Source organism: Evansella tamaricis (genome assembly GCF_019042215.1).
GTDB classification, from domain to species: Bacteria; Bacillota; Bacilli; order Bacillales; family Salisediminibacteriaceae; genus Evansella; species Evansella tamaricis.
Window position 1 is genome coordinate 1 of record NZ_JAHQCS010000161.1, and the last position, 57,671, is coordinate 57,671.

At 38.5% G+C, this 57,671-nt stretch carries 49 protein-coding genes and 3 riboswitches; of the genes, 33 read left to right on the forward strand and 16 right to left on the reverse strand.

Annotated features, from left to right (window positions below; all coding sequences use genetic code 11):
* Positions 1-242: 242 nt before the first annotated feature.
* Positions 243-3,494, reverse strand: a complete 3,252-nt coding sequence (locus KS419_RS19860; RefSeq protein ID WP_217068265.1) for a glycoside hydrolase family 113 protein — start codon at positions 3,492-3,494, stop codon at positions 243-245.
* 131 nt (positions 3,495-3,625) lie between these two features.
* Between KS419_RS19860 and KS419_RS19865 the strand changes: the two genes are divergently transcribed.
* Entirely contained in the window at positions 3,626-4,498 is an 873-nt protein-coding gene (locus tag KS419_RS19865; protein ID WP_217068267.1) for a hypothetical protein, read from the forward strand.
* Between the two features lie 34 nt (positions 4,499-4,532).
* On the opposite strand, the gene rnz is transcribed toward KS419_RS19865, so the two are convergent.
* The gene (rnz, locus tag KS419_RS19870) at positions 4,533-5,468 is read right to left on the reverse strand and encodes a ribonuclease Z (protein WP_217068268.1); all 936 of its coding nucleotides are present in this window, start codon (positions 5,466-5,468) and stop codon (positions 4,533-4,535) included.
* A 357-nt stretch (positions 5,469-5,825) separates the two neighbouring features.
* Positions 5,826-6,599 carry a hypothetical protein gene (locus KS419_RS19875; RefSeq protein WP_217068269.1) on the reverse strand — a complete coding sequence of 258 codons (774 nt, stop codon included), beginning with the start codon at positions 6,597-6,599 and terminating at the stop codon, positions 5,826-5,828.
* Between the two features lie 163 nt (positions 6,600-6,762).
* Between KS419_RS19875 and KS419_RS19880 the strand changes: the two genes are divergently transcribed.
* A complete protein-coding gene (locus KS419_RS19880; protein WP_217068270.1) occupies positions 6,763-7,557 on the forward strand; it encodes a formate/nitrite transporter family protein in 795 nt (264 codons plus the stop codon).
* Positions 7,558-7,672: 115 nt separating this feature from the next.
* Positions 7,673-9,043: an aspartate kinase gene (locus KS419_RS19885; RefSeq protein WP_217068273.1), complete on the forward strand. Its 1,371-nt coding sequence runs from the start codon at positions 7,673-7,675 to the stop codon at positions 9,041-9,043.
* Positions 9,044-9,275: 232 nt separating this feature from the next.
* Here the strand turns inward: KS419_RS19885 and metA are convergent, their stop codons facing one another.
* Entirely contained in the window at positions 9,276-10,187 is a 912-nt protein-coding gene (gene metA / locus KS419_RS19890; protein WP_217068274.1) for a homoserine O-acetyltransferase MetA, read from the reverse strand.
* 235 nt (positions 10,188-10,422) lie between these two features.
* Between metA and KS419_RS19895 the strand changes: the two genes are divergently transcribed.
* Positions 10,423-12,513, forward strand: coding sequence for a substrate-binding domain-containing protein (locus tag KS419_RS19895; protein WP_217068276.1), 2,091 nt, complete (start codon positions 10,423-10,425; stop codon positions 12,511-12,513).
* A gap of 118 nt (positions 12,514-12,631) precedes the next feature.
* Entirely contained in the window at positions 12,632-14,503 is a 1,872-nt protein-coding gene (locus tag KS419_RS19900) for a glycoside hydrolase family 3 protein (RefSeq protein WP_217068278.1), read from the forward strand.
* A gap of 93 nt (positions 14,504-14,596) precedes the next feature.
* Here KS419_RS19900 and KS419_RS19905 read toward each other — a convergent pair whose 3' ends face one another.
* A complete protein-coding gene (locus tag KS419_RS19905; protein WP_217068280.1) occupies positions 14,597-15,937 on the reverse strand; it encodes an ATP-binding protein in 1,341 nt (446 codons plus the stop codon).
* A 218-nt stretch (positions 15,938-16,155) separates the two neighbouring features.
* On the opposite strand from KS419_RS19905, the gene KS419_RS19910 reads away from it, so the two are divergent.
* The 13 genes from KS419_RS19910 to KS419_RS19970 all read left to right on the forward strand — a co-directional run bounded on the left by KS419_RS19910 (position 16,156) and on the right by KS419_RS19970 (position 30,087).
* On the forward strand, positions 16,156-17,349 hold the full coding sequence (locus KS419_RS19910; RefSeq protein WP_217068281.1) for a class I SAM-dependent rRNA methyltransferase: 1,194 nt from the start codon (positions 16,156-16,158) through the stop codon (positions 17,347-17,349).
* Positions 17,350-17,793: 444 nt separating this feature from the next.
* Positions 17,794-17,880, forward strand: a riboswitch (cyclic di-GMP riboswitch).
* Positions 17,881-18,030: 150 nt separating this feature from the next.
* Positions 18,031-18,375, forward strand: coding sequence for a DUF192 domain-containing protein (locus KS419_RS19915; protein ID WP_217068282.1), 345 nt, complete (start codon positions 18,031-18,033; stop codon positions 18,373-18,375).
* 23 nt (positions 18,376-18,398) lie between these two features.
* Positions 18,399-18,578 carry a Flp family type IVb pilin gene (locus KS419_RS19920; protein ID WP_217068283.1) on the forward strand — a complete coding sequence of 60 codons (180 nt, stop codon included), beginning with the start codon at positions 18,399-18,401 and terminating at the stop codon, positions 18,576-18,578.
* Positions 18,579-18,697: 119 nt separating this feature from the next.
* Entirely contained in the window at positions 18,698-19,210 is a 513-nt protein-coding gene (locus tag KS419_RS19925; RefSeq protein WP_246594293.1) for an A24 family peptidase, read from the forward strand.
* A complete protein-coding gene (locus KS419_RS19930; protein ID WP_217068287.1) occupies positions 19,207-19,590 on the forward strand; it encodes a TadE/TadG family type IV pilus assembly protein in 384 nt (127 codons plus the stop codon). Before KS419_RS19925 ends, KS419_RS19930 begins: the two co-directional genes overlap by 4 nt.
* Positions 19,591-19,606: 16 nt before the next feature.
* Entirely contained in the window at positions 19,607-20,506 is a 900-nt protein-coding gene (locus tag KS419_RS19935) for a pilus assembly protein TadG-related protein (protein WP_217068289.1), read from the forward strand.
* 8 nt (positions 20,507-20,514) lie between these two features.
* Complete coding sequence (gene cpaB, locus KS419_RS19940) at positions 20,515-21,189, forward strand: Flp pilus assembly protein CpaB (protein WP_217068291.1); 675 nt, start codon at positions 20,515-20,517, stop codon at positions 21,187-21,189.
* Between the two features lie 49 nt (positions 21,190-21,238).
* A complete protein-coding gene (locus tag KS419_RS19945) occupies positions 21,239-22,060 on the forward strand; it encodes a CpaE/TadZ family protein (protein ID WP_217068293.1) in 822 nt (273 codons plus the stop codon).
* Between the two features lie 15 nt (positions 22,061-22,075).
* Positions 22,076-23,503, forward strand: a complete 1,428-nt coding sequence (locus tag KS419_RS19950) for a TadA family conjugal transfer-associated ATPase (RefSeq protein ID WP_217068295.1) — start codon at positions 22,076-22,078, stop codon at positions 23,501-23,503.
* Positions 23,500-24,465 (forward strand): type II secretion system F family protein, encoded by a 966-nt coding sequence (locus tag KS419_RS19955; protein ID WP_246594294.1) that lies wholly within the window; start codon positions 23,500-23,502, stop codon positions 24,463-24,465. Before KS419_RS19950 ends, KS419_RS19955 begins: the two co-directional genes overlap by 4 nt.
* Positions 24,466-24,469: 4 nt before the next feature.
* Positions 24,470-25,384 carry a type II secretion system F family protein gene (locus KS419_RS19960; RefSeq protein ID WP_217068297.1) on the forward strand — a complete coding sequence of 305 codons (915 nt, stop codon included), beginning with the start codon at positions 24,470-24,472 and terminating at the stop codon, positions 25,382-25,384.
* Positions 25,385-25,818: 434 nt separating this feature from the next.
* Positions 25,819-25,903, forward strand: a riboswitch (cyclic di-GMP riboswitch).
* 162 nt (positions 25,904-26,065) lie between these two features.
* The gene (locus KS419_RS19965; protein ID WP_217068299.1) at positions 26,066-28,711 is read left to right on the forward strand and encodes a putative bifunctional diguanylate cyclase/phosphodiesterase; all 2,646 of its coding nucleotides are present in this window, start codon (positions 26,066-26,068) and stop codon (positions 28,709-28,711) included.
* Between the two features lie 32 nt (positions 28,712-28,743).
* Entirely contained in the window at positions 28,744-30,087 is a 1,344-nt protein-coding gene (locus tag KS419_RS19970) for an ABC transporter substrate-binding protein (protein ID WP_246594298.1), read from the forward strand.
* A gap of 64 nt (positions 30,088-30,151) precedes the next feature.
* On the opposite strand, the gene KS419_RS19975 is transcribed toward KS419_RS19970, so the two are convergent.
* The 7 genes from KS419_RS19975 to KS419_RS20005 all read right to left on the reverse strand — a co-directional run bounded on the left by KS419_RS19975 (position 30,152) and on the right by KS419_RS20005 (position 35,282).
* The gene (locus KS419_RS19975) at positions 30,152-31,180 is read right to left on the reverse strand and encodes an ABC transporter substrate-binding protein (RefSeq protein WP_217068302.1); all 1,029 of its coding nucleotides are present in this window, start codon (positions 31,178-31,180) and stop codon (positions 30,152-30,154) included.
* Positions 31,177-31,929 (reverse strand): ABC transporter permease, encoded by a 753-nt coding sequence (locus tag KS419_RS19980; protein WP_217068304.1) that lies wholly within the window; start codon positions 31,927-31,929, stop codon positions 31,177-31,179. The genes KS419_RS19975 and KS419_RS19980 overlap by 4 nt, the downstream gene beginning before the upstream one ends.
* A complete protein-coding gene (locus KS419_RS19985; RefSeq protein WP_217068305.1) occupies positions 31,926-32,702 on the reverse strand; it encodes an ABC transporter ATP-binding protein in 777 nt (258 codons plus the stop codon). Before KS419_RS19985 ends, KS419_RS19980 begins: the two co-directional genes overlap by 4 nt.
* Positions 32,695-33,369, reverse strand: coding sequence for a thiaminase II (gene tenA, locus KS419_RS19990; protein ID WP_217068306.1), 675 nt, complete (start codon positions 33,367-33,369; stop codon positions 32,695-32,697). The genes KS419_RS19985 and tenA overlap by 8 nt, the downstream gene beginning before the upstream one ends.
* A 117-nt stretch (positions 33,370-33,486) precedes the next feature.
* Positions 33,487-33,590, reverse strand: a riboswitch (TPP riboswitch).
* A gap of 100 nt (positions 33,591-33,690) precedes the next feature.
* Positions 33,691-33,828 (reverse strand): H-type small acid-soluble spore protein, encoded by a 138-nt coding sequence (locus KS419_RS19995; protein ID WP_217068307.1) that lies wholly within the window; start codon positions 33,826-33,828, stop codon positions 33,691-33,693.
* A gap of 65 nt (positions 33,829-33,893) precedes the next feature.
* Complete coding sequence (locus tag KS419_RS20000) at positions 33,894-34,091, reverse strand: H-type small acid-soluble spore protein (RefSeq protein WP_217068308.1); 198 nt, start codon at positions 34,089-34,091, stop codon at positions 33,894-33,896.
* Between the two features lie 141 nt (positions 34,092-34,232).
* Positions 34,233-35,282: a Gfo/Idh/MocA family protein gene (locus tag KS419_RS20005; protein WP_217068309.1), complete on the reverse strand. Its 1,050-nt coding sequence runs from the start codon at positions 35,280-35,282 to the stop codon at positions 34,233-34,235.
* Positions 35,283-35,442: 160 nt separating this feature from the next.
* On the opposite strand from KS419_RS20005, the gene KS419_RS20010 reads away from it, so the two are divergent.
* Positions 35,443-36,024, forward strand: coding sequence for a GNAT family N-acetyltransferase (locus KS419_RS20010; RefSeq protein WP_217068310.1), 582 nt, complete (start codon positions 35,443-35,445; stop codon positions 36,022-36,024).
* Between the two features lie 103 nt (positions 36,025-36,127).
* On the opposite strand, the gene KS419_RS20015 is transcribed toward KS419_RS20010, so the two are convergent.
* A complete protein-coding gene (locus tag KS419_RS20015) occupies positions 36,128-36,427 on the reverse strand; it encodes a hypothetical protein (protein WP_217068311.1) in 300 nt (99 codons plus the stop codon).
* Between the two features lie 284 nt (positions 36,428-36,711).
* Complete coding sequence (locus KS419_RS20020) at positions 36,712-37,944, reverse strand: SH3 domain-containing protein (protein WP_217068313.1); 1,233 nt, start codon at positions 37,942-37,944, stop codon at positions 36,712-36,714.
* Positions 37,945-38,163: 219 nt separating this feature from the next.
* Here KS419_RS20020 and argC point away from each other — a divergent pair, with 219 nt between their 5' ends.
* From argC to argH, 9 genes are all read left to right on the forward strand, one after another.
* A complete protein-coding gene (gene argC, locus KS419_RS20025) occupies positions 38,164-39,216 on the forward strand; it encodes an N-acetyl-gamma-glutamyl-phosphate reductase (RefSeq protein WP_217068315.1) in 1,053 nt (350 codons plus the stop codon).
* A gap of 24 nt (positions 39,217-39,240) precedes the next feature.
* Positions 39,241-40,467 (forward strand): bifunctional glutamate N-acetyltransferase/amino-acid acetyltransferase ArgJ, encoded by a 1,227-nt coding sequence (gene argJ / locus KS419_RS20030; protein WP_217068316.1) that lies wholly within the window; start codon positions 39,241-39,243, stop codon positions 40,465-40,467.
* A 10-nt stretch (positions 40,468-40,477) separates the two neighbouring features.
* Complete coding sequence (argB, locus tag KS419_RS20035) at positions 40,478-41,278, forward strand: acetylglutamate kinase (RefSeq protein ID WP_217068318.1); 801 nt, start codon at positions 40,478-40,480, stop codon at positions 41,276-41,278.
* On the forward strand, positions 41,271-42,467 hold the full coding sequence (locus KS419_RS20040; RefSeq protein ID WP_217068319.1) for an aspartate aminotransferase family protein: 1,197 nt from the start codon (positions 41,271-41,273) through the stop codon (positions 42,465-42,467). The genes argB and KS419_RS20040 overlap by 8 nt, the downstream gene beginning before the upstream one ends.
* Positions 42,464-43,582: a carbamoyl phosphate synthase small subunit gene (locus KS419_RS20045; RefSeq protein ID WP_217068320.1), complete on the forward strand. Its 1,119-nt coding sequence runs from the start codon at positions 42,464-42,466 to the stop codon at positions 43,580-43,582. The genes KS419_RS20040 and KS419_RS20045 overlap by 4 nt, the downstream gene beginning before the upstream one ends.
* Complete coding sequence (gene carB, locus KS419_RS20050; protein WP_217068321.1) at positions 43,569-46,835, forward strand: carbamoyl-phosphate synthase (glutamine-hydrolyzing) large subunit; 3,267 nt, start codon at positions 43,569-43,571, stop codon at positions 46,833-46,835. The genes KS419_RS20045 and carB overlap by 14 nt, the downstream gene beginning before the upstream one ends.
* Positions 46,814-47,803 carry an ornithine carbamoyltransferase gene (gene argF / locus KS419_RS20055; protein ID WP_217068323.1) on the forward strand — a complete coding sequence of 330 codons (990 nt, stop codon included), beginning with the start codon at positions 46,814-46,816 and terminating at the stop codon, positions 47,801-47,803. The genes carB and argF overlap by 22 nt, the downstream gene beginning before the upstream one ends.
* A 92-nt stretch (positions 47,804-47,895) precedes the next feature.
* Positions 47,896-49,128, forward strand: a complete 1,233-nt coding sequence (locus KS419_RS20060; protein WP_217068325.1) for an argininosuccinate synthase — start codon at positions 47,896-47,898, stop codon at positions 49,126-49,128.
* 178 nt (positions 49,129-49,306) lie between these two features.
* Positions 49,307-50,686 carry an argininosuccinate lyase gene (gene argH, locus KS419_RS20065; protein WP_217068326.1) on the forward strand — a complete coding sequence of 460 codons (1,380 nt, stop codon included), beginning with the start codon at positions 49,307-49,309 and terminating at the stop codon, positions 50,684-50,686.
* 96 nt (positions 50,687-50,782) lie between these two features.
* Here the strand turns inward: argH and KS419_RS20070 are convergent, their stop codons facing one another.
* Positions 50,783-51,961 (reverse strand): pyridoxal phosphate-dependent aminotransferase, encoded by a 1,179-nt coding sequence (locus KS419_RS20070; RefSeq protein WP_217068328.1) that lies wholly within the window; start codon positions 51,959-51,961, stop codon positions 50,783-50,785.
* Positions 51,962-52,163: 202 nt separating this feature from the next.
* On the opposite strand from KS419_RS20070, the gene KS419_RS20075 reads away from it, so the two are divergent.
* The 3 genes from KS419_RS20075 to KS419_RS20085 all read left to right on the forward strand — a co-directional run bounded on the left by KS419_RS20075 (position 52,164) and on the right by KS419_RS20085 (position 54,528).
* Positions 52,164-52,955 carry a carbon-nitrogen family hydrolase gene (locus tag KS419_RS20075; RefSeq protein WP_217068329.1) on the forward strand — a complete coding sequence of 264 codons (792 nt, stop codon included), beginning with the start codon at positions 52,164-52,166 and terminating at the stop codon, positions 52,953-52,955.
* 86 nt (positions 52,956-53,041) lie between these two features.
* Entirely contained in the window at positions 53,042-54,193 is a 1,152-nt protein-coding gene (locus tag KS419_RS20080) for an NAD(P)/FAD-dependent oxidoreductase (RefSeq protein WP_217068330.1), read from the forward strand.
* An 80-nt stretch (positions 54,194-54,273) separates the two neighbouring features.
* Positions 54,274-54,528, forward strand: a complete 255-nt coding sequence (locus KS419_RS20085; protein WP_217068331.1) for a hypothetical protein — start codon at positions 54,274-54,276, stop codon at positions 54,526-54,528.
* Positions 54,529-55,214: 686 nt separating this feature from the next.
* On the opposite strand, the gene KS419_RS20090 is transcribed toward KS419_RS20085, so the two are convergent.
* On the reverse strand, positions 55,215-55,394 hold the full coding sequence (locus tag KS419_RS20090; protein ID WP_217068332.1) for an H-type small acid-soluble spore protein: 180 nt from the start codon (positions 55,392-55,394) through the stop codon (positions 55,215-55,217).
* Positions 55,395-55,621: 227 nt separating this feature from the next.
* Here KS419_RS20090 and KS419_RS20095 point away from each other — a divergent pair, with 227 nt between their 5' ends.
* Entirely contained in the window at positions 55,622-55,900 is a 279-nt protein-coding gene (locus tag KS419_RS20095) for a thiamine-binding protein (protein WP_217068334.1), read from the forward strand.
* Between the two features lie 460 nt (positions 55,901-56,360).
* Positions 56,361-57,083 (forward strand): Na-translocating system protein MpsC family protein, encoded by a 723-nt coding sequence (locus KS419_RS20100; protein ID WP_217068335.1) that lies wholly within the window; start codon positions 56,361-56,363, stop codon positions 57,081-57,083.
* Positions 57,084-57,671: the final 588 nt, after the last annotated feature.

Below are 57,671 nucleotides of genomic sequence, written 5' to 3' on the forward strand. Positions count from 1 at the left end.
ATCTTTAAAAAGCTTGATAGGAGTGGTTTTCTCCTATCAGGCGAGCGACGAGCGCAGCCATTGCCATACAAATAAAAGGAACTGAAAAAGTGGGTCTAAACTTTTTCAGTTGCTTCCTACTCGCTGCGGGGCACTTCGGAAGTGACAACCGAAGTCAAGAACGGACTTCTGTTGTCATTCCTCCACTGCCCTACGCTCGTGACCATAGGCGCTTGCGCTTTTCTAATTGTCTAGCTATATATTTAATAATCGCGGAACAGTTCCTGCAAAATAACATAAGAAGGCTTTAGCCGTTCAATATATTGAGGAACTTCTCCCCATTTATCCCAACTAAATCTTTTCATTTCAGCGGATGGAATAATCCCATTATTTTGAAGTGGTAAAGAGTCCAGTAACATATCCCCTTCTTCTTTTGGATTAATTAGAAGAGCACCGACTCCAATATCATCGATAAAAACACTGGCTTCAAATCCATCAGACCATATGTCACCGGCAACCTCTTTCTCACTAGGGTCTCTTACGTTTAACAATCCCCATGGTAAACGGATTTCAATCATTCCCTCTTTTTCATTCACATGGAAATCAGTCAGAGAGTTAAAATCAGGAAGAGCAGGATCCGCCACACCATGCCGAAGTAAGCCTGTCTCATATGATTCAAAAGGAATCACTTGATCTGTTGTGGGAATATACATTTCTTTACTGATAACAAGTTCTATTGGATGAAACACCCCGTTATTTCTTTCAGAGGCATAGTCCACTTCAGGAATCATCTGTAATTCATGACCATACTGGTAATAAAATAAATCATAATAACTGTCTACCATTAGCCTTGAACTATCATACCCATTTAATTGGAGAACGAAATCAATTCCGCCCCCTTCCACGATCCATTCGTTCCCTTCTATTTCGAAGGTGCTATTTCCTTGACCTGGTATGGTATCAAAGAAAAGGAAAGCGTTTAATGTATCAAATGGGTTTTCAGCTAATGGATTAGTCAAGTCTAAACGGATGTATAAATACCGTTCGTCGAAGTCCATATCAAGCTTTCTGATCGATTGTTGGCCAGTTTCACTATCCGTTTCATAAAGTGTAGTGCTATTAATCCAGTCATCTTTGTCACCTTTCAGCGGTATTTTCAGACTATCAAAACTGAGCAGCCCAAAGTTTTGTTCGTTCGTCTGAGCATCTGACCAATAAGGACGGCGGTATGGACTGTCCAGTTCCATTGTATTCCAAGTCCGTTTAAACCACTCATCGTGCCAGGCAAAAACAAGTCCTCCCAGCATTCCCTCTTCCATAATGTCTTCAAATAATCGGGCATTAATATCCCCTTGCTCCTGTTCGGAAAGTAAGCCCTGATTCCATCCGAACGGATTCTTATGAGTAAGTCCCCTCGAGCTAGGCACACCAAATTCAGCAATTAAAACGGGAATTCGATGAGCTTCATGTAAATCATTTAAATAGCCAGCATAACTGTTATTTTCTCCCCGGTGGTCAATAAATGCCAAGTATTCCGGGTCATAGTTTAGAAAATCCGGATAGTACGGATAAACGTGATAAGAGGCAAATTGTCCAGTCTTTAAATGGTCCTTTAAATAAATTACATTTGGATCAACTCCCACCAGATCTTCTTCCAGAGACGGTTCTGAAGGATGTTCCAATAAATCTGTTGTGACCCAATTTGTAAAACTCAGCGGTCGACTCCATTGATAAGTTTCCAACTCGTATTCCATTGTATAATCAAACATTTCAGCCAACCAATATTCAAAGGCTTCTGCACCAGTCGTATAAACATGTTTACCGTCATAATCCCCAATTTCATTATAAATTTCATTAGTTTGTAAAACCATTTCAGGATACCACTCAATTCCTAATATCCAGCCAATGACATACGGGGAAACATCGGCGGTATAGTTCCCGCTTGCATGTCCAGGATTTTCAGGTAAATGAGTATTTCCATGAACGGCATCAATGACATGTTTGATTTCTTCTTTAAAGGGTTCCACATTTTCAGGGTCAAAAGCATCCAGTGTTTCTTCGAGGCCTTCCTCCCCAATCCACATTCCATGGAAAAGAAGCAGAGGTTCTTCATGTAAAGAATTATATCTTTCTAATGCCCGATAGAAACCAGGGGGATGAAGGGTGTAGACACGAATTGCATTGGCATTCATCTCCCCAATCATCTGAAACCATCGGTAATATTCTTCTTCTGAAATAGCGGCTTCCCCTGGCCAAGTACCAGGTTTGGCGATTCCTAAGTTAATCCCCTTTATGGGGAGATCCTTCCACGTTCCATCCTGGTAAAACTGGAACGTTTGATCCCCCATTCTAGATGTATAAAAACCAATTTCATCTTCGAATGCAACTGGTGTTCTAACGATCGTTTCCTTATTACTTTCCATCTGCAGAATTGTCTGCATCATAGGGGTGTATGTTTCCCAAAAAAATCGTTCCAAGGATAGCCATTTATTTAATGTAGCTAAACCACTCATTTGGTAAAAAGATGGTATATTTTCCGTGTCCACATAATCTCCTGCAAAGTAAAAAGACCGAAATCCAAGCCTGGTAGATGTGATCACTGCAGGAAATAATGATGGAATATGAAACTCATCAATGAGGTCCTCCCCCTCTTTAGTCAGGTCCCATTGGTAGTTCCCAAGTACCTGAGATTCCTCATGTGGAACGATAATGTCAAACCAGTAATCATATCGGGGACTTTCTTCTAGTACAAACATTTCCTTACCTTCTGGTGTGAAAGTAATAGTTATCCCTTCTTCTCCAAAATGTACATCTTCTTCAAGAATGACGATCGTGTCATCTTCATGGATGAGAATAAAGCCCCCGCCTGAAAAAGACCAGTCATGATTATATTGAGATTCGTAGAGCTGTACTGCCCATGGAGGTACCTCTTCTGACTTTGATCTGTCCAATTCTGGAAAATATCTTCCAATCCATCCAGTCCAGTCTAAAGATAATAATTGGGTTAGTTCTGCTCTAGCGTCTAAAGATGTTGGACTCCCAAAACTGTTGAATTCAGCAACCAAAGTAGTATTGTATTGATATACATAGTCTTTAATCGTATGGATCTCGTCCAGAGTAATTCCGCCGTAAATTTTTTCAGATCTTTCTCCTGTAGGGTTATCACCAAAATATTCATCATGGAAAACACCATATGTATCGGCAATGTAAATGATATCTAATTCTCCTAAATCATCTGGAATCTCCTTGATATCATACTCTTTATCTTCTAACGGAAAAAACCCAAAATAATCGATTGATTCGTCGTAGTGTTCTCCATTGTTTGGATTAATTATTTTTTCATGATTCAGGAGCCAAACGAGTCCCTTATGTTCCCGGTATGTCTCATCTGGAACAGTTTTATCAATAATTGCAATACGAAGTTTAGTTTCTTCCGCGAAATGCCATATTAAGAAAGGAAGAGCAGCTCCTGTGAGTAGAAGTATTGGAGTAAATAGATATATAAGCTTTTTCAAAGCAAATCCTCCTAATGGGAAAAATAGTGAAATAAATAGTTAAGATTATTTTATTCTATATGGAATTGATATACTATAATAATCTCAAAAGAAATCGAATATTGTCAAAAAAACGGAGAGGTTCCTAACTGATGATGAAAAAAATAATAAATATAACGGTAATAGTATTAGCAGTTTTTATCTCTTTTGCTTGTAGTTCAGAAGAAAGGGGCGGTATACCATTGGAATCAACATGGCTTTGGGATGCATCCCTCATTGAATCGGAAGAAAGCACAGAGAAAGTAAGAAATTTTCTGCACGAAAACAACGTGGAGACAGTTTATTTACAAGTGGACAGGAATATATCCTATGAATCTTATCGAAAGTTTATAAAAACGATTAAAGAATTAGGAATTTCTGTACATGCGTTAGACGGAACACCAACATGGGGGCCAATAGAACATCAAACGTTTATACGTTGGTTGACAGGCTATCAACAATCTACGGAGATGGATGGAGCATTTGATGGTATCCACCTCGATATTGAACCTTACTTAAGGGATGATTGGGAAGGGGAACGGAATGATGTTATTGCTGTCTATCAAGAATCCATTTTACAAATGCTTGAGGAGGCAAAACATCTCAATCTCTCCTTTGGTGCAGATATTCCATTTTGGTTTGATGAAATAGAGTACCGGAATGGATTCGGTGAAGGGAAACTTGCTCACTGGCTAATTGATAAGGTAGACAACATTACTATCATGGCGTATAGAACAGAATCCGAAGGGGAGAATGGCATCATTGATATTGTTAGCCAGGAGATGGAATGGGCAAATGAAATGGGGAAAAACATAATCATAGCAGTGGAAACAGTTCCATTACCGGAAGAATATATCACTTTTTACGGAAGTGCAAAGGAAGAACTAGAAGTCCAACTTGGTATAGTAAAAGAGCGTTATGAAAAAGATTCTGCCTTTAGTGGATTTGCAATACATCATCTTTTTTCCTGGATGGAGATGGAATAACGTTTTTTTGTGACAAAGAGACTCTCCTTTAGAGCTAATCCCGTAAATGCTTTGTGATTTGGAGAGTCATGAAGTCTTCTGCAAGCACTGTATTTTCGAACACTTCCTTTGCTTGATGTAATAATTCCTTGGCGTCTTCCATTTGATATCTGGAACTAATGTGGTTTAAAAGTAGTTGTTTTGCTTTCGCTAGTTTCGCTACAGTAGCCGCTTGTGTAGATGTGGAATGGTAATAATCAAAAGCTAATTCACCATCTTCGGCAGAAAAGGTCGATTCGTGTACTAATAAATCTGCTTGTTCTGCTAATCTAATTGCTGTCTCAGAAAATTTGGTGTCCCCTAAAATTGTCACTACTAATCCCTTTTTTGGGGGACCGATAAAATCTCGCCCATGAAAAGATCTACCGTCATTCAGAGTGATGTAAGATCCTTTTTTTAGTTGTTTTAGATGGGGTCCAGTAGGAATTCCAGCTTCTTTTATTTTTTCCATTAGTAATGGCCCAGGAAGATCTTTTTGGGTTATTCTAAAACCATAAGAAGGAACGCCATGAATTAGTTGCCCAGTTTCCACTATAAATTCATCACACTCAAAAAGAGGTTTTTCATCTTTGAATTCCTTTATGTCTAATGGGTAGCGTAAAAAGGTATAACTTATTTTCATGGATATTTCAATAAAATCTTTAATTCCCTGGGGCCCATAAATGGTCAGCGGGGTTTCAGCTCCCTGAAATGAACGACTTCCTAATAATCCTGGTAAACCAAAGATATGGTCTCCATGCAAATGGGTGAGAAAAATTTTATTAATTTTTCGTAATTTAATAGAAGTATGTAATATTTGATGTTGGGTCGCTTCTCCACAATCAAATAACCAAACTGATCCTTCTTTATTCATTATATGTAAGGCAAAGGAAGATACATTTCGATGCTTGGCTGGTACGCCAGAGCCTGTTCCTAAAAAAGTTAGTTTCACACTTGTTTCCTCCAGATCTTCAAAAGATAATTTAGTTATTCTATATGTTAATGGAGTGGAGGGTTAATTTCAATAAAGGAAAGGGGGCTGGGACATTACTAACCGAAAATAATAAAAAAGTGGTTACAAACATCAAAAATGATGACTGGAACCACTTTTTTGTCTTATTGTTAAAGCAACGGCTGAAGACCCCGCAGGGCAGGAGGCTGAAGCGTTGCCCGCGGCAAGCGAGTATCCTGGGAGTGGAAATCAACACTAAACGATAATTAATCAAAAAAAATTGGTACTCACAAATTATTGCGAGTACCAATCTTTTTATTGTTTACTGGGGTTTTGTCCCAGCCTCCACCTGATATACTAAATGGTCCATCGGTCTATTATAACTCCCACGAGTACCCAATCATCTTCATGTTCTTCAAATGCAAGAATGAGAGAAGCCCAATCCAACTCATCCTCACTTGCAGGTACAAAGTACTCAATCAAATTAGCATCCGAGTACACTTCATCGGCATTGTGTAGTGTATTGCCCCGTTGAGTCAACTCGTTGTAATTAATTTCCTCCGCTTCTGTAAAATCTCGAATAAAGAGGTAATCTGAGTAATAATCTGCAGGTGTTAACTCTATAGGTTCTCCACTTCCATCTTGATATCCCCATTGATAAACTTCAGAATCATTCATAAAACTCTCAATTTGGTCCACCGTTAATTGGTTATGCTCATCCTCATTGACATAGGCATAAGGGGAGAAGCGGACTCCTCTTTCGGGATGAATATACGTTGAAATTGTCTCAAAATCTTTATTTTCAAGTAGATCTACGATATTTTCAGACTTTTCCAGAATCACTTGTTCCTCTGGTACCATACTCTTAAGTTGATCAATCTTTTCTTCTTTTTCTCTTAACTGTTGATTAAGCTCTTCCACTTGTTCTTCTTTTTCATTTACTTTTTCATTTTGTGAATTTAATTCCTCTTCCGTATTATCCAATTCTTCTAATGTAAGGTTTAGTTCTTCCTCCATTTCCTCCAGTTCTTCCATATTATTTCCGGTTTCATTCTCGTTGAAAGTACAGGCTACAATAAACGAACTTAAAATACATAATAGAATAATTTTTCTGGGAGATGATGAAAACACCATAAATACCTCCTATAAATATGTTGAAACCAATCGAATTAGGGTTATCCTCCCTATACTCCTATTTCCTATTATAAAAGCATACAAACATTCCTATGGGATGGGGTTAAGTAACACAGAAATTTTTGGGAACAATACTTTTATGGAATAGGAGGTGGAAATCATGGAAGTAACTCCCTTACTTAAAGTAGAGGAACTGGCATTAAAAAAACAAAGGGTGTTTATGCAAAGTAAGTATAGATATTTATTACGTGCGATCATAGCTAGTATGTTTATTGGATTTGGTGTAATTGTTGCTTTTAAAACGGGTAACTTTTTTTATGCTGTTGGCTCCCCATTTACTTATCCTGTTGCTGGCATTACTTTTGGTGCAGCAATAATATTAATTGCGTATGGTGGAGGGGATTTATTCACGGGGAATACCTTCTATTTTACACTTGCTGCGCTTCGTAAAAAGATGAGATGGATGATGGTAATAAAACTTTCAGTGTTTAGCTATTTAGGAAATAGTATTGGCGCAATTGTATTTGCTATTTTAATATGGACAACAGGACTTTTTTCCAATACATCTACAAACTCTTTCCTAATAACAATAACTGAATACAAAATGACTGCACCTGGAATGGAATTATTTTTTCGAGGAATTTTATGTAATTGGCTTATCTGTTTGGCTTTTTTTATTCCCATGAATTTAAAGGAAGAAGGGGCTAAACTTTTTGTTATGGTAATCTTAGTTTTGTGTTTTTTTATTTCCGGATATGAGCATAGTATTGCAAATATGTGTACATTCGCCATCGCACTGGTGTTGCCACATCCAGAAACAATAACATTGACCGGAGTTATTCACAATCTTGTTCCTGTGACGGTAGGAAACATTATCGGAGGAAGTGTATTAATGGGATATGTATATTATTATTTAAATAAACCTAATTTTGGAGAAGACGTTACAGAAGAATAACCATAAATTCAATAAAAAGATAAATGACAAGTACATTTAATTTTAGTATACTTTACCTCAATAAAGAAAAACACACATGTTCTTTCTGTGTGTACATTTAAAAAGGGATGATGGTATGAAGGTTGTAAAGTTTGGTGGAAGTTCCGTAGCTAGTGCAGTTCAATTTGAAAAAGTATTTAAGATTATAGTGGGTGATCCAGAAAGAAAGATAGTTGTAGTTTCTGCACCTGGAAAAAGAGATGACCAAGATATAAAAACAACAGATTTACTTATTCAACTGGCACATAGCGTAACTGGAGATACATACAGTAAAGATTTACTCAATAGAGTAATTTCAAGATATGGTGATATTGTAAATGGACTTCAATTGGAACAACACCTACTAGATGATATAGAAGACAGCTTGTTGGCAACGATCCATGAGCATCGTTTAGAAGAGGGACGGCTTTTGGATGCCTTAAAAGCGAGCGGTGAAGACAATAATGCGAAGCTTATGGCAAATTATCTAAGTTCCAAAGGTTACGAAGCAAAATATATTTCTCCTAAAGAAGCTGGAATAATTGTAACTGCCCAGCCAGGAAACGCAAAGATATTGCCAGAAGCTTATGTGGAAATTGCAAAGTTAAGGGATCACTCTGGAATATTGGTGGTTCCAGGTTTTTTTGGTTATTCTCATTCGGGACATATCGTAACCTTCCCAAGGGGAGGTTCCGACATTACAGGATCCATCCTTGCTGCTGGGATAGGGGCTACTGAATATGAGAATTTCACAGATGTGGATTCCATTTTTAGTGTTAATCCTAACTTAGTGAATCAACCAATGGAAATTAAAGAAATAACGTATAAAGAAATGCGTGAACTTGCTTACTCTGGTTTTTCCGTATTTCATGATGAGGCTTTACAGCCAGTCGTCGAGAAGAGGATTCCTGTAAGGGTAAAGAATACGAACCATCCAGAGTCTCCCGGAACAAGCATTGTTGCAGAACGTAAACCGACAAAACATCCAGTTGTGGGCATTGCGAGTGATAAAGGTTTTTCATCGATTAATCTTACTAAGTATTTAATGAATCGGGAAGTGGGATTCGGCAGACATTTATTAGAAATATTAGAGGATGAAAACGTATCCTATGAGCATACTCCCTCCGGTATAGATACTATGTCAATCATTATTAGAAATCACCAATTAAGTAGTGGGAAAGAGGAACGAATAATTAAGAGAATCCAAGAGGAATTGTTGGTGGAAGAAATTCATATGGAAAGGGATTTAGCCATGATCATGGTTGTTGGAGAAGGGATGGCTAAAACGGTTGGAATTGCCTCCAAAGCTACAACCGCACTATCAAATGCAGGTGTTAACATAAAAATGATTAACCAAGGTTCCTCAGAAGTGAGTATGATGTTTGGTGTTGACGAAAGCCAAGTGGATTTAGCAGTGACGAGTCTTTATTATGCCTATTTTAGTTCTAACAAAAGTGACCATGGATAAGGGTAGTAGACATCAGAGGTGTAAAAAGTTAGTTCAATGAAATCGCAGGGCAAAAGCAGCTGGGACAAAACAGTTTTAAATGAGAAATCGAACGAAAGGATAGTATTATACTTCGTTTCCGCGAACGGCTAGTGAGCACCATTGCTCCTATACCTGTTTTTGTTCGTTCGCGATCTCAGGTAACACTTTCGTTTTATCCCAGTCTCTTTAAAGCTTTTACATGTACCCCTCGTTATTTCCATTCATAAGGTGTTTCTTGATACACATAATAGTTTAACCAATTAGAAAATAGAAGGTGTGCATGGGAACGCCACTGATTTACCGGTCTTTGTTTAGGATCATTACCTGGAAAATAATGTTCAGGAACTAAAATATTTATCCCCTTCTTTAAATCACGTTCATACTCATCGGCAAGAGTAGATGTATCATATTCCAAGTGCCCGGTTGCAAAAATATGTTTCCCGTCTTTTGACATCATTAAAAAGGGCCCCGCTTCCGGAGACTGAGCAAGTAACAGAAGTTCGTTATTTTCTAACAACTGAGTTAAGGAAATATCAGTATATCGGGAATGGGGGGCTATGAAAATATCATCAAACCCCCTAATCAGCTTAACTCCCGGAGCAGCGAGAACTGTATGGTGGAAAACCCCAGAACATTTTTCCGGCAGATGAACTTTTTCAATCCCATAATGGTGATATAAGCCGGCCTGTGCCCCCCAACAAATATGCATAACAGATGTAACATTTTCCTTCGTCCAATTCATAATCTCTTTTAATTCCATCCAATAACCGACCTCTTCGAATGGAAAGTGTTCAATTGGAGCACCGGTAATAATCATACCATCAAAACGAAGATGTTTAATGTTTTTGAATTCCGTATAGAATTCTTCCAGATGGGAACGGCTGACGTTCTTTGGTTCATAGGAAGAAGTTCTTAACAAGGTTATATTGACTTGCAATGGAGTATTTCCGAGTAAGCGGAGCAATTGCGTCTCCGTTTTTTCTTTCTCTGGCATAAGATTTAAAATGATAATATTTAAAGGTCGAATATCTTGATGGACCGCACGCTCGTCATCCATAATAAAAATATTTTCTTCCTCTAAGATTTGCCTGGCTGGCAATTGTTTTGGAATATTTATGGGCAAAGGAATCACTCCCCCAGTTTTAATTTGTAAATTTTCTATACTATTATATCAAGAGTAAACTGGAGTTCAATATATTTATATATGGTATATGCCGATTCAACTGAAAAACAAATGATGTATCATTTATAGACAATTATGTTAACGTTTTCAATAGATGTGGATAAATGTCGATATATGGAATATGATAGATGTAATCAATTAGGAAATATTTACAATGGGGAAGGATGAGATGGAATTGAGCAAAAAAAATTTACTAGGTATAATTATTCTATTTTTTGCAATCGGTTCACTAGTAGTAAGACAGTTTTATGTTCTCCCAGGAAACATATTACTTGGACTGTCATTTGTTTCTTTTGCTGCTATATACTTCATTTTTAATAAAACTGCGGATTATTCTACTATTGCAGCAGATTTAATAAAAGAGAAAGACTTAGAAAATAAAGAAAAAAAAGAACAACTAAAAAAGAACCCCAATTTATCCTACATTATTAATGAATTTTCAACTACTATGAAAGAATTTCAGGACTCTATTTTTCAAATAAATAAAATTACCAATGTAGTAATCGAGACAGCAAGTGAATCTTCGGCTCATGCAAGAGCAATGACCGATGTTAACCTCGCTGTATCACAAGGGGCACAACAACAGGCATTAGATGCAGATAGTGCCAACAAATCCACTTTCGATTTGTCAGATCAATTTGAAAACGTTCTTCACTCTGTGGAAATAATGGAAAACGAGATTGAAAGATTAAGAGAACTTAAAGAGAATGGGAATAATAATTTGTTAAAGACTATTGATTCTGGCAATAAAACAAAGGGAGAACTTATAAAGGTAATTGATGTTATTGAACAATTGAAAAAAACAGTAAATCAAGTAAATACAATTACATCAGTAATTACAAACATAGCTTCGCAAACAAATCTACTATCATTAAATGCATCTATTGAAGCGGCAAGAGCAGGGGAAGCGGGACGGGGCTTTTCCGTTGTCTCTAATGAAATTAGAAATCTTTCTGATCAAAGTTATCAGTCTGCTTCGGAAATTGGAAAGATCGTAACGGATGTTCAAGGGGAAATATCAGATGTGGTTGAACTTATACAGGCAACGCACGAAAAATTCCAAATACAGCAGGATACAATTCAAGATGTAACAACAGCCTTCGGTACGATTGACTCCAGTGTGGATAATCTAGTGTTAAATAAGGACCAAATAAGGCAACACATGAATGTTTTAAATGATGCAAAAGAAAACATCATTACTGCCATTAGTAGAATTGCCAGTGTAGCCCAAGAATCTGCGGCATCTACGGAGGAGGCGGCATCTTTAAGTATGCAACAGAAACAATCAAGTGAAATTCTATATGATCTGTCTAATACGCTACAGCAAATCGTTGATAAAGTAGGGGAATCTATAAACAAGTATGAATTAGGAACAACGAATCGGAAGCAAAAGAAAGTAGCATTTGTAAGCAACTTATATGAAGGGCATCCTTTTACAGAACAAATGATTAATAACACAGAGAAAGCAGCAAAGAAGTATGGGTATGCCTTTAAAGCATGTCACTTAAAAGACGGGGACAGCATGGATCAGATTTCTATTATTAAGTCTTTGAAAAAGGAAGGTTTAGATTATTTGATTCTCATTCCATCGGATCAAAAGAAGATTAGACCTGTCATTAATGAATTAGAGGAAGAACAAGTGAAAACGGTTTGTGTTGATACGGACGTACCTGATAGTAAACGGATTAGCTTTATTGGTACGGATGACTATAGTGCAGGTTTGACAATGGGAAATTTAATCGTTAAGACATTAAACGGAAAAGGTACGATTATGTTAAGTACAATTAATGAGCATCAAGAAAACTTAAATAGCCGTATAAAGGGGATCCAGGATGTCATCATAAAGTATCCTAATATCAAACTAGGGGGAATTCAAAAAGGACATTACAGTCATCGGGATCGCTTACTGGATTTAATAAAATACATTGATAAAACTCCAGATTATGACCTCGTTGCGGGGGTGGATGGGGATTTTGGAAATGTTATTGCCCTATTTGCTAAAGATCATGATATTAAAGATAAGATTTTCATTGGGTTCGATAATAACCCGCAAAATTTAAAATTTATTAAACAAGGAATTTTACATGCGGTCGTATCTCAACGACAAAAGTTATTTGGAGAATTTGCAATAAAAAAATTATATGATTTGGATGCTGGTAAGTCTGTTAAGAAGGAAGAACTTTTAAGTACTTATGTAATTAATAAAACAAATGTAAGTGTTATAACTAATGAGGGAAGAGAATCTAATTCATTAGCTGGACGTTAACTGAAGGAAAAATGGATTAAGAATAGAATAAATATAGAAATAGGTATAAATAAAGTCTAATTCATGAACAGTAGACTTTATTTAAATTGTGAAACTAACTCTGAGTAGGGGCGGTTGGATGAATAAGAAAAATTTATTATATGTTTTATCAGGTTTTATTATCATTCTTCTTATCGGCATAATAATAGTATACGATGATGAGGAACAGGAAAGAGATAACGGGGAATTAGCTGAAAGTGACACTAGAGAAACGGAATTAGATACCTCCTTAAGTGTGGAAGAGCGGGTGGAAAATTTGCTTAGTCGTATGACCTTGGAGGAAAAAATCGGACAGATGGTACAAGGAGAGATCACCACCACAAGACCTAAAGATGTTAAAGATTATTATCTTGGTTCCATATTAAACGGTGGAGGTTCAACAGTATCTCCAAATACGCCAGAAAAGTGGCTTGAAACGATAATTGAATATCAAAACATGGCAGGCTCCACTAGATTAGGTATACCGATTATTTATGGGATTGATGCTGTTCACGGGAATAACAATGTTTATGGAGCAACAATTTTTCCCCATAACATAGGGCTTGGTGCAACCCGTGACAAGGAACTTGTCAAGAGAATAGGAGAAGTCACAGCGATGGAAGTTAGCACAACTGGCATGCATTGGAACTTCGCGCCAGTGTTGGCAATACCCCAAGATGAACGGTGGGGGCGAACATACGAAGGGTATGGTGAATCAAAAGAGCTTGTAACAGAATTATCAGTTGCTTATTTAGAAGGGATACAAGGAGTTCCTTCTGACAAAGATTTTATGCACGGTACAAAAATTATCGGAACAGCTAAACACTGGGTTGGTGATGGTGCCACAACTGGAGGAATAGACCAAGGAAACATTATATTAACAGAAGAAGAGTTACAATATCACATTGAACCGTACATTTCTGCCATTGAGGCAGGAGCACGAACAGTTATGGTCTCATATACGAGTTGGAATGGTTTAAAAACCCATGGCGATCACTATCTAGTAACAGAAGTGTTAAAAGGGGATCTTGGATTTGACGGATTGGTTGTATCCGATTGGAATGCCCACGAGCAAGTTCATCCGGAATATGAAGAAGCGGTTAAACAAAGTGTGTTAGCCGGAGTGGATTTATTTATGGTACCTGATAGCTGGAAAGAATTCATTGACACATTAACAGCGTTGGTAGAAGCAGATGAAGTTCCCATATCACGCATAGATGATGCCGTGACTAGAATCCTTCGGGTGAAGATGGAGGCTAGGTTGTTTGAAGAACCATTTCCCGATGAAACTCTTATGGAAGAGGGCACCTTTGGATCTGAAGAACACAGGGAGGTGGCAAGGGAAGCAGTTCGAAAGAGTCAAGTATTGTTGAAAAATGAAGGGGATATACTTCCATTATCGAAGGATATGGATATATTTGTAGCAGGAATAAAGGGAGATGACATAGGGTATCAATCAGGTGGTTGGACGATTGATTGGCAAGGTTCACCAGGGAATATCACACCGGGAACAACCATCTTAGAGGGAATTAAAAATATCGTCTCCGATGATTCCATCATTACATATAGTGAGGATGGTGTAGGTGCTGAAGGGCATGATGTTGCCATTGTTGTAATTGGTGAAGAACCTTATGCAGAGATGTTTGGGGATGCGGATGACCTAAAACTGAGTGAGGAAGATATGAGACTGCTCCAAACCGTGCAGCAAACGGATATCCCAATGGTAGTCATCTTGCTCTCTGGAAGGCCTTTGATTATTACAGATGAAATTGAACATTGGGATGCATTTATTGCATCATGGTTACCTGGAACAGAAGGCCACGGTGTTGCAGATGTTTTATTTGGAGACTATCCTTTTTCAGGAGAACTTTCCATGACATGGCCGAAATCGATGGAACAGATTCCGATACATTTTGAGGATGATGACTACGATCCCCTTTTTCCGTATGGATTTGGTTTAAAAACAGATTGAAAACAGGTGACTGCTTAGTATGAAAAACACTCTATTTAATAAGCATAGAGTGTTTTTCATCTATCACGGATGCCTTGTTTACGATAAAGAAAACTAATAGGTAATAGGGTTTAAAGTATTATCACAGTATACAGGTAATGTGACAGTTATTTCTGTACCTATACGGTGCTCACTTTTTATGGATATATTTCCGTTAGAATGATCAACAAGTTTTTTAACCATATAAAGGCCAATACCTTGACCTTCTTTATCCTGATTTGTTTTCCCATACTTTTGAAAAAGTTTCGAGAGTTGGTCCTTGGTCATTCCCACTCCATGATCTTTAATGGTAAAGCAAATTCTTTTGTTTTTTTGGGATGCAGTAAACCTAATTTCTGATTGCTCTTCACTATATTTAATTGCATTACTTAATAAATTGGAAAGGATTAATCGTAAACCAATTTTATTATTTATTATTCGGAATGTATAAGGCAATCCTTTCATATCCGAAATTAATGTTACATTTTGAGTTCTTGCTTTTACCTCCATAAATTCCAGAACGCTTCTCAGTATTGGAACAGCATCAAAGTTTTCCTTCTCCCATAAAGTCTCACTAGAAAGCATTTGCTCCGTATGGATAATATGTGAGATTTCATGATCTATTACATCAATGTAGTCATGTATGGAATAAATTTGTTCATAGGTTTCTTGGCTCATGCCCGGTTCTTTTGAAAGGATCAAAGATGCATAGGCCTTAATAACCGTCAGAGGATTACGGACCTCATGTGATACAACATGGATGAAATCAAGTTTACGTTTATATAAATCCACTTCTGATTGTAGTTCGTGTTGTTTTGATATGGATGGAAAAACAACATTTTTTTCGGAGTTCTGATAGAGTGTGGAACGAGGGAAACCTTCGTCAGTCATAAGATATTCGTGGTGGGTCATGAGAGATGTTAATAAAGATGCGGGTAGTGTATTGCCGTTATAGGCACAAACACAAAGCAAACTAATATTAGTCAATAAATGATCGGCAAGATGTTCAAAATGTATTAATTTTGAATGAATATCTGCTTCCTCTTTCCACTGAACTCTTGCCCATGTACGAATCTGACGATGGGACTTTTGAAAGGGCTCAATGTATTCGGAAAAATAGGATAATGTACTTTCACAACAGAAGTCCCCATACTTTTGGTAATAAGTAAAATTATCTATATAATGAACTCTTTCGAGCTTTGCTGAACTTGCTAAAAAGGATAATTTCTTCTGCAATAAGTGGATGGTTTTTAAATTATCAATAACAATTACTTCTTGATCATGTTCAATGCCATCAATAATATAGCTTATAGCATTGTTTAAATAGTTTTCATCGTTTTCGTAAGAGTATAAGATATGTCCTCCGTTGGAGACATCTATGTTGTTGTTAAGACGCATTACTGGATGGTGGTTCAAAAAAGTCTCCCCCTTCGGTTTTGTCCAATTCTCAAAATCTGTTTAATTATACCATTTCAGAATGTAAATTATAAGGAAATCCCACAGAAAAATATCGTTTAATAACTACAAAATCTGATATTTTTTCTATTAAAAGTAATAGGTGTATTTTTTTTCTCAAAGTTAAGACTGTGAGTAACTCCGAATTAAATAAAAAACGATAGATGGGGGTAAGTTAATTGGTTTCTGAAGTAATCCTTAAAGTTAAAAATAATTTCGTCAAAAAATATAAAAGTGGCTATCCATTAATTATGAAACAAGCATTAGAACAATGGAGTGATCTGAATACAGAAGGGTCCATTGTTCGGTTAATGGATGATAATAATAATTTTATTGGAAAAGGTTATTATGGGGAGCAAAATAAAGGATTGGGCTGGATATTAACTAACTCGGCATCGGAAGAAATTGATGCTCCATTTTTTCTGAAGAAAATAAAGAAATCTATTAGCTTTAGAAAAGACTATTATGAAAATGCAGATACAACAGCTTTTCGTGTGTTTAATGGAGAAGGGGATGGTATAGGGGGGATAACTATTGATTATTATGATGGTTATTATGTCATCTCTTGGTATAGTAAAGGGATATATGCCTTTCGGAATCAGGTGATTAGTGCTTTGAAGAGTGCTGTGTCATATAAGGGAATTTATCAAAAAAAACGGTTTAGTGAGGATGGAAAGTATATAGAGGAAGATGACTTTATAGCTGGTGAACGGGGAGAGTTTCCGTTAATCATAAAAGAGAATGGAGTTAACTTTGCCATATATTTAAATGAAGGAGCCATGGTTGGAGTCTTTCTTGATCAACGGGAAGTACGTAAAACCATTCGGGATAAGTATGCAAAGGGAAAGACGGTATTAAATACGTTTTCCTATACGGGGGCGTTTTCGGTTTTTGCAGCATTAGGTGGTGCCGAAAAAACAACTAGCGTGGATTTGGCAAACCGTAGTTTAGGAAAAACGATTGAACAGTTCAGTATAAATGGAATTGATTATGAAGCACAGGATATAAAAGTGATGGATGTGTTTGACTACTTTAAATACGCAGTAAGAAAGGGATTGAAGTTTGACATGGTCATTCTGGATCCCCCTAGTTTTGCCAGATCAAAAAAAATGACGTTTAGTGTAGCAAAGGACTATAAAAACCTACTTAAGGAAACGATCAGTATTACAGAGGATGAAGGGATCATTGTGGCATCCACTAACTACAGTGGGTTTCATATGGATAAATTTAAAAGTTTTATTAATAGTGCTTTCAAAGAATTGGGAAGGAAGTATGAGCTGCTTGAAGAGTATTCTCTACCATCTGATTTTCGAACGTCAGAGCATTTTAAAGAAGGGGATTACTTGAAGGTTGTATTCATAAGGAAAAAATAGATAAGGTTTTCTAAGAAAGTCCCGCTATTACATTAAAAGGGATAGGGTTTTATACCTAATGCTAATTTGGGATAACTGGAGAGTAAGGGATTTAGCAGTACAGTATTCAATGAAAATGTGATCTTAGACTAGTTGTTTTAATAAAACAACGGTAAAATTATCGATTATTTGAAAAATTTATTAAAGTTAACAACTACTAATTCTCAAATACATGGACATATATTCACATAATAGAAGTTAGGGTGGTAAGTGGTGTAGGTATAATGTCATAGGATATGACAGGACGTGGATATGTGGTCTAGTAATTTGTTTGATATCTTCAAAAAAATGTAAAAAAAGATGTGTGAAAAATACAAAATAAATGAGTAATCTGTTGGGTGTTGTAATTTTTTGTAATGTTTTATCATGGACACAAGAGATCAGTCAGAGATGAATAACACTGATTCTCGATAAAGGCAAAGCTGGTGAAAACCAGTGACGCAAAGCTATAGGGGCTTCTGTGTTTATGCACAATGCTAGCCAGTTACCGAAAGATCAGGGAGAGGTTTTCTTCTATTTATAGTATGTGGAATTATTGGGAAGTGTCCCGTAAGACCCCATAGGACTAAAATGAAGAAAGTCTATTGGATAACCCCCCTTTCGGTAAAGGCGGGGTTATTTTAATGATTCGGAGGTGAAGCTTTGGAAGTAGTAAACCTGAGTAACCAAAAAATGATTGCACCAAACGTAGACAAAGCATATGGCTTTTATAAACGGTTGAAGGGCTTAATGTTTACGGAAGAGCTTCTCTCAGGTTGCGGATTACACATTAAACCCTGCCCGTCCGTTCACACTTTCTTTATGAAATATGCCATCGATGTTCTTTATCTGAATAAAGAAAATGTGGTAGTTGGTATCGATGAGGCATTGGCACCAGGGAAAGTGGGTAAGCGTTACAAAGGTGCAGCATCAGTCGTGGAGTTATCGATCGGATCGGTGAAAACATCGGAAACTCAAGTGGGAGACAAAGTGGAAATTAATAATTAAATTATAAAGGAGCGAGAATGCATATGTTAGAAAAGTTCAAAGGATTATTAACAGAAGAAGAAGGACAAGGGATGGCGGAGTATGCTTTAGTTTTAGGCGTTATAGCAATAGCAGTTGTAGCTATTTTAGTAACCTTTGGTGAAGCAATTGTAGATCAGTTCCAAGAAGTAATTGATAACTTTACATCATCAGAGGAAGGATGATCAGAATTTCTTCAACTAGTACTAACTTAATCGTATAAAGACAAAACACAGAAATAGCTTTACTAAACTAGTAAAGCTATTTTTGTAGCATGATCGTTCAGTGAAGGGAGAGCATGTTGATGTTATTGTTTCTCTTAAGTATCGTCTTAGTAGTATGTGTTTTTACAGATTTAAAAAATAGAAAAATATATAATATAGTCATTTTTCCGTCATTGCTCCTGGCAATCGTATTCAATGTGTTTCTTCATGGATGGACCGGATTATTAGATAGTTTGTTAGGTTTTTTATTAGGCTTTGGGATTCTATTAATTCCATATTTGATGGGTGGCATGGGTGCTGGAGATGTAAAGTTCTTAGCGTTGATAGGAGCCATTATGGGTCCTGCATTTGTATTTTCAACGACAATTTACATGGCATTGTTAGGGGGAGTAATCGGCCTAATTATCCTATTGTTTCGTGGTGGGTTCATCCATAACATGAAATCGTTCTTCCAAGCTCTATGGGGCATCAAATATGGAATTAAGCCAGAAATGGGGTTCAAGAGCAGAATGAATACAACCTTCCCTTATGGAGTGGCAATTGCTGGAGGAGCGTTTTTAACATTTATTTTACATGGAGTGGTGTTCCCATGATTAGAAGCGAAAAGGGACAATCATTGGTGGAGTTTGCCCTTGTTATTCCCATTTTATTAATTTTAATTGTTGGAATTGTAGATGTGGGAAGAATGCTATACACCTATTCCAGTTTGCATTTTACTGCTCAAGAAACGGTGAGACTGGGAGGATTAGGAAATGAGGACAACGTTTTACGTCAGTTTGCCCGGGATAATTTTACAGCAGGAGATTCTAGTAATTTGACAGTGTTGATAACCCCAGACCAAGGATCCCGTGTTTCTGGTAACTACGTTACCGTAACTCTCCAATATACGATAGATCCCATTACTCCATTTGCCAGTGTCTTATTATCTGATTCTATCTTACTAGTTTCTGATTCAACGATCCGAATAGAGTGAGGGGGAAGTATGAACAATGATGAATAAACTAAAATCCCTTTTTAAAAAAGAACAAGGAAATGTTATCGTATTAACATCGTTAGCCTTCACAGCACTTATTGGTTTAACAGGTCTTGTTATTGATGGGGGAAGCCTTTATATGACCAAAACCCACTTGCAAAAAGTTGCAAATGCAACGGCGTTATCGGGAGCGCAGGAGCTAACTGGTGAAACAGAGACAATTAAAAAAATAGTTGATGATGTATTAAACTCTCATCATGAAATAGCTTCGTTGGAGCAATTAGAAATTGAAAATCATTCCATTACAGTGGAGTTAAAAAAACCAGTACATTTTAATTTTATTACGTTATTTGGATTTGATACTTTAGATGTGAGAGCACAGGCTACGGCAAGACTAGGGACCATGGGAAGGGCATATGGTGCAGCACCACTTGGAATTGATGAGAGTATTCCCTTAGAGTACGGAGTTATCTATGATTTAAAAGTGGATGAACAAGGGGTGAATATTGGAAATTTCGGTATTTTACGATTAGAAGGCCCAGGTGCCCAAGTTTATGAAGACAATTTAAAATATGGGTTTGATGGTGAACTAAAAGTTGGGGATATTGTATACACACAACCAGGGAATATCGCGGGGAAAACAAGGGAGGCAGTGGATTACCTTGTCACGACGTGCGACAGTCCTGAAGATCGCACTTGCAGGAGAGTCCTATTAATACCGGTAATAAAGCCGCAACATAAACAAGGGGGATCTATGCCAGTTGAAATTAAAGGCTTTGCCTACTTTTATTTAACCGAACAAGATAGTGAGGATGATAAGACGGTAAGGGGATACTTTTTAGAACGGGCAGGTACAGGTTTTGAAGAACCAGGTGCATCCAACAAAGGAGCGTATACAATTAGACTTTCGGAGTAGGTGAAACGATGCGATCAAAAATGGTCTTTTTCATGGCGATAGTAATGGGAGTAATAACAACAGTACTATTTTATCAATACATCCAAGGGGCAGGGCAGTCACAAGAAGTGTTCGTAGAAGAAGAGATGGCGGAGGTTGTTGTTGCCGCTGAACCTATTATGGGAAATCAAACAATAACAGCAGAGATGCTGGGGAAGAAAGAGGTAACGAAGGCTAGCCTTCACCCTAACACTATAATGGAGATGGACGACGTGGTTGGTAAGTTCTCCACTACACTTATTGAATCAGGGGAAGTTCTCTTATCACACCGCTTTAAAGGGGAACAGGAAGAAAAGCAATTCGTATCAAGGAAAGTTCAGGAAGGTTATCGAGCGGTATCTCTCGGGGCAGACTTTATTCGATCCGTATCTAATCTAATAGAACCAGAAGACTATATTGATGTCATCTTTACAGAAACCATAGAAGAAGAAGTTATATCGGAAATTATCTTATCAAAAGTAAGAGTTCTTGCGGTAGGCAGGAAAATGAATCCTCCATCAAGTGAAGATTCATATATTGAATATAACTCTGTGACATTAGAATTACAGCCAAGTGATGCTGCCATATTAGTCAACGCATCACAACGGGGTTCTTTACATTTTATGTTACATTCCAGTATTAATATGAATTTGAATGGAGATTGAGGCTAATTTCTCTTTCGTTCATCTGCTTTATAAAGGAGGCGTGTAGGTTATGTCAGAGGGAGTTCAAACTAATACCATCCAGCAGGGAAAAGTTGTTGCTGTTTGCAGTGCAAAAGGTGGAATAGGCAAAACGCTGATCTCTGTCAACCTCGCAGTATCATTAATTAAAAAGAATTTAAATGTTTGTTTAATTGATGGGGACTTTCAATTTGGAGATGTGAGTGTCGCCATGGATTTAACTCCTACCTATACCATCAGGGACATCATAGAAGAAATCGAGGATCTGGAATCTAACACAGTCACAAATTTTTTAACGAGACACTCTTCGGGTGTGAGTGTTCTAGCAGCACCGGAAAGACCCGAGTACGCTGATCTTGTTGTCAGTGAGAAAGTGATTACAATAATTAACAAACTCAGGGACAATTTTGATTATATCATCGTGGATTGTGATGCTGGAATCCAAGGGACAACATTGGAAATGATGGAAATAGCGGATGAAATATTAGTAATCACTAACTTAGAAATGACGGCTCTGAAAAATACAAAATTGATGCTGGAAACATTGGGAAAATTAGAGTTTAGGGAAAAATCCCAATTGATTATAAACCGCTATACAATGGAAAGTTTGATCAAGGCGGAGGATGTTCCGAAAATGTTGGGAGAAGAGAAAGTTATTTCTATTCCAAATAATTTCAAACTTGCTTCTCAATCATTAAATTTAGGTATCCCATTTGTGATAAGTCAGGGGAAATCAGATTTGGCAAAAGCTGTTTTTAAGATGACAGAAAGTTTAGTATCAAAGAATGGGATAGTGGAACGGAAGAAAGAAAACCAATCTCTTTTGAAAAAATTATTTCCATCACCAAGGTAGTGGGGAGGATAAGCTATGAGTCTGTTATCAAAGTTACAAACTAAAAATGACCATAAGCATCCACAAGTATCTGATCAAGAAGGCAATCACGAGCAAACAAACCAAGATAACATCCAGACAGTTATCCCGGAGTTAAAAAAAGTGGAAACACCTAAAAAAAAGAGTATTAGGAAACAATTGGACCAGAAACATAAAGATCTTAAGGATCTATTGCATAAACAGATTTTACAGGAAATGAAAGATAAAGATGTGGAATCCATTGTATTAAAAATAGATGAAATGGCCATTCAAATTATCGAAGAAAATGAGTCATTTCGTGGAAATATAGACCGAAAGGCTGTCGTAGAGGAATTAATTAATGATTTGACAGGGTTCGGCCCGATTAATCCACTATTATTAGATGAAGAAATATCAGAAGTAATGGTAAATGGTCCGAATCAGGTTTATTGTGAACGAAATGGAAAATTAATATTAACGGATATTGTTTTCAGAGATAACGAACATGTTTTAAACGTAATAGAAAAAATTGTAGCCCCCATAGGTCGAAGAATTGATGAAAGCAGTCCGATGGTAGATGCAAGATTACCGGATGGTTCCCGTGTGAATGCCATCATTCCTCCACTGGCGTTGAATGGACCGACTGTGACGATCAGGAAGTTTTCTAAAGATCCCTTTGGTATTGAAGACCTTGTTAATTTTGGCACACTAACTGCTGAAATGGCCACATTCTTAGATTCTTGTGTAAAGGCAAGACTTAATATCTTTGTGAGTGGAGGTACAGGATCGGGAAAAACAACCACCCTGAATGTGCTATCGAATTTTATCCCGGATGATGAACGGATTGTTACCATTGAGGATGCAGCAGAAATTCAACTTGGACAAGACCATGTCGTTTCACTGGAATCAAGACCACCTAACATAGAAGGAAATGGAGCAATTACGATAAGAGATTTAGTCCGTAATTCATTAAGGATGCGTCCCGATCGGATTGTGATTGGGGAAGTCCGTGGTGCCGAAGCATTAGACATGCTTCAGGCAATGAATACTGGTCATGACGGGTCATTAGCCACCGGTCACTCCAATAGCCCAAGGGATATGATTGCCCGACTGGAGACAATGGTATTATTGGCAGGAGTAGAATTACCCGTGAAAGCCATTCGTGAACAAATTTCTGGTGCTATTGATGTAATCATTCAACAATCCCGGTTAAAGGATGGTTCACGGAAAATAGTAAAGATCACGGAAGTTCAAGGCATGGAAGGAGATATTATAGTACTCCAAGATATTTTTACGTATGAACAAATGGGTTTAGATGAAAACCGAAAAGTTTCTGGGAAGTTGGTTCCCACAGGTGTTCGGCCTAAATTTTATGAGCGTCTAGAAGCATCCGGAATTACTATTCCGACTAGTGTGTTTATAAGGGAAGAGGAGTGGAGTAAATGATCGAGTATATTTTATTACTGGCTTTCCTCTTTTTTGCGTTTTTGCTATTTTACTTCATCCTACAAATTTTGTTTTTAAATAACAATAAGATGGAAAAACGAATTAATCGCTATTTATTAGAAGAGGATCACGAACCGTTGGAACCAAAGAAATTCAAAATAATCCTCGACTTTCGTCTTACGAAAGAAAGAATTCGAAAAAAGTTAATAAAATCCGATAAGAATTCTAAACTGGAGAACCATTTGTTGCAGGCAGGGTTACCATTAAAACCGGAAGAGTTTGTTATGTTTAGGTGGATTTCAATGATTTTAGTGACAGGAGTTCTGTATCTTCTAACTAAAACTATTTTTATAGTGCCAATTGGGATGGTTATTGGTTATTTCATTCCAAAGTTCTTTCTAAAAAAGAAGAAGAATGATAGAATCAAAAAATTTAACGATGACTTACCTGAGATGATATCCACCATAGTAGGTGCTTTAAGGGCAGGATTCAGTTTCCCTCAGGCACTGAAAAGTGTACAGGAGGAATCCAGCTCCCCAATGAAAGAAGAGATCGGAATGGTTCTTCGTGAGATGCAGTATGGCTCTACGATTGAAGAAGCATTAAACAATTTAAAGCAGCGAATGCCCAGTGATGATTTGGATATTATGATTCAGGCGATTCTCATCCAGCGTCAAGTAGGGGGGAATTTAGCTACCGTGCTTGAAACTATCGTCAAGACGATCCGGGACCGTGTGAAAATACAAGGACAGATACGGACATTAACAGCACAGGGGAAAATGTCAGGATTAGTAGTGGGACTTTTGCCTGTTTTTCTAGCTCTTATACTATATGTCGTGGAACCAAACTACATTGGTGTACTTTTTACCCATCCAATAGGTTTGTTATTACTAGCTATTGCGGGAATATCTTGTGCTATCGGATTTTTCCTCGTTCAAAAAGTCACAGCAATTGAGGTGTGAGCAAATGATAATCTTTTTATATACTTTCACCATACTACTCATTGTATTTGGATTTATTTTAATGTGGCGGGAAAAGAAAGTAGAAGTACAAACGAGAATAGCAACCGTTTTTCAAGGCAAGACAGAGAATATAGAAGAGGGATATGAGGAAGATTTAAAATTGTCTTTTTCAAACAGAATTTTAATCCCTATATGGAAGAAATTCAAGAGAAAGTTTAGTAAAAATGTAAATTCAAAAAAACAGGAGAAACTGGAAAGGAAACTCCTTCAGGCAGGTAACCCCCTCGGAATGACAGCAGTGGAGTTTCAAATTGTCCAAGTATGTTTGTTTGTATTCATACCTACCATATTTGGTGGCTATTCTCTCCTTATGAATATGGGAGTTGGACGCACAATCTTGGTAGCAGGTATAGGAATCTTATTAGCTTTAATGATCCCCTCCTACTATTTAAAACAAAAAACAAATGGTAGAAATAAACAAGCTCAAAAAGAACTCCCGGATTTTTTAGATTTAGTAACGGTTAGTATTGAAGCCGGTCTTGGCTTTGATTCTGCCTTAAGTAAAGTGGTTGCAAAAGGAGATGGAGTATTAGCCAACGAATTTCAAAGGTGTTTAGAAGAGATGAGGTTGGGAAAAACGAGGAGAGAGGCGTTATCTGGTGTTCGTGATCGATTACAAGCGGAAGATGTTAAAGTTTTGATAGGTTCAATTATACAAGCAGAGCAATTAGGAATCGGAATGGTTCAAATCCTAAGAGTACAATCAAGTGAAATAAGAGAAAAGAGAAAGCAACGAGCGGAAGAAGCTGCAATGAAAGCGCCAATTAAAATGTTATTTCCTCTGGTCGTGTTTATCTTTCCCTGTATTTTTATTGTGATATTAGGCCCTGCAATTATTGGTATTCTCGAAACCTTTTAAAAAATGATTTGATTACAGTAATTATAGTCATGAAGAAGAGAGCATCTAACAAAATGATGCTCTTTTTTTAAGGCTTTGTTATCGTTCAATGTTGATTTTTGCGAAATTCACTCCCTTTCACCACTGGCACAAGTGCGACATCTGCTCATTCTTCGCAGTGTCTTCTTAGCCGCGGGCGGTTCGGGAGCCTCCTCGGTGTTTCACACCTTGCGGGGTCTCCCCTGAACTCGCTTTTCCCGCAGGAGTGTCGTGAATTTCGCTAAAAATCATCCTATTAAAAAATCAACATTAGCCTTTAACATAGCCTTTTTTAAATACTATAAAAATACTATTTTAAATATAGGTAATAAGAATTATAATAGAAGGAGAAAACAGGAAAAAGATGTCGAATTTGAAATCATATGTTCGATTTATTTAGTATCTTAATAATTAAATAGATTAAATGGCAAACTATGCGAAAGCCTAGGACGCAAAGCCACGGGTCTAAACATGAGAATGTAAGATAGCCGGGTTACCTCAGATTTTATGCGATCTAGTGTCTAACATACTGCGGTTACGCAGTATTTTTTATACCTTAAGAATTTTTAACTTCACTAAAGGATTAAAGTAAGCCAAGTTTTTCTAATACATTCAGCTAATTAATTAAAATTAAATACATAGGTGATATAAAGGGGGAGTAACATGTCAACCAAGACCATAAAGAATCTAGTGATGATGTTGTTCCTGATTGGGTGTGCACTTCTATTTAAATTACAAAGTTTTCATTTTATTTATGGTATAACTCTTTCATTTAGTACGATTTTTTTACTAGTGTTTGTTACGTTATTTGGTGTTCGGAAAACACTAATTGCAACATTATTAATTCACTTCATTAATGTAACCGTTTTTGAAGTAATTCCATGGGATATTATCTATATTATGGAAGTAATCATTGTTGGGTTCCTCTATAACTCCAAAAGAAAAGGGAACATGGTTCTATGGGTTATTGTTTTCTGGATTATTCTAGGCATACCAACATCTTTAATATCTTATCAACTCTTTTTGCCGGAACTTTCAGGAATTGTTTTATCATTTAAAATTTTATTGAATGTCTTTAATGCGTTTATCAATGCTTTAATTGCTGATATTATACTGTCTTACATTCCATTACGAAAATGGTTGGAGGAAAATGGAAAGAAGCATTTATTTAATTTTCAACATTTACTATTCCATATGATTATTTGTGCCATTATTTTTCCTTTTTTAATTAACAACGCCATTATTCACTGGAATAGTTATCAGTCCTATCAATCTGCAGCGGAACAATTAGGTATCAATGCTTCCAATAATATAGAAAAAGAAATAAGTAAATGGACTAAGGAAGAGATGGATCATCTTAAGCTCTTTAGTACTATTCAACTTGGGTATTTAAATGAAGTGATTAACCGAAATTCATCCGCTGAAATATATGATATCGTAGTCACAAATCAACAAGGAAAAGTGATGTCAACAACCTATACAGAAAGGGAGTTAGGAGCCAGTTTTACTTCGACGAACAATGCAGATGTGGAGAGCATTTCAGAGAACTTCTATCAGTATTTATCATATGGTTCAAGGGAACCACTTCTCTTAGCATGGTCAAAGGGAAAATATATTTATGAAACTGAAATAGCGAATGAACAAATAAATCTCTCAATTCATTTTCCAATTTCCTACTACCAAAACAAAGTGTTGGAGGAGTACTTTGGACAACTTCAATTTATACTGCTCTTTCTAGTTTTTGCAGCTACTCTTTTATATTTTATTAAACGTATTTTCGTTGAAAATTTAAACAAGCTAGCTATTACTACAACGGGATTACCTACAAAGCTAAAGAAATCGGAAACAATAGAGTGGCCAAGCAGTTCTGTTTTAGAAATTAATTCTCTCATGAATAATTTTAAGTCCATGTCTTCCAACTTAAATAGCATGTTCCAAGAGAGTAACGAGACTAATAGGATGCTGGAAAACACAACACTTCAACTTAAAAAATCTGAAGAAAAGCTGCAACAATTAGCTTATTATGATAATTTAACCAAACTTCCCAATCGAACGTACTTTCAAGAGTATTTAACAACTTTACTTAAGGAAGCTAGAAATGCTAATGGTAAGATTGCTGTTTTATTTTTCGACTTGAACGAATTCAAGTCTATTAATGATACATTAGGGCATGCAGCAGGAGATGAATTATTACAACGGGTGGCCAATAAGTTTAAAAAACTAGAAACAAACCTCATAAAAGTATTTCGTCTTGGCGGAGATGAGTTTGTAATCGTTATGAAGGTAGAAGGAATAGAAGAAGTATCAGAATTTGGAGTAACAATACAAGAGATGTTCTCTGAGCCATTCACATTAAAAACATTATCACTATATATAACAACTAGTGTAGGTGTCAGTTTATTTCCTGACAATGGTAATTCGGTAGATGAATTGGTAAAGCATGCAGATATGGCAATGTACAAATCAAAAGAAATGGGGAAAAACCATATAGAGTTCTTTAATCAACAGATGCAAAAAGACTTTAAGGAGAGGATGTTATTAAATAGCGGACTCAGACAGGCACTTCAGGAAAAACACTTTGAGATGGTATACCAGCCAAAAATTAATAATATAACAGGGGAAGTTTCGGGATTTGAGGCCCTGATGCGTTGGAATCATCCAAAGCTAGGGAACATATCTCCTGCCAAATTCATACCTTTAGCAGAGGAACTGGGTCTGATTTTTCAATTGGATGAATGGGGATTAAAGGAGGCTTGCAGACAGAACAAAGAATGGCAAGCGGCAGGAGTGGATTCGATACCTGTGTCTGTAAATTTATCCGCGAAACATTTCTATTATGATCATATAGTACCTATGGTAACAAAGGCACTGGATGAGTCAGGTCTTGACCCAAAGTATTTAAAGTTAGAAATAACTGAAAGTGTATTTATGAAGAATGTACAAGCTGTCATAACTAAAATCGAGCAGTTAAAAGAAATTGGAGTATTAATTTCAATTGATGATTTTGGCATAGGATATTCATCGTTAAATCATTTAATCCATCTTCCTATTAATGAAGTGAAGTTAGACAAAAATTTTATCAGTGAAATTAATATGGATCAAAAGAAAGCGGCTATTTTCAAAGCAATTGTTGAATTAGCCAAAAACATGAAATTAAATGTTGTGGCAGAAGGTGTAGAAACAGAAGGGGAAATGCACTTCTTAAAACTAGAAAAATGCGATGAAATTCAAGGATACTACTATAGTAAGCCACTTTCAAAAGAGTCCTTTTTGGAGTTTATTAAAAGAAAGAATGAAGGAAGCAAATGAATGTGTGAAAGGGGGATAACATTGTGGGTAGTATGAGTAAAGTTGTTTTCTTAATCATGTTTCTTATTATAGGAACGGCATGCTCTTTAATGGAGCCAGAAACGGAAAGGAAAGAGGAAGAACTATTAAGCATAAACAGTCCACTCGACGAAAGGGTAATACCAGAGTATGACCCTAATGAAAACTATGAATTAACATTATGGTCTTACTTTAGTGATGGTTGGGATGAGGCAATTGAAGAGTTTCAAAAAGACCATAGAAATATAGAAATTGAAGTAAAAACATTTCCATTTGAAGAGTATCAGGAAGTTTATTTTAATGCACTTGTAAATGGGAATGTCCCAGATATTATGGTCTTTGATAGTGATCATTTTGGCTCATTTACTGCTATTGAAGGGTTAGAAAATTTAAAAGATCCCCCTTATTCAGCTGGAAAATATAAAGGGGACTTTTCAACCCATTTATGGGAAGTAGGATTATCATTTGATCAGGAAAAATTAATTGGAATACCCTTTAACACGTCTCCCCTTGTCACCTTTTATCGGGCAGATATCATGGAGGAATATGGATTTCCATCAGAACCTGAAGAATTGGCTGTTTTCATGGAGGATCCTAAAAACTGGCTTACTATTGGAGAAACTTTAAAAAAAGATGATAGGTGGATAACTCAGTGGATTAATGAGATCATGCATATATATAATTCTGGTACTGGACTATATAGTAATCAATTAGATTTCTTGCGGGATAACGAGGAATTTGTGGAAGGGATTGATGTGGCAAAGGAAGCGTACAGATTGGGTATAGTGGCAAACTTTGATGTCTGGTCCCCTATAGGAAACTCTAAACTACAGTCGGATCAATTAGTGATGCTTTATCTAGGAGCGTGGGGTGCTGGTCAACTAGAAACATGGGTGCCAGAACAAAAGGGAAAGTGGCGAATGACGAGGCTACCATTTAATATATTCGGATGGAGCAACAGTACAATTCTATCCATTCCAAGAGATAGTGACAATAAAGCAGCAGCTTGGAGATTTATAGAACATTATACTTTTGAAGCCATGATGAACGGAACAGTGGGAAGCGTACCTGGCTATTTATCAGCAAGGAATAATGCCAACACCATTCATCACCAGAATGAGTTTTTTGGGGGGCAGTATGATCAAGCTCTCTTTGAGGAACTTATGAGCCAAACGAAAGAACATAAATTAACGCCACTGGACCAAAGGGCGAAAACCATTTGGGATGTTCATTTAAGTCAAGGGGTAGAGTGGGGCGTTGACACAAAGGAAATTTTAGACAGGATAAATGCCCAATTAGAAGCAGAACTTGGAAGAGAAAGAAACATATTATTGGATAATCTCCAGTCATCTCCTTAGAAGAATAAATGAGAACAGAAGAAAAGGTTCCTCCAAACAATTGCTGGAGGAACCTTTTCTTTTTTTAGTCTACGATATTAACAAAAATGTCTTTAATAGATGGATTTTCTTCAATTAATCCGAAATCCTTCATCCAATCGATCGTTTCCTCCCAAGATTCTTTATCTTGACTACCAAATCCATTGGGAGATTCCATTTTTGGCAATAATATTTCAAGGCTTTGTTTTTCAACCTCAGGAATAAGGGGGAAATTAGCCTCATCTTGGTTATTTAATAGAATATCTAGAGCATCTGTTGGGTTCTCAACCATGTATTCATACCCTTTTGTTGCTCCACGCCAAAACGCACGAATCACGTCCTCATCCTGATCCCAAATTTGGTCATTTGTTACAAATACTAATTCGTAAAAACTAGGGACACCATAGTCTACCGGGTTGAAATAACGGGTGGCATATCCATCATGTAACAAAACGGGTACTTCATGATTGATATATGCTCCTGTAACAGCATCCACGCGCCCGCTAATAATGGACGAACCAAGTTCGAAGCCAACATCAGTCATCTGTACAGTATCAGGGTCTCCTCCGTCATTTGTCACCATTGTTTTAATCAATGCTTCGTTCAAAGGAATACCAGGATAACCTACTCGTTTTCCTTCTAAGTCACGTGGGGATTGAATATCACTATCCTCTAAAAAGATCGTATGATTTAAAGGAGAACGAACAATAGCTCCTATTGCTTTTACAGGCACATCTTGATTTGCACGGGCGGTTACAACATCTGGCTGGTATGTAATACCTAAAGTGATTTGTCCAGCTGCAGCTAGATTTATAGGGTCTGTTGGATTTGCAGGAAACTGTAAATTTACGATTAACCCCTCTTCTTCAAAAAAACCAAGCTCTATGGCGGTGTATAAATAACTGTGTACGGCATTTGGATACCAATCCAACATAACATCAATTTCCCTTAACTCACGATCAGAACTATCGTCCCCCGACATTGCTTCCGTATTTGAATTATCGTCAGTACCGCATCCAGATAATAGAAGCGCTCCTAACCATAAACTAGATAGCAAAATATAGAAATTTTTCATATCGTTTTCCTCCATTTTAATGTAAATTTCTCCAGTAATGCGACGAGTAAAAACAAGACAATACCTATGGCAGACAGGAGGACGATTGGAGCAAATACACCTGCCCCATCAAACTGGGTCATCATTCTCCTGCTAAAGTATCCAAGACCTGCCTGTGCCCCAAGCCATTCACCAATAGCTGCACCGATAACACTTAACGTAACAGCAACTTTAAGCCCTGAATAAAAATACGGTAATGCAGAAGGAACTTGTAACTTAAGAAAGATTTCTTTTTTACTTGCCCCCATCGTTAATAGTAAATCTCTCATTTCTTTACTGCTGGACTTTAACCCATCAAAAGTACTGACCGTAATAGGAAAAAAAGTAATTAATAATGTTACTGCAACCTTACTCCAGATCGAATAGCCGAACCAAAGCACAAAAATAGGTGCAAGTGCTATGATCGGGATTGTTTGTGAGGAGATAATAATTGGATAAAATGTTTTTTCAGCAATCTTGCTTGTATTCATCCATATGGCTAATCCAACCCCCAGGATAATGGATAGAGAAAGACCTGTAAGGATGACTCCAAGAGTTGCGGGTAAATGACCAAAAAATAATATCCCTTTTAATTCCCATAGCTTTCGGGAGATTTCAATGGGAGATGGTAATATAAAGGACATCCCTATTGCACGGGCAATGAGTTCCCAGATGATAAGACCAATAACAATTAATAGACTTGGGGCATATAAGTCCCTAAGTTTACTCATAGTCTCACCTTCTGTCTAAGTTGATTCAATAGATCTTCTTTTAACTTGATAATTTCTGGCAAGTGCAGATCATTAATGCCCCTAGGTCTTCGAAGTGGAATGGGAACTTCCTTTAAATGTCGTACTGGTGTTTCCGAGAGGACGAAGATTCGATCAGATAAGAAAAGAGCTTCGTCAACGTCATGAGTAATAAATAAAACCGTTGTTTTCCGCTTTTCCCAAAGATTTAAGAGCCATTCTTGCATTGAAAGACGTGTGATAGCATCTAGGGAACTGAAAGGTTCATCCAATAGGAGTAAATTAGCCCCACTTAAGATACTTCGGAGAAAGGAAACCCTTTGTTTCATACCACCGGACAAAACAGAAGGTAGTTCATCTTCCAAACCTTTTAATCCAAACTCTTCAAGGAGTTCTATGACTTGTTGATATGCAACTTTCTTTTTCACTCCTCTTAATTCAAGGGGAAGTGACGCATTTTGAAGGATTGTACGCCAGGGTAATAATAAGTCTTTCTGAGGCATATATCCTACACAACCCAATCTGTTTTTCATGTACTTCCCATTAAGTAGAATGTCACCTGAAGAAGGTTGTTCTAACCCCGTAATCAGCTTAAATAAAGTTGTCTTACCTGAACCACTTGGTCCTAAAATGGATACGAATTCCGATGAATGAATAGTAAAGCTAAGGGACTCAATAATACTAGGATTTATATCATTATTTTTACTTTCATATCGAAAAGAGACTTTTTTAAACTGTAGAGTGGAATTACTCATCTTTAGGCCACGTCTGTAAATGATAGGACATATCCCAGAACAAGTATTCAAACCGTGTTGTATTTAGAAAGTATTCTTCCAACTTTTCAAGTTCCTCTTCTTTTTTGCCGTCTGTTAATTCATCTAATAGATTTATACACCACTGAGCCAAATTTCCAAATTCGTCGGAACTGTACATCTGAATCCATTCTCCATAAAACTCGTGATCCCTTGCACCTGGAATCTCATTTAACTCTTTTCCAATTTCCCAGTAACTCCACATACAAGGTAGAAGTGCTGCCAGAAGGTCTGCAAGTGTACCATTCTGACCAACGTGAAGCATGTAATGGGTATATGCTAAAGTTGTTGGTGCAGGTTCAGCATTTTCCAGTTCTTCTTCGGTAATTCCGAACTTTTTCGCATATTGCCGATGTAACGACATCTCCTCGTTTAAGGTGGAATCTAGTAAACCAGCAAACTTGCCCATCGTTTCCACATCTGTTGCTTTTACGGCACCAATAGCAAATAATTTAGCGTAATCAATAAGATATAAATAATCCTGAATCATAAAATAACGGAACTTTTCCTTGTCCAAGGTGCCATCACCTAACCCTTGAACAAAGGGGTGGGTATGATTTTTTCTCCAGATTGGCTGTAATTTCTCATATAATCTTTCACTGAACTTCATTTTTTCCTTACCTCCATTTCTAAAAGTATAAAATAAAAAACCACTTCCAGAAAGAAGTGGTTGAATGAAATAACAATAGATACGAACTACTTTTTTAAGAATTCATTAAAAAGTAATTTATCATCCACACTTCTTCCCTACGCTAGTACGAACTAGATCAGGTTATAAGGGTTAAGACAAATGTCTCTCTCAGCTCAATATGAGCACCCCTAGGAGTGATCTATTTAATTTTCAAAAAATTCCATGAAAAGAATTCCATTTATAGTTGTAACATAATAACTAAGATTGTTCAACAATCAAAGTTATTTTAAATCCTCAGATTTAATGTTCTATTAAATCACTTACTTGTACGGTATGCTCTTTTTGAGAGTCTCCTAATGGGAAAATCCTTGCTGTTTCGCTATCGTTATTCACATGTTGAATATATACTGGAGTTCCTTTGTAAGTAACATTTGCCATCACGGGGATTCGGAAAATTCTATTCCTGACTGTTCATCGGGTTACACCCCTCCGTTTAATTGATATTAATCAATTACTTTTGGACCTTCTTCCAGTAAGCCTTTAATATCCACTTCTTGTTCATGATTCATTGCATCTAATGGGAATATTTTTGCTGTTTCTTTATCAGGATATACCTCCTGGATATATACAGGAATGCCATGATAACTTACATTAACCATTACAGGGGAATCCACAATTTCCTGAATGCGTTGGCTGTCCATTAGTTTGGTGCCTCCTTTTGTTACGAAGGATGGTATTCACCCCTATTTTTTGATTTCTTAATTCATTTTATTCAAGCTAGGGATCATCCATCGTTGACGATACCAACAGTAAATCAATAGTATTCTGTTGTTTTTCGAACATTAAAGGATAACAGCCCGTCCTGTTTGGGCCGAATGGTAAAGCCCGTTAACGATTTTTTGCAAAATTAATCCTTGTTTTCTAGTGGAAATTGGTTGGGTTTCAGTTAAACATCCCTCTATAAACTCAGCAATGAGGTTTGCATGATAATTTTCTTCTGCTAAATAGGCAGGTGTCACATCCAAGAGTGTTTCATATTTCTCCTGAAATATTTTTAGGGGAAAGACATTTGCGCCTCCCATATCTCCCGTCAGTGTGACGTTCATAACATCATCTTTCTCCACATTTGCTGCAAAGGCAGCATCTAATGTGATAGAGGCACCATTTTTAAAGGTAATCATCCCTCGGGCCATGTCCTCCACAGAAAAGTTCTCCCAATCCCATTTCCCTAATAAGCCGACTCCAGGCCTTTTTCCAAGCTTTTCGTAAGTTACTCCGAGGACGGTGTCTGGTTCTGGATAACCCATTAAATATAAGGCGGTGTCAAGCATATGAACCCCAATATCGATGAGGGCACCTCCACCTTGAAGATCCTTATTTGTGAATACTCCCCATCCGGGAATGCCACGACGCCGGACAGCATAAACGGATGCTGCATAAATGTCACCCAATTCCCCTGCCTCAATGAATTTTTTTAGTGTCCGCACTTCAGGGGAGTGTCGGTAGTGGAAGCAATAACTAAGTATTTTCCCTGCTTTTGTTGCTGCATCATTCATTTGTCGGGCTTCCTGATCTGTGACTGCTGGAGGTTTTTCACAAAGAACATGAACACCGGCGTTCAGGGAATCTATTGCCTGTCGAGCGTGGAATTTGTTTGGCGTACAAATGCTCACCGCATCAAGGTTAAGGACTGCCACATCATTCAGCATGTCCAAGTAATTTTCATAAGCATGGGGGATGTTAAATTCATCAGCACATGATTCCGCTTTTGCTAAGTTGTGATTTGCGACAGCAACAACATCGACTCGGGGGTCATTTTGGTAATTCGGTATATGGGCACTTCTTGCAATTGCCCCTGCACCAATTATACCCACACGCAATTTATTAACCATGGTTCATTCACCAGCTCTCTTTATAATTTAATTACGTTCATTATAGTACTGAAACGAAGTTGGGGGAATAGCGGGAAGGAATTAGTTTTAAGAAATCTGAAAGGGTTTTGTCTATAATAGATAAGACAAAACAAATTTATTTTCACTGGAGTGTAGGATAATGCAACAAATGGGAATAGGGAGAGATATCCCGAAAATAGAAACAGAAAGATTTGTATTGAGGGGAATTAAAGTATTGGATGCACCGGAATTATTTAAATTTATGTCAGATAAGGAGACAATGAAGTATATAACTCCAAATCCGGTGAAGCAGGTGGAGGCTATGGAAGAGTTTATTGAGGAGAGTATGGAAAACTTTCAACAGGAGAAAGAAATTCCATGGGTGATTGAGACAAAGGAAATGAATCAAGTGATTGGAATGTTTCGGTTACATAAATTGAATCTCTGGCATCGAAAGGCAGAGATGGGGGTGGTTATTCGTAAAGAATTTCAGAAACGGGGTGTTATGACGGAGGTCTTTCGTACAATCGTTCCTTATGGATTTGAGGAATTAGGATTAAACCGAATTGTGGGGGATATCTTTGCAGGGAACACGGGGTCGAAAAAGTTACTATTGAAGTTTGGCTTTGTACAGGAAGGTGTTTTGCGGCAGACAGACTTCGATGGAAAAGTGTTTCATGACACGATCGTTTTTTCCATGTTGAGATCAGAGTTCGCTTTAAAAAAGCAATTGTTTATGTAAGATATAATATGTTAAATAAAAAACAGGTGTGAATAAATTTTCCACATCTGTTTTTTAAGGTGTTAACTTGGGTGTTAAAACGTATATTAATAACAATAACTATTTAATAATTCAAGGTTACAATAACTCCAAAAATAACATATGTAAGGCTACTCGTCAGCAAAGGGTTCCAAATAAATGTTAGCTTTTCAATTTTTGGTTTGTAAAATCCCCTTAACATCACTGATTCCTCGATTTCAGCTACTCTTGTAAATCCATCATTAGCAACGGAAAAAAAGAATGTTAATCCAAATACGATCAGACCAACAGTAGCGGCTATATCTGACCAGTCAAACCTTGTGAAGCCTGATATAAAAACAGTAAGAACATGAATTAGTATAACTAAAAGAAAGTGTTTTACCAATAAGTTCTCCCTCCATTATTATAAAAATAACTCTCCGAGAATCACCTTGACCTATCTTTAAGTGGTAAATACTGTTCGTATGTCACTTGACATTCTACATTAATGATAACATGCAAAAGTAAAAGATTTTCAAAAAAAGCAGACCATATATACAACTCGGCCTGCTAATTTACCTGTTAAATGCTCTCCTGAAAGGGAGGTTAGTTTAAGTGTGAATTATATTTTTTTCCCTCTCAACTGAATCCGTTTCCCTTATAAAGAAAGGGGTGTTTTCTGATGTAAAACTAATAATTTGATAATTCATTAACCGGTGCTTGAATGATAACCGGGTTTTTAGCTGGATCCAGCCATTGCAGTATTTTAACCATATTCCCTTCGGAGACACCGGTACAACCTAAAGTTCCCCTTGTGGCCACATGGAAGAAGATGGCGCTTCCGGCATATGGTTTTGGATTACTAGTATTATAATTGATGACGAATCCATAATTGTATTGAGGGATGGCCATGTCTTCGGCACTGGACCATTGCCCTTCTGTTTCTTTTCTAGATTGCCACGTATTGTATAGCGCTGATTCAGGATCATCAACCCATACATCATCCTTGGTAATCCCCCTAAATGATAATTTTGTTCCAGGATTCCCTTTCTGACCAAAGGCAGTTCCAATGGTGTATTTTCCCCTAGGACTTTTTCCGTCCCCTTCAACCTTTGTGTTTGCAAAACCATTTCTTCCAATGAATCCGGGAACAGACATGACTTTGTCCCAGGAACCATTTGAGTTTCGTTCAAATGTTTCAATCATAGCAGAGCTTGTGGAATATCCAGAGGTTGTTACGATGATAACTTGATTATTTCCACTGACTGTTGTAAGTTTGTCTGCTGCATTCTTTTCCGGACTTTTTTCTTTAGGGGGAGAAGAGTCAGAACTTGATTTGTTTTCTTCTTTTGGAGTACTTGATTTTTTAGTGCTCTCTTCCTTCTTTTCGGATGTATTATTACTAGTAATTACTTCTGTTTCCTTATCAGAAAGGTAGGTTTTGTTAACGAAACCAGTTACTTTCTCAGAAGTTACTTTCACCCAGCCGTTAGTGGGGTTCTCTAACTCTGCCTCCACTTTTTCATTAATGGAAAGAACACCAAGTACACTATTTTGAACACCTGGACCGGAACGAACATTTAATGAGGATACAGATACATATTGCGTTTTTAAGATAGGCTCTTTAACCGTCTCTTCTTCCTGCTGTTCTAATTCTTCTTCTATCTGTTCTTCCGTCTCTTCTGTTTCTTCATCTCGGTCTACAACAACCTCTTCAGGTTCTTGTTCCAAAGAAGTTTCTTCTGTATCACCCACATTAATCAAATTCTGATCAGGATTATCTTCTTCGGCATCTGCCTCTGTTGTTGATTCTGCTTCTGCAGTGGATGGTTGAATATCCTTTCCTTGAAAATAGGAAATGCTTAAGATGAGAATTAAGGCTGCCGCAATTGCGCTAAGTATGTAGATCCATTTTTTCTCCATCGAATACCCCGTTTCAAAATGTGTAATTATTGTATATATGGGATTATTATACTATGAAAATATACCTGATTCCATGGGGAATATATGGGGAATAAAATAAGATTCACTGATGTAACTTAAGTTGAATTAAAAAAATGGAAAATTTTTTTGGAGTCTATTGCATAAAAATATATCAGAGAGTATAATTATGAACTAATTAAGATGGTAGGGGGCTTGAAAATGAAAGCGGCAATTATTGGGGGAACCGGATATGGAGCAGTTGAACTTATCCGATTATTAGATAAGCACCCGTTTGCTGAGTTAGTATCTGTTATTTCCCATTCCCAAGGGGGGAAGGGAATCGAAGAGGTTTATCCTCACCTCTCAGATATTTCAAAAATACAAATGGATGTATTTGATATACAAAAATTGAACGAGGTGGAGGTCGTTTTTTTCGCGACACCAGCAGGCGTTAGTAAAGAACTTATTCCAGAATGCTATCGCAAAGGGATTCGATGTATCGATTTATCCGGTGATTTCCGGCTGAATAATCCAGCAAACTATGAAAAATGGTACAAAAACTCAGCTGTATCATCACTATACTTAGACAAAGCAATCTATGGGCTGTCGGAGATTTATGGAGAGGAAATTAGAGATAGTAAAATTATCGCCAATCCGGGATGCTACCCCACCGCAACGTTGCTGGCTCTAATACCAATTATTCGAAAAGGGTGGCTCGACGTTAATACCATTATTATTGATGGGAAATCAGGGGTATCTGGGGCAGGTAGAAGTATATCCCTTCAAACGCATTACTCGGAAATTAATGAAAATGTGAAAGCATATAAGCTTGGAAAACACCAACACATTCCTGAGATTGAACAGAACATCCAAAAGGAAAGCAAGGGGTTTATAGAAGAGCTAGATCCTAAAGTTACCTTTACTACACATCTCGTCCCAATGACAAGGGGAATTATGTGTACGATTTACGGACAACTGAATGATGATTCCATATCCGCCGATAAGGTCGTGGAGGAGTATCAATCATTTTATCAAGATCACCCTTTTGTAAGGGTAAGACCGTACGGGACTTGGCCATCCACCAAGGAAGTGGCAGGCAGTAATTATTGCGATATTGGAATTCATTTAGACAGTCGAACCGGAAGAATCACCTTCATCTCAGTCATTGATAACTTGATGAAAGGTGCAGCAGGGCAGGCTATTCAGAATCTAAATATTATAAACGGTTGGGATGTACGGACGGGACTTTTAGATATACCTGTTTATCCGTAACAGAAGAAAGGATGAATTATCTCCATGTATACAGTTTCAACGCAAAGTATTAACGTGGTGAAAAATGGGAATATAACGACACCTTTAGGTTTTTCAGCAGGGGGAATCCACTGTGGAATCAAACATAAACGCCTAGATCTTGGATGGATTTATTCAGAAGTACCAGCGGCAGCAGCAGGAGTTTATACACTCAATCAGTTTCAAGCGCCACCTTTAAAGGTGACAAAAGAAAGTATTGCTGTAAAAAACACGCTTCAGGCAGTGTTGGTGAATTCCGGTGTGGCTAATGCGTGTACCGGGGATCAGGGTTTGACTGACGCTTATGAAATGCGGCAGCAGTTTGCGGATGAATTAGGAGTACTGGAGGAGGACGTGGCCGTAGCATCAACAGGGGTAATCGGAGTTCCATTACCTATGGAAAAAATCAAGTGGGGAATAAACCAATATGGTGATAAGAAAACTCAGGATCCGAGCCGTTTTGAAAAGGCCATTTTAACGACAGATACATGTATCAAAAATATAGCTGTGCAGCTTGTGATTGATGGGAAAAAAATTTCCATTGGAGGTGTTGCCAAAGGTTCAGGGATGATCCATCCAAATATGGCAACGATGTTGGCATTCGTAACGACAGATGCAAATGTCAATCCCATAAGCTTATCTAATGCTTTAAAGAGTGTAACGGATAGAACATACAATATGATCACAGTTGATGGGGATTGCAGTACGAATGATATGGTTCTCGTCTTGGCAAATGGAAAAGCTGAGAACAACGAATTATCAGAGAGTCACCCTCAATGGAAACAATTTGTAAAAGCGTTAGAAATGGTTAGTCAGTCCCTTGCCAAACAAATCGCAAGGGATGGAGAAGGGGCAACGAAGCTTGTGGAAGTCCATGTGAAAGGTGCAGCAACAGAAAAGGGAGCAAGGCAAATCGCAAAAACAATTATCTCAAGTAACTTAGTTAAAACAGCGATATACGGTTCAGACCCTAACTGGGGAAGGATCGTTTGTGCTATAGGTTACGCAGAACAGCCTATTCAGCCAGATAAAGTAAAAGTGGCGATCGGCAACATCTCTGTGGTGGAAAACGGATTACCAATGCCGTTTGATGAAGATGAAGGTACGAAATATTTGGAACAGGAAAATATTCAAATCCATGTTGACCTTCAGCAGGGGGACGCACAAGCCACTGCGTGGGGATGTGATTTGACTTACGATTATGTCAAAATTAATGCTTCTTATCGAACGTGAGGGGATAGAAATGAATTATTTAGTGATAAAGTGCGGCGGAAGTGTGTTAGATAATCTACCTGTCTCGTTTTATAAGGACCTTGTAAAACTTCAGGAATCAGGGGGATGGAAGCCTGTTATCGTACACGGAGGTGGTCCACTCATAACATCTTCTTTAAAAAAGCTTGGAGTAGAGACAGCATTCGTGGATGGGTTACGTGTCACCACAGAAGAAGTTTTAAATGTGGTAGAGATGGTCTTAAGTGGTGCTGTAAATAAACAGATTGTAGGGAAGATCAGTCAAGCAGGGGGAAGAGCCTTTGGTTTGAGTGGTGTTGATGGAGACCTCCTACAAGCGAATGCCTTAGCAGATAAATCTCTTGGTTATGTGGGAGAAGTGGTGAATGTTAATACAAATTGGATTGATCACATCTTGGATCAAGGATTTATACCAGTAGTTTCCCCCCTTGGGATGGATAAATCAGGACAAAAATACAATATCAATGGGGATGTGGCAGCTTCAGCAATTGCTAAAGCATTAAATGCTAAATTGTGCTTTGTCAGTGATATTGCAGGAATTTATATTGAAGAGTACGGCAACACGAGAATACTAACAGAACTTAAACAATCGGATGCCATTCAGTATATTCAAGAAAAGAAAATAACAGGTGGAATGATTCCGAAGGTACTTGCTGCAATAGACGGGCTAACTCATCATGTGCAGGAAGTGGTCATCTTAAATGGAATGGAACCGAATAGACTAATAGATTATATCTCGGGAAAAGCGGTTGGGACCAAATTGATTAGAGATGGAGAGATTCATTATGCCTGAGACAGTTAATCAATGGAATCCTATTATGGGGACGTACCAGCGTTATCCCTTGACACTTGTTAAAGGTAAAGGAAGTTATGTCTGGGATGATAAAGGAAAAAAATATTTAGATTTCACCTCTGGAATTGCCACGTGTAATTTGGGTCATGTACCTGATGCGGTGAAAAAAGCAGTGGCATCTCAATTAGAAGATTTATGGCATTGTTCCAATTTATACGACATACCAGCACAACAGAAACTAGCGGGAAAAATAGTAGAACACAGCTTTGGTGATCAAGTTTTCTTTTGTAACAGTGGAGCAGAGGCGAATGAAGGGGCAATCAAGCTCGCAAGAAGGTATGCTCAAAAAGTAAAAGGTACCAACGCCTTTGAAATTGTCACCTTTCAAAAATCATTCCATGGGAGAACATTGGCCACATTGTCTGCAACAGGGCAAGCAAAAATACAAGATGGATTTTCCCCGTTAGTGGGAGGGTTTCGTTATTTACCTTATAACGATTTCGAGGCACTGGAACACCTTGTTCATTCGGAAACATGTGCTGTCTTGTTAGAGCTTGTCCAAGGGGAAGGGGGCGTTGTCTCAGCAGATTATGAATGGCTCATAAACCTCTCTGACTTATGTAAAGAAAAAGAGATTTTATTCATGGTTGATGAAGTCCAAACAGGGATTGGCCGTACAGGAAAACTGTTTGCTTACGAAAACTATGGTGTTGAACCGGATGTGATGACGATTGCCAAGGGGCTTGGCTCCGGGATACCGATCGGTGCTCTCGTTGCAAAGGGTCATGTTGCCGCCGCGTTCGAGGCAGGAACCCACGGAAGTACGTTTGGCGGCAACCCAATCGCTTCCACGGCAGGTTTTGAAACGTTAAACTACCTTTTAACCAAAGGGGTGTTGGAAGCGGCGAAGGGTCTTGGGGAGTATTTGGGACAGAGGCTGTGGGATTTGTTAAGACGGTTTCCAAAGCAAATTAAAGAAGTACGGGGTCTTGGGTTACTAAGGGGATTATATATAAACGGGGAAGCGAAAGACATTATCACTAAGGCAAGGGGAAAACAGGTGTTACTGCTCCCGGCTGGGCCGGATGTGGTAAGGATTTTACCGCCACTCACGGCAACGGTACAAGAGGTTGATGTTTTGATCGGTGTGTTAGAAGAGATATTGGCAGAGGGAGTGGAGCTCCAATGAAGAAGGGATATTTAGTACTTGAGACGGGTGAGGTGTTCGAGGGAACACTGCTCGGAGAGTTAACGGAAGACGTGGGTGAAGTCGTATTTAATACGAGTATGACAGGGTATCAGGAGATGATTACAGATCCTTCGTATGCTGGTCAGATTCTCACGTTTTGTTATCCGTTAATCGGAAATTACGGGTTGAATGCGTTTGATGATGAGAGTTTTCAAACGGCATTATCTGGTGTCATTATGAGCGACGTGTGTGAGGAACCAAGTCATTTCCAGGCGACTAAAGGATTTTCGGAGCAACTGAAGGAGGCTGGAATTCCTGCTTTGACGGGTGTGGACACGAGGACACTAGTGCAAACAATTCGCAAGCATCATACGGTAAAAGGTGTCATTACTTGTGATCCTGCAAAAATGAAACTGACAGTCTGGAATGGAGTAACATCGTTCTGGGTAGACCAAGTATCTACGAAGGAGGTGGAGGTGTTTGAACCGAAGTCAATTGGTTTGGACCTAGCGAATCCTTTGAAGAATGTAGTGCTTTTAGATTATGGGTATAAAAAATCCATTCTCCATGCTTTATTGAAAGAAGGCTGTAAGGTGATGGTCGTCCCATATCATTATACATTTGAGCAAGTGAAGGCGCTGAATCCTGATGGTGTGTTATTGAGCAATGGACCTGGGGATCCAATGGAGCTAAAGCCGTGGTTTTCTGAAATTAAGAAAATGACGGAAACTTGGCCCACACTGGGCATCTGTCTTGGACATCAGTTGATTGCCTTATCCCATGGTGCGAGGACGAAGAAGCTGGCATTTGGTCATAGGGGTGGAAATCATCCAGTAAAGGAACTCTTAACTGGTAAGGTTCGTATGACCTCACAAAACCACGGTTACGTAGTCGTGGAAGATAGTGTTAATGAGGGAGCGTTTCAGGTACTGTTTCGCAATGTAAATGATGGGACAGTGGAAGGCTTAAAACATAAAAGTCTGCCGATCCAGTCGGTTCAATTTCATCCAGAAGCACATCCAGGACCAACAGATACAGAATATATTTTTGACCAATTTATGGAGCAGGTGAGTCAAGTGGCATCAGCGGGAGGGAAGGCGTATGCCGAAGCATAAGGAGTTACAAAAAATACTAGTGATCGGATCTGGTCCTATTGTAATTGGGCAGGCAGCTGAATTTGACTATGCGGGAACACAGGCATGTCTTGCATTGAAAGAAGAGGGCATGGAAGTGGTTCTTGTTAACAATAATCCGGCTACCATTATGACAGACCAGACGATAGCCGACCATGTATACATGGAACCTTTAGATGTGGAAACGATTGAATCCATTATTACAAGGGAAAGGCCAGACGGAATGATTGGAACGTTAGGCGGTCAGACTGGTTTGAATTTGACAGTGGAACTTTGTGAGTTGGGGATTTTAGATAAATACGGGGTGAAGCTGTTAGGTACATCTGTAGAGTCGATTCAAAAGGGAGAAGACCGAGAAAAGTTTCGTTCTCTAATGCTTGAAATAGGGGAACCTATTCCTGAATCTGCCATTGTGGAAAGTATCGAAGACGGATTTGCTTTCGTGAAAGAGGTTGGTTATCCGGTTATCATTCGCCCTGCATATACTCTCGGTGGTGCTGGTGGGGGATTTGCCTATGACGATGAAGAGTTTGAAACGGTCTTAAAGGGTGGTTTAAAGCTTAGTCCGATTCATCAAGTATTAGTGGAGAAGAGTATCAAAGGCTGGAAAGAAGTGGAGTACGAGGTCATGCGGGATGAAAATGACACGTGTACCATTGTATGTAACATGGAAAACATGGATCCGGTAGGTGTTCACACAGGAGACTCCATTGTCGTGGCCCCGTCTCAGACATTGACAGATGTCCAATATCAGATACTACGAAATTCTTCCTTGAAAGTTATCCGTGCGTTAAATGTAGTTGGGGGATGTAATATCCAATTTGCGTTGGATCCATCGTCTAATCATTACTACATCATTGAGGTGAATCCCAGGGTAAGTCGTTCCTCTGCACTGGCGTCTAAGGCAACGGGGTATCCCATTGCGCGGATTGCAGCAAAATGTGCTATCGGGTATCACTTAGATGAAATAGTAAATCCCATTACCGGGAACACCTTTGCATCCTTTGAACCAGCATTGGATTATGTGGTCGTTAAGTTGCCCCGTTTTCCGTTCGATAAGTTTTCAGAAGGGGACCGAACCCTTGGAACACAGATGAAAGCTACCGGTGAGGTGATGGCGATTGATCGGTCATTTGAAGGGGCTTTAAACAAAGCACTCCGTTCCCTTGAAATGAATGTCCATAGCCTCCACTTCAAAGGGGTCAAATCGAAGTCAAATGTGGAACTGGAAGGTTTACTCGGTGTTCCGAACGATTTGAGATTGTTTGGCATAGGAGAAGCATTTTATCGAGGCTGGAGTCTTGATAAGGTAATGTCTTTAACCGAAATTGACTATTGGTTCCTCATGAAGGTAAAACGCATAGTGGAGATAGAAAAAAAGTTAGCTGATTATCCGTCATTACAGGAGATCCCTTCGGACATCTGGAAACAGGCGAAAGGGATGAATGTGGGAGATGCAAGGATTGCGGAGATCACAGGAGTATTAGAAAAAGAGGTACGGAAGAAAACGGAGAGTGTTGGGTTAAAGCGAGCCTACAAGCTAGTGGATACTTGCGCAGCAGAATTCGATGCAGTGACTCCATATTATTACGGGACATGGCATGGTGCAGATGAAGTGGATTTATCCTCAAGTACTGGGAAAAAGAAAATCCTTGTCATTGGATCAGGACCGATCCGGATCGGTCAAGGAATCGAATTTGATTATTGCTCTGTTCACGCAGCAATTGCCGTGAAGAAAAAAGGGTATGAAGCTATTGTTATCAATAATAATCCAGAAACGGTAAGTACAGACTATTCCGTTGCAGACCGACTCTATTTTGAGCCGTTGGCTGTGGAGGATGTGTTGGCAGTGATTCAAAAGGAACAAGTGGATGGGGTTTTAATTCAGTTTGGGGGCCAGACGGCAATTAATCTAGCGAAAGAACTGGAAGAAGAGGGAGTTAATCTCCTTGGAACATCTACCGCATCCATTGATCAATTTGAGGACCGTCATCAGTTTTATAATCTATTAAAGAATGAAAATATCCCCCATATCGCAGGTAACATGGCCTATCGACCGGAAGAGCTTGTAATGGAGGCAGAGAACCTTGGATATCCCGTATTAATCCGTCCCTCGTATGTCATAGGTGGGCAATCCATGTTCATCTGCAACAATAAGTTGGAGCTTGAGCAGTATGTGAAACGTATTGAGGAAGTTGGGAATGAACGTTCTTGGCCATTACTGGTGGATCAATATTTGCCAGGGACAGAATGTGAAATAGATGTTATTAGTGATGGAAAGACGATTCTTGTTCCAGGTATTTTTGAGCATTTGGAAAAAGCAGGAGTGCACTCCGGAGACAGTATTGCCATGTTCCCCCCCGTATCGTTATCGGAGGAGATAAAAGCAAGATTGATAGAGTATGGGGAGAAGATTGCAAAGGCAGCACCAATTATTGGGATGATGAATATACAGTTTGTTATACATGAAGAAACAGTGTATGTGCTTGAGGTAAACCCCCGGTCGTCTCGTACGGTTCCCATTATGAGTAAAGTAACCGGTGTCCCAATGATTGAGTTGGCAACACATGTCCAGTTAGGTGATGACTTAAAAGTGTTGTATCCTGCCACCGGCCTAATGAAGGAACCGGCATTTTATTCCATCAAAACACCTATTTTTTCCGCCAGTAAGTTAAAGGGTGTGGATCATGTGCTTGGACCGGAGATGAAATCTACAGGGGAAGTGCTGGGTCTTGGAGTGACGTGGGAAGAGGCATTTGGAAAAACGTTGTCAGCGTTTGGAAAGGTGGCATCCGTCAGTGGGAAACAACGGTTGTTTTGTTCCATCTCTGACCGATGGAAAAAGGAGAGTGTCCTGTTGATTCAGGAGTTTGTGAACCGTGGTTATGAGGTGGTTGCTACGGAAGGGACTGGTGAGTTTCTAAAGGAGAATGGAATCGACCCGGCTATTGTACCGAAATCAAAGGATGATTTACGGGATTACTGGAAGGGGAATACCCCAACGGTTGTCTTAAATATACCAAGTCAAGGTCGTGACAAAACGAAGGCTGGTTTTGGAATTAGGGAGTTGGCGGTGGAGTATTCTGTACCGTATTTTACGAGTTTTGAGACGTTGAAGGCATACATGGGAGCGGTGACGAATGATGGTGCAAGAACAGCACAATGTTCGCCACGAACGCTTATGGAATATCATACATTGAATGGGGTGGAAACATGTCAGTTGTTAAAAAATTAAGTGATTACAGTGGGGCGGGCCAGGCAGTGAAAGAAAAATTAAAGGGAAAAGACTTTCTAACTCTCGGTGATTTCAGTGGTGCGGAAATTCAGTATTTACTGAAAGAGGCATTGGAGTTAAAGGAGAAACAGAAGAAGGGTATTCCCCATCCTTACTTAAAAGGGAAAACGCTTGGGATGGTATTTGAGAAGTCTTCCACCCGAACGCGGGTATCTTTTGAAGTGGGAATGCTTCAATTAGGTGGCCATGCGATCTTTTTGAGTTCAAAGGACATACAGTTAGGTCGGGGAGAAACGGTTTCTGATACTGCTAAGGTCCTTGCTAGATATGTGGATGGACTGATGGTAAGAACGTTTGCTCATGACGCGATCATTGAATTCGCGGAGGCATCATCGGTTCCGGTGATCAACGGATTGACGGATTTGCATCATCCGGCACAAGTATTAGCAGACCTCTTGACGATAATGGAACATAAAGGGAACTTAGCAGGGTTGAAAGTCTGTTTCTTAGGGGACGGGAATAATAATATGGCCCATTCATTAATGGAAGGTGCTGTGAAAGTAGGAATGGATATATCGGTGGCGTGTCCTGAAGGTTTTGAGCCTGATACTAGTATTTTGGAAAAGGTACAGGAAGAAGCTGTGTCGGTTGGATGTCATGTGGTTGTAACGGATGATCCAGTGAAAGCTATAACTGGTGCCGATGTGGTCATTACAGATGTCTGGGCGAGTATGGGGCAAGAATCGGAACAGGCACAAAGAATGGAAGCTTTAAAGTCCTATCAAGTAAATGGGGAATTGGTTAAACATGCAAAGGATGATTATATCTTTTTACATTGTTTGCCTGCTCATCGGGACGAAGAAGTGACAGGGGATATACTGGATGGCACTCACTCCGTTGTGTTTGACGAGGCAGAGAACCGGTTACATGCACAAAAGGCTCTCATGAAGCTGCTGATGGAAGATTAATTTTTTTGTGGAATTTTTTTGTTTTGGGTTGCATAAAAATTCGTATGGATATATAATAATTCAAAACAAGGTTATGTGAGGAGAGGTATATCATGAGTAAAGGAAAAGTGGTTTTAGCATATTCCGGCGGACTGGATACGTCCGTTTCAATTAAATGGATACAGGAAAACTATGGTTATGATGTCATTGCATTAGGTTTGGATGTGGGCGAAGGGAAAGATCTAGAAGCGGTGAAAAATAAAGCCCTTGAAGTTGGAGCAATTAAGTCCATTTCCGTAGATGCGAAGGAATTGCTTGCGAAGGAATATATATTACCTGCCTTAAAATCCAATTGTCTATATGAAGGGAAGTATCCAATATCATCGGCAATATCCCGACCACTGATTTCAAAACTCTTGGTGGAGGTTGCGGAGCAAGAAGGTGCTGTGGCAGTGGCTCACGGTTGTACAGGAAAAGGGAACGACCAAGTTCGGTTTGATGTATCGATCGCGGCACTAAATCCTGATTTAGAAGTTCTTGCACCTGTTCGTGAATGGGGAATGAACCGGGATGAAGAAATTGAATATGCAAAACTACACAATATTCCTGTACCTGTGGATGTCAATAAACCGTATTCGATCGATGCGAATATTTGGGGGCGCGCTTGTGAGGCCGGGGTGTTAGAGGACACTTGGGCAGAAGCACCCGAAGAAGCATTTGACTGGACGGCACCTATTTCCATGACTCCAGATGAAGCGGAGTATGTTGAAATTGAGTTTGATAAAGGCGTACCGGTGGCACTGAACGGAGAATCCCTTGGATTGGTTGATATCATTGAGAAATTGAACTATATTGGGGGGAAACATGGTGTTGGCCGAATTGACCATGTGGAAAATCGTCTAGTGGGTATTAAATCCCGAGAAGTGTATGAAAATCCTGCGGCACTGATTTTAATTAATGCACATAAAGAGCTGGAATTGTTGACACTGACTCGTGAGGTAACCCAGTTTAAAAGTGATATCGATAATAAAATGACTCAAATTATTTATGACGGTCTATGGTATTCTCCACTAAAAGCTGCTTTGGATGCATTTGTGGAGGAAACTCAACAGGTCGTTTCCGGAAAAATCCGAGTGAAACTTCATAAAGGTAATTTAATGGTCGTTGGACGACAATCTGAAAACAGCTTATATAATGAGGCGCTTGCCACTTATTCCAAAGGGGATGCGTTTGATCATAGTGCTGCAGTTGGATTTATTAAATTACATGGACTTAGTACTAAGGTGTACTCAGAGGTTCATAAAAAAGATCCTGTGTCATCAAGTAAACTCACTCCGTCAAAGTAAGAGACTAAGAGGATTTAGGTTCACATAAAATGATTTTTCATGTGGTTCGGGTGGTGTGAAAACTGTCCCGGACCTATTTTATGTTAAGTGATATTTGGATTCAAATGGTAAAAGCAGTATTATATTTGTAAGGAACACAGTTGGTGATTAGTAAGGTTTTCTAAAAGGAGGAGCACATATGTCTAAGCTTTGGGGCGGACGATTCACAAAAGAAACAAATAAACTAGTGGAAGAACTGACGGCATCTATTTCCTTTGACCAGAAGCTTGCGAAGGAAGATATTCAAGGGAGCTTAGCCCATGTACAGATGTTAGGTGAACAGAATATTATCTCTAAAGAGGACGCAGATAAAATTGCAAAAGGACTAAACGTGGTTGGGGAAAAATTGGAAAAGGGTGAACTATCCTATTCTATCGCACACGAAGATATCCATATGAACATCGAAAAATTTTTAATCGATGAGATCGGACCAGTAGGAGGAAAACTTCACACAGGCCGGAGCCGAAACGATCAAGTGGCAACGGACATGCATATATACTTAAAGAACCATACGGAAGAGATCATTAAATTGGTAGAATCGGTTCAGGGGGCGATCGTGGAACAGGCGGAAAAGAATATTGATACTATACTTCCAGGATATACCCACTTGCAGCGAGCACAACCGATTTCTTTCGCTCATCATTTGCTCACCTACTTCTGGATGCTTGAACGTGATAAGGGGCGACTTGTTGACAGTCTTGATCGAGTTAATTGGCTCCCCCTTGGGGCAGGGGCACTGGCCGGAACGACTTTTCCCATTGATCGAGAACGGACTGCAGAATTATTAGGATTTGAGCATGTGTATCCGAATAGTATAGATGCGGTGAGTGACAGGGACTTTATTTTAGAATTTCTCTCCACTGCATCCATCATGATGATGCATATATCAAGGCTTTCGGAAGAATTAGTAATTTGGAGCAGTCAGGAGTTTCAATTTGTGGAATTGGATGACTCCTTCTGTACAGGTTCAAGCATCATGCCGCAGAAGAAGAATCCGGATGTCCCAGAACTCCTTCGGGCAAAAACGGGACGCGTCTATGGAAATCTAATGGGACTGTTGACTGTCCTAAAAGGGTTACCACTTGCTTATAATAAAGATATGCAAGAGGATAAAGAGGGAATGTTCGATACAGTGGAAACTGTGGAAGGATCACTCCAACTATTGGCTCCGATGATCGAAACGATGGTGGTAAATCACGATAAGATGCGACTGGCAACGAACCAGGACTATTCGAATGCAACGGACATTGCCGATTACCTAGTAACTAAAGGAATGCCTTTCCGTGAGGCGCACGAGGTCATTGGAAAAATAGTGTTGGATGGGATTAAACAAAGTAAGTTTTTGTTAGACATGAGTTTGGATGAATTTCAAAAATATAGTCCATTGTTCAAGGAAGATATATTTAAAGTGTTAACTCCAGAACACGTGGTAAGTGCACGGAATAGTTATGGTGGTACATCCCAAAGTCAAGTGGCAAAGCAAATCATCCTTGCGAAAGATAAATTAAGGAAACTTTAAATAGGAAGGCTGTCAAAGCACTATGTTGCGTGCTCTGGCAGCCTTTTTTGAAATAACGGGGCACTTCGCTCGTGTCCATAGGCGCTTGCGCTTTTCTTAATAAGTGAATATACCTAGTTTTTCAATTCTGCGAACAGCTTCCACTAAACGTTCTTCGGTATCTAATAAACCAACCCGTAAAAAACCTTCTCCAAATTTTCCGAATCCGTTTCCTGGTGCTGTCATGACATGGGCTTTTTCCAACAGAATGTCTGCAAATTCTTCCGATGTATACTCCTTTGGAACGGGTAACCAACAAAAAAACGATCCTTTCGGTGATTCCACTTTCCAGCCTATCGTATTTAAATGCTTGATAAAGGTGTCCCGACGGCTTTCATAAGTTCTTCGCAGTTCCACAGCAGATCTTTGATCCCCTGTGAGAGCTTCCGCGGCTGCCTTTTGAATCCCACCAAACAAACTGCAGTGAATATGGTCTTGTAAAAGATTTAAATGTTCAATTACGGAGGGGTTACCAACCGCGAACGCGACTCGCCACCCTGCCATGTTGTATGTCTTAGAGAGGGTATACATTTCCACCCCCACGTCTTTCGCCCCTTCTGACTGCAGGAAACTGGGAGGTTTAACACCATCGTATCCTATGGAACCATAGGCAAAGTCATGGACTACACAAATATGATGTTTCCTTGCGATTTCTACCGTTTTATCAAAGAAGTCCGTTGTTGCTGTAGCAGCTGTTGGATTATTAGGGTAGTTTAAAAACATTAGTTTTGATTTTTTTAAAATGTCATTGTCCAGTTTAGTGTAATCTGGTAAAAAATGATTTTCTTTTAATAGAGGCATGAACGCCATTTTACCTTGTGCCAAGGCAATTCCAGACCAATAGTCAGGGTAACCTGGATCAGGAACGAGGACCGTATCTCCTGGATTTAAGATACAACGGCTAATCTCCACTAGGCCTGATTTCGCTCCGAAGAGGACAGCCACCTCTGAATTGGGGTCTAGTTCCACGTTATATTCCCGTTTATAATAGGCGCAAATCGCTTCTTTAAGGAATCCATATCCACGAAAGGGGGAATATTTATGGAAATTTGGTTGTGTTGCGGCGGTTTGTAATTCAGCTACGATGTGAGGTGGGGTTGGCAAATCTGGATTTCCTTGACCTAAATTAATAATGTCATGTCCTTCATTTTTAAGTTTCTGAACTTTTTGAACAAGCTTGGCGAAAAACTGTTCAGGTAATTCCTTTAATGTGTTGGAAGGTTCAAAGTTTACCATAGTCGATCACACTCCATCTAAAAATCTCCTTTTAGTTTAACACGAAAGAGTTTCTGATTCTTTGTTCAATAACATGAAAAAATATGTGTATCGTATTGTTGTGATTCATAAGCATTTTATGTTCAGAGTTTCTACGTACATGGTAGACTAAAACTAACAAATTTCAGGAAAGAGTTGAAGATAAAAAGGAAAGGTGGTTTGAATGAAATTAAAAACAGCAGTAATACAAATGGATATAGCCTTTGGAAAACCTGAACTAAACTATACCTACGTGGAGCGGAAAATCCGGGAGGTTACCTCCCATGGGAACCTAGATATCATCGTCCTCCCAGAGTTATGGACAACAGGGTATGACTTAACGAGATTAGATGATATTGCAGATAATGGGGCAGAAACAAGCAAAGGTTTATTATCGAAGCTTGCGAAAGAATTTCGTGTAAATATAATCGGTGGCTCTGTTGCGAAAAAGACAGAAAAAGGGATAACGAACACGATGCTTGTCTTTGATCGGGATGGAGAAGTTCAGAAGGAATACAGCAAGGCCCATTTGTTTCGATTAATGGATGAGGAGAAGTATCTTAAGGAAGGAAATGAAGATGGACTCTTCTTAGTGGATGGGGAACAATGTGCCGGGGTCATATGTTACGATATACGATTCCCAGAATGGATCCGGACACATATGATTAAAGATACAAAAGTGCTTTTTGTTGTGGCAGAGTGGCCGAAACCGAGAATCGATCATTGGAAAACACTTCTAATGAGTAGAGCCATAGAAAATCAGTGTTATGTGGTGGCCTGTAATCGGATAGGATCTGACCCTAATAATGAGTTTGGGGGAAAATCAATGATTATTGGTCCTTGGGGAGAAATTATGGCAGAAGGTGCCGAGGAGGAAACGGTCCTTTTTGGAGAACTGGAGTTTGAAGAGGTGAAAAAAGTTCGTAAAACGATTCCTATTTTTAGTGACCGTCGGACGGAGCTTTATAAATTATAAACGGACCGACACCAAAAAAACACATAGTAAGTGTTAGGGCAACTAGCGTTTTTCCAGAATAGTCTTTTAAAAAAGGGGGTGCTGTCATGAAGGTTGTTGTTATTGGTGCTGGAATTGTCGGTGCAAGTGCGGCATATCATCTGGCGAAATCAGGGCATGAGGTTATTATTGTGGATAAGAGAGAGGATGGGGAAGCGACGGCGGCAGGAGCTGGGATTGTATGTCCGTGGTTATCGAATGTGACGGATCCCCATTGGCATCAGTTGGCAAAGGAAGCGTTTCTATGTTATTCATCGCTTGTTGAGGAGTTAGGGGCTTTTGGTGAAGGAAATCTTGGCTATAAACTAGTGGGGGCAATGCGTGTAAGTGAGGACGAGACGGAACTGGATCGAATAGAGGTTTTAGTACGGGAGCGAAAGGAAGTTTCCTCTGAGGTGGGAGAGATTTCAAGGTTAGATTCTGAAGGGGTTCAGAAGTTATTTCCTCCGCTGAAGGAAGGGTTTGGTGCAGTTCATGTGACTGGTGGGGCGAGAGTAGATGGGCGGTTGTTTCGGGATGCCATGTTACGTGCAGCGAAAAATGTAGGGGCAATTGTGTTAGAGGGGACAGGCCAGTTAATATCGGAATCAGTAGACTGGAAGAAAGGCAAAGGGGATCCTCATGGGGAGGGAAGAGTGAAAGGTGTTCGAATAAATGGAGAAGTTGTTTTGGCTGATTCGGTCGTTGTAACAGCTGGTGCTTGGGCAAAGGAGCTTTTGGAAACAGAGAGTGTCAGCTTTTCAGTGGAGCCACAGAAAGGTCAGATTCTGCATTTGGAGTTAGACCAGGTTGATACTGGGGACTGGCCGGTCGTTCTCCCTCCGAGTAGTCATTATTTACTTGCATTTGATGGGGGACGGATCGTTGTTGGGGCCACTCGGGAAACAGGCTCTGGTTTTGATTATCGCGTGACAGCGGCAGGGGTGAATGAGGTTCTGACGGAAGCGTTATCAGTGGCACCAGGTTTAGCGGATGGGATGGTCAAGGATATGAGGGTAGGATTTCGTCCGGTGGGGCCGGACGTGTTACCAATTGTAGGGAACTTAAGAAAAATTCCTGGAGTAGTTGTGGCAAATGGTTTAGGTGCTTCAGGCCTAACCCTTGGGCCATATATAGGTCGTCTGGCAGGTGAGATAGTGACGGGGACAGTTTCTGCTGAGTTTGACTTAAGTCCCTTTTCTCCAGAACGAATGGTGTAATGAAGGAATAAAAGCTTAAAGGAATTTTTCAGCGAAGGGGTTTCGTTAGTAAATCACACTTGAATTTGGAGGAGAAGAATTTGCAGAGATTAGATTTCATAGGTGCAACTTTATTTATCTCAGGCATCATGTTATTTGGATTTGTTCATCTTGCCATAGCTAATTATGTTCCAAACATGGGAGGTTGGAGTAATCCCCCAGGGAAATTCGCGACTGCTCGTGCTGAAACTATGGTAAACGTACCTTACTTTTTGAGTATTATTCTTATTATAATTGGTTTGCTACTTATTTTTCTAAAAGAATTAAAGGCTTATTTAAACAAGCTATACAACTAACTGCAAGAGTCAGTAAAAGTTCTCGTAAAAAGCAAACGGAAGTACAAGTTAATGTTTTTTAGAAAGGATGAAACGAAAGATACTACTAAAGCAGAGATTTTAATGACTGGGCAATCACTTTCATTTAAACTTAGCGACAGTGAAACAACTAAGCTAATGGAAAATTTAGAGGTATCATCCTACGATTTTAAAAGAATGGAAACAATTAAATTATTTCATCCCGACGGTAGATTGAAGTCAGTTATTAACCCTTTACAAATATCTAGAATTTGGTTTTCTTAATATAGTACCTAATTGAATGGCTATTTTAAAGGATGAGGTTGGTTTTATTAAATAGTGTTTAGTGAAGTAGGCTCCCAAACTGCCCGCGCGGCTAAGTAGACATGGATGTGCACTTGTGCCTGTGGTGAAAGCAAGCGTTCTTATTAGTTCCAATCAACAACTAAATATATAACAGAGCCTATTGAATAAACGGTATAGCATTGAGAGAATAGATGTGAACTGATATGTAATGTTGTTCAGCTAACGGGTTATTATATGCAATTATGTTATGTTAATAAAAAGGACGAAGAGCATTCTTCGTCCTTTTCCTATGAAGTGACAACCGAAGTCAATGTAGCGAACTTTCTTGTTGTCATTCCTACATTGCCCTAAGCTCGTGTTTATAGGCGCTTCCGCTTTTCTTATTAGTGTTCCTGAAGGCTAATAACTTCTACATCAAATTGATTTTCAGGTTCGTCCATTGGGAAAACCCTTGCTTTCTCTACATCTTGGTCTACTTGTTGAATGAAAACAGGTTTTCCTTTATACGTTACTTTAATCATATCTGGGGAATCAAGGATTTCCACGACACGCTCCTTATTCATCATAGTAACCTCCTCATTTTCTGTTAGGTGACATCCATAGTTTTACTTTAATTACGCCGTTTATACAAATAGATATCAATCAATATTGTTCACAAAAAATACCGGGACCTGGTCCCGGTATTTTTTGTGAACAGGTTTGATGTAGGGGAAAACGTGGTATTTAAAAAATATTCAGGAAGAAAAAACGAAAATTAAAACAATTTGTAATAAAATTGGAAGGTGATAAAATGAGTACGGTTATGGCAGGAGTACAAGTGTTACCGAACGGTAAAGACATGAATACGAATGGAATTTTACCAAAGCTAGTGGAAGAGATCGAGGAGTCAGGTTTGAAATTTGAAGTGGGGCCGATGGAAACGGTGATAGAAGGTTCTATGGATGAGGTTATGGAACTGCTCATAAAGCTTCAAGGGAAAGCTGTAAGCCTTGGCTCTAATGAGGTTATTACAAATATTAGACTTCACTATCGTCCGGAAGGGATTGACCTGTCGGACAAGCAACATTAGGATGGGATAGTTGGAAAACTAATCTTTCATGATATTGATGAATAATAAAGAAGGTAAAAATATTAAAACTAACTTTAAAATATTTATACAAATGTTAGGCCATATATGATTTCATTTTGTATATTTAAACATTTTATGATAATATTATCATTGATAAATGTCTAGCTGTCATTGATCAAAATGGAAAAAAAAGCATATTTAATGCATAAAGAAAATAACACTCAGAATCTTAAAATATGTTTTTGGTAAATGGGAGATCTATTATTAAATAGTCGTCTTATCCGTGGCCTAACTTCAACCTTATGGAGTTAGGCCATTTTTATTTTTCATTGATTTGCCAGTTAGTTCTAATTCAGGTCGTAGAGTATTATTCAAAAAGTGAAATAAATTAGTTATAGATCAAATCTGCAAAAGTGAAAGGGAAAAAAGATAAAGGTGCGGGAGCAGGGGGAAAGAAGGAATGATTGAGGAAAAGGGAATAAGTTTTCAAGAAGATTTAATTAATATAAGCAGTCAAATTAGTAAGCAACTAAAGAAAAGTTTCGGTAAAGGCCCAGAGTCTTGTTATTGCGTAATCAATAAACAATTGAAAATGTTAGTAGTACAAGTGCGTCATTTTTTGACACCAGCAGAAGAGGTACTAGTGGGAAAAAATGAATTAAATCTTGCACTATCTTACCGATCGGTAATTATAAAGGCGATATTGGAGGAATCATTAGAAGATATTTCGGATATGGCTGGATTTCAGATTCAATCCTTTTTTTATGATTGGAATTATGAAAAGAATACAGGTGTTCTATTAATGCTCGGGGAGAAGGAAGATGAAATTCAAAGAAAAAGTTTGTGGAAGTCAATGAACTGCTCCAGTTTGGAAAAGGTAGTGGAGGAAGTATTCTTCCGTTATCATAAAGTGCCGAGGAAAGTTCAGACATTTGAAATACATCCTAATTCCATGCTAGTTCAATGTGATGACGTTCATTTACCAATTGAAAATACGTTGTTAAAAAAGGGCCATGGAGATTTACTAATGGAGCACTGTATCACCATGAGGCAACATTTATATGAGTATAAAATAAATTTTGAGAATGTACTGCAAAGAAGAATCAGTGATATGTATTTTCTTCGGGACGCAATGAAGGATAAGGGTTACCTTATTTTTTTCTTAAAAAGAGATTTGAATTAGTATTAAAATTTATATAAATGAATTAATTTCATAAATAGTTTTTATACTATGAAAGACGAACATCATTTTACGATGGAAGCGAAAGAGGCGACTCTTGAGGGAACAACACGAGTTGAAAATCCATTTTTGACGGTGTTTAGCCGTCAAAAATTAGTTGAAGACGTCCCCACATTAAAGAAGACACTGTGAGTACAACAGGTGTCGCACTTGTGCCTGTGGTGAAAGCGTCTGTCTAGAGCGGAAATCGAACGACATTATCCTCTATTAAGAGTAACGTTCGTTTTTATAGTGAAATATTGAATGGTGAAATTGATTCAAATGTATAAAAGCATTATTTTTGTATAAATTATAGAAGTAGCAGTTAGTTATAAATAAGAAGATAATTTAGTCTTTCGTTTGAAATGAAGGCGCTGTTAACGTCCCGTGTTAAATCATGTTGCTGAAAATAAATGTAGTCAAAATTAAAATAGTACACCTATTTAACCATTAAAATATGTTAAATATGGGAAAAGTTTCATTATGATAAGCTTTTCTATGTTATGATAGAATTGGTTATTGTTAACAATGGCGATAATTAAGGTGTTCAAT

Coding starts and splice junctions, on each gene's coding strand:
- KS419_RS19945 (WP_217068293.1), top strand. CDS start 21,239: ATGTCAGAGGGAGTTCAAACTAATACCATCCAGCAGGGAAAAGTTGTT.
- KS419_RS19865 (WP_217068267.1), top strand. CDS start 3,626: ATGATGAAAAAAATAATAAATATAACGGTAATAGTATTAGCAGTTTTT.
- KS419_RS19880 (WP_217068270.1), top strand. CDS start 6,763: ATGGAAGTAACTCCCTTACTTAAAGTAGAGGAACTGGCATTAAAAAAA.
- KS419_RS20070 (WP_217068328.1), bottom strand. CDS start 51,961: ATGGTAAACTTTGAACCTTCCAACACATTAAAGGAATTACCTGAACAG.
- KS419_RS20020 (WP_217068313.1), bottom strand. CDS start 37,944: ATGGAGAAAAAATGGATCTACATACTTAGCGCAATTGCGGCAGCCTTA.
- argC (WP_217068315.1), top strand. CDS start 38,164: ATGAAAGCGGCAATTATTGGGGGAACCGGATATGGAGCAGTTGAACTT.
- carB (WP_217068321.1), top strand. CDS start 43,569: ATGCCGAAGCATAAGGAGTTACAAAAAATACTAGTGATCGGATCTGGT.
- argF (WP_217068323.1), top strand. CDS start 46,814: ATGTCAGTTGTTAAAAAATTAAGTGATTACAGTGGGGCGGGCCAGGCA.
- KS419_RS19925 (WP_246594293.1), top strand. CDS start 18,698: ATGTTATTGTTTCTCTTAAGTATCGTCTTAGTAGTATGTGTTTTTACA.
- KS419_RS19920 (WP_217068283.1), top strand. CDS start 18,399: ATGTTAGAAAAGTTCAAAGGATTATTAACAGAAGAAGAAGGACAAGGG.
- tenA (WP_217068306.1), bottom strand. CDS start 33,369: ATGAAGTTCAGTGAAAGATTATATGAGAAATTACAGCCAATCTGGAGA.
- KS419_RS20075 (WP_217068329.1), top strand. CDS start 52,164: ATGAAATTAAAAACAGCAGTAATACAAATGGATATAGCCTTTGGAAAA.
- KS419_RS20090 (WP_217068332.1), bottom strand. CDS start 55,394: ATGAATAAGGAGCGTGTCGTGGAAATCCTTGATTCCCCAGATATGATT.
- KS419_RS20040 (WP_217068319.1), top strand. CDS start 41,271: ATGCCTGAGACAGTTAATCAATGGAATCCTATTATGGGGACGTACCAG.
- KS419_RS19985 (WP_217068305.1), bottom strand. CDS start 32,702: ATGAGTAATTCCACTCTACAGTTTAAAAAAGTCTCTTTTCGATATGAA.
- KS419_RS19885 (WP_217068273.1), top strand. CDS start 7,673: ATGAAGGTTGTAAAGTTTGGTGGAAGTTCCGTAGCTAGTGCAGTTCAA.
- KS419_RS19955 (WP_246594294.1), top strand. CDS start 23,500: ATGATCGAGTATATTTTATTACTGGCTTTCCTCTTTTTTGCGTTTTTG.
- KS419_RS19900 (WP_217068278.1), top strand. CDS start 12,632: ATGAATAAGAAAAATTTATTATATGTTTTATCAGGTTTTATTATCATT.
- KS419_RS20005 (WP_217068309.1), bottom strand. CDS start 35,282: ATGGTTAATAAATTGCGTGTGGGTATAATTGGTGCAGGGGCAATTGCA.
- KS419_RS19970 (WP_246594298.1), top strand. CDS start 28,744: ATGAGTAAAGTTGTTTTCTTAATCATGTTTCTTATTATAGGAACGGCA.
- KS419_RS20060 (WP_217068325.1), top strand. CDS start 47,896: ATGAGTAAAGGAAAAGTGGTTTTAGCATATTCCGGCGGACTGGATACG.
- argB (WP_217068318.1), top strand. CDS start 40,478: ATGAATTATTTAGTGATAAAGTGCGGCGGAAGTGTGTTAGATAATCTA.
- KS419_RS20080 (WP_217068330.1), top strand. CDS start 53,042: ATGAAGGTTGTTGTTATTGGTGCTGGAATTGTCGGTGCAAGTGCGGCA.
- KS419_RS20000 (WP_217068308.1), bottom strand. CDS start 34,091: ATGGACAGCCAACGCATTCAGGAAATTGTGGATTCCCCTGTAATGGTT.
- argJ (WP_217068316.1), top strand. CDS start 39,241: ATGTATACAGTTTCAACGCAAAGTATTAACGTGGTGAAAAATGGGAAT.
- KS419_RS19975 (WP_217068302.1), bottom strand. CDS start 31,180: ATGAAAAATTTCTATATTTTGCTATCTAGTTTATGGTTAGGAGCGCTT.
- KS419_RS20010 (WP_217068310.1), top strand. CDS start 35,443: ATGCAACAAATGGGAATAGGGAGAGATATCCCGAAAATAGAAACAGAA.
- argH (WP_217068326.1), top strand. CDS start 49,307: ATGTCTAAGCTTTGGGGCGGACGATTCACAAAAGAAACAAATAAACTA.
- KS419_RS19930 (WP_217068287.1), top strand. CDS start 19,207: ATGATTAGAAGCGAAAAGGGACAATCATTGGTGGAGTTTGCCCTTGTT.
- KS419_RS19950 (WP_217068295.1), top strand. CDS start 22,076: ATGAGTCTGTTATCAAAGTTACAAACTAAAAATGACCATAAGCATCCA.
- KS419_RS19935 (WP_217068289.1), top strand. CDS start 19,607: ATGATGAATAAACTAAAATCCCTTTTTAAAAAAGAACAAGGAAATGTT.
- KS419_RS20100 (WP_217068335.1), top strand. CDS start 56,361: ATGATTGAGGAAAAGGGAATAAGTTTTCAAGAAGATTTAATTAATATA.
- KS419_RS20045 (WP_217068320.1), top strand. CDS start 42,464: ATGAAGAAGGGATATTTAGTACTTGAGACGGGTGAGGTGTTCGAGGGA.
- KS419_RS20095 (WP_217068334.1), top strand. CDS start 55,622: ATGAGTACGGTTATGGCAGGAGTACAAGTGTTACCGAACGGTAAAGAC.
- KS419_RS19995 (WP_217068307.1), bottom strand. CDS start 33,828: ATGGCAAATGTTACTTACAAAGGAACTCCAGTATATATTCAACATGTG.
- cpaB (WP_217068291.1), top strand. CDS start 20,515: ATGCGATCAAAAATGGTCTTTTTCATGGCGATAGTAATGGGAGTAATA.
- KS419_RS19980 (WP_217068304.1), bottom strand. CDS start 31,929: ATGAGTAAACTTAGGGACTTATATGCCCCAAGTCTATTAATTGTTATT.
- KS419_RS19960 (WP_217068297.1), top strand. CDS start 24,470: ATGATAATCTTTTTATATACTTTCACCATACTACTCATTGTATTTGGA.
- KS419_RS19965 (WP_217068299.1), top strand. CDS start 26,066: ATGTCAACCAAGACCATAAAGAATCTAGTGATGATGTTGTTCCTGATT.